Annotated in this window: 48 protein-coding genes and 1 tRNA gene (2 of these 49 cut by a window edge); 22 read left to right on the top strand and 27 right to left on the bottom strand. The window is 43.6% G+C overall.

What is annotated here, in order from left to right; genetic code table 11:
* From M2134_RS11610 to M2134_RS11600, 3 genes are all read right to left on the bottom strand, one after another.
* Positions 1-2,333, bottom strand: the 5' portion of a protein-coding gene (locus tag M2134_RS11610; protein WP_280751246.1) for a TonB-dependent receptor. It extends 688 nt beyond the left edge of the window; 2,333 of the gene's 3,021 nt are visible here — the first part of the coding sequence; its start codon is at positions 2,331-2,333; the stop codon falls past the left edge of the window.
* A 52-nt stretch (positions 2,334-2,385) separates the two neighbouring features.
* Positions 2,386-3,552: a glycoside hydrolase family 30 beta sandwich domain-containing protein gene (locus M2134_RS11605; protein ID WP_280751247.1), complete on the bottom strand. Its 1,167-nt coding sequence runs from the start codon at positions 3,550-3,552 to the stop codon at positions 2,386-2,388.
* 173 nt (positions 3,553-3,725) lie between these two features.
* Entirely contained in the window at positions 3,726-5,456 is a 1,731-nt protein-coding gene (locus M2134_RS11600) for a DUF6377 domain-containing protein (protein WP_280751248.1), read from the bottom strand.
* 718 nt (positions 5,457-6,174) lie between these two features.
* On the opposite strand from M2134_RS11600, the gene M2134_RS11595 reads away from it, so the two are divergent.
* The 3 genes from M2134_RS11595 to M2134_RS11585 all read left to right on the top strand — a co-directional run bounded on the left by M2134_RS11595 (position 6,175) and on the right by M2134_RS11585 (position 10,831).
* On the top strand, positions 6,175-8,508 hold the full coding sequence (locus M2134_RS11595) for a glycoside hydrolase family 3 C-terminal domain-containing protein (protein ID WP_280751249.1): 2,334 nt from the start codon (positions 6,175-6,177) through the stop codon (positions 8,506-8,508).
* Between the two features lie 107 nt (positions 8,509-8,615).
* The gene (locus M2134_RS11590; RefSeq protein WP_280751250.1) at positions 8,616-9,842 is read left to right on the top strand and encodes an esterase; all 1,227 of its coding nucleotides are present in this window, start codon (positions 8,616-8,618) and stop codon (positions 9,840-9,842) included.
* An 86-nt stretch (positions 9,843-9,928) separates the two neighbouring features.
* On the top strand, positions 9,929-10,831 hold the full coding sequence (locus M2134_RS11585; RefSeq protein ID WP_280751251.1) for a putative sulfate exporter family transporter: 903 nt from the start codon (positions 9,929-9,931) through the stop codon (positions 10,829-10,831).
* Between the two features lie 16 nt (positions 10,832-10,847).
* Here the strand turns inward: M2134_RS11585 and M2134_RS11580 are convergent, their stop codons facing one another.
* Positions 10,848-11,990 carry an aldo/keto reductase gene (locus tag M2134_RS11580; RefSeq protein WP_280751252.1) on the bottom strand — a complete coding sequence of 381 codons (1,143 nt, stop codon included), beginning with the start codon at positions 11,988-11,990 and terminating at the stop codon, positions 10,848-10,850.
* A 906-nt stretch (positions 11,991-12,896) separates the two neighbouring features.
* Here M2134_RS11580 and M2134_RS11575 point away from each other — a divergent pair.
* The 9 genes from M2134_RS11575 (at position 12,897) to M2134_RS11535 (ending at position 20,251) form a co-directional block, all read left to right on the top strand.
* Positions 12,897-12,970: transfer RNA gene (locus tag M2134_RS11575), tRNA-Thr, on the top strand.
* Positions 12,971-13,063: 93 nt separating this feature from the next.
* Entirely contained in the window at positions 13,064-13,609 is a 546-nt protein-coding gene (locus M2134_RS11570) for a DUF4199 domain-containing protein (protein WP_280751253.1), read from the top strand.
* Between the two features lie 9 nt (positions 13,610-13,618).
* Positions 13,619-14,572: a glycosyltransferase family 2 protein gene (locus tag M2134_RS11565; RefSeq protein WP_280751254.1), complete on the top strand. Its 954-nt coding sequence runs from the start codon at positions 13,619-13,621 to the stop codon at positions 14,570-14,572.
* Position 14,573: 1 nt separating this feature from the next.
* Positions 14,574-15,575: an FAD:protein FMN transferase gene (locus tag M2134_RS11560; RefSeq protein ID WP_280751255.1), complete on the top strand. Its 1,002-nt coding sequence runs from the start codon at positions 14,574-14,576 to the stop codon at positions 15,573-15,575.
* 108 nt (positions 15,576-15,683) lie between these two features.
* A complete protein-coding gene (gene mce, locus M2134_RS11555; RefSeq protein ID WP_280751256.1) occupies positions 15,684-16,097 on the top strand; it encodes a methylmalonyl-CoA epimerase in 414 nt (137 codons plus the stop codon).
* Positions 16,098-16,129: 32 nt separating this feature from the next.
* On the top strand, positions 16,130-17,683 hold the full coding sequence (locus M2134_RS11550) for an acyl-CoA carboxylase subunit beta (protein ID WP_280751257.1): 1,554 nt from the start codon (positions 16,130-16,132) through the stop codon (positions 17,681-17,683).
* A 96-nt stretch (positions 17,684-17,779) separates the two neighbouring features.
* Complete coding sequence (locus tag M2134_RS11545; RefSeq protein ID WP_280751303.1) at positions 17,780-18,631, top strand: lamin tail domain-containing protein; 852 nt, start codon at positions 17,780-17,782, stop codon at positions 18,629-18,631.
* Between the two features lie 23 nt (positions 18,632-18,654).
* Positions 18,655-19,086, top strand: coding sequence for a biotin/lipoyl-containing protein (locus M2134_RS11540; protein WP_280751258.1), 432 nt, complete (start codon positions 18,655-18,657; stop codon positions 19,084-19,086).
* A gap of 4 nt (positions 19,087-19,090) precedes the next feature.
* Positions 19,091-20,251, top strand: a complete 1,161-nt coding sequence (locus M2134_RS11535) for a sodium ion-translocating decarboxylase subunit beta (RefSeq protein ID WP_280751259.1) — start codon at positions 19,091-19,093, stop codon at positions 20,249-20,251.
* 254 nt (positions 20,252-20,505) lie between these two features.
* Here the strand turns inward: M2134_RS11535 and trmD are convergent, their stop codons facing one another.
* Positions 20,506-21,180, bottom strand: a complete 675-nt coding sequence (gene trmD, locus M2134_RS11530) for a tRNA (guanosine(37)-N1)-methyltransferase TrmD (protein ID WP_280751260.1) — start codon at positions 21,178-21,180, stop codon at positions 20,506-20,508.
* Positions 21,181-21,214: 34 nt separating this feature from the next.
* On the bottom strand, positions 21,215-22,063 hold the full coding sequence (locus M2134_RS11525; RefSeq protein ID WP_280751261.1) for a S1-like domain-containing RNA-binding protein: 849 nt from the start codon (positions 22,061-22,063) through the stop codon (positions 21,215-21,217).
* 186 nt (positions 22,064-22,249) lie between these two features.
* Between M2134_RS11525 and M2134_RS11520 the strand changes: the two genes are divergently transcribed.
* The 7 genes from M2134_RS11520 to M2134_RS11490 all read left to right on the top strand — a co-directional run bounded on the left by M2134_RS11520 (position 22,250) and on the right by M2134_RS11490 (position 30,966).
* Positions 22,250-23,056, top strand: coding sequence for a polysaccharide biosynthesis/export family protein (locus M2134_RS11520; RefSeq protein ID WP_280751262.1), 807 nt, complete (start codon positions 22,250-22,252; stop codon positions 23,054-23,056).
* Between the two features lie 14 nt (positions 23,057-23,070).
* On the top strand, positions 23,071-24,696 hold the full coding sequence (locus tag M2134_RS11515; protein WP_280751263.1) for a tyrosine protein kinase: 1,626 nt from the start codon (positions 23,071-23,073) through the stop codon (positions 24,694-24,696).
* Between the two features lies 1 nt (position 24,697).
* The gene (locus M2134_RS11510; protein ID WP_280751264.1) at positions 24,698-26,506 is read left to right on the top strand and encodes an aminotransferase class I/II-fold pyridoxal phosphate-dependent enzyme; all 1,809 of its coding nucleotides are present in this window, start codon (positions 24,698-24,700) and stop codon (positions 26,504-26,506) included.
* Positions 26,506-27,741, top strand: coding sequence for an oligosaccharide flippase family protein (locus M2134_RS11505; RefSeq protein WP_280751265.1), 1,236 nt, complete (start codon positions 26,506-26,508; stop codon positions 27,739-27,741). Before M2134_RS11510 ends, M2134_RS11505 begins: the two co-directional genes overlap by 1 nt.
* Positions 27,738-28,616, top strand: coding sequence for a LicD family protein (locus M2134_RS11500; protein ID WP_280751266.1), 879 nt, complete (start codon positions 27,738-27,740; stop codon positions 28,614-28,616). The genes M2134_RS11505 and M2134_RS11500 overlap by 4 nt, the downstream gene beginning before the upstream one ends.
* A gap of 116 nt (positions 28,617-28,732) precedes the next feature.
* Positions 28,733-30,049: an MBOAT family O-acyltransferase gene (locus tag M2134_RS11495; RefSeq protein WP_280751267.1), complete on the top strand. Its 1,317-nt coding sequence runs from the start codon at positions 28,733-28,735 to the stop codon at positions 30,047-30,049.
* A gap of 11 nt (positions 30,050-30,060) precedes the next feature.
* Positions 30,061-30,966 carry a hypothetical protein gene (locus M2134_RS11490; protein ID WP_280751268.1) on the top strand — a complete coding sequence of 302 codons (906 nt, stop codon included), beginning with the start codon at positions 30,061-30,063 and terminating at the stop codon, positions 30,964-30,966.
* Positions 30,967-31,012: 46 nt separating this feature from the next.
* On the opposite strand, the gene M2134_RS11485 is transcribed toward M2134_RS11490, so the two are convergent.
* The 8 genes from M2134_RS11485 to M2134_RS11450 form a co-directional block, all read right to left on the bottom strand.
* Positions 31,013-33,469, bottom strand: a complete 2,457-nt coding sequence (locus tag M2134_RS11485) for a CotH kinase family protein (protein ID WP_280751269.1) — start codon at positions 33,467-33,469, stop codon at positions 31,013-31,015.
* 59 nt (positions 33,470-33,528) lie between these two features.
* On the bottom strand, positions 33,529-34,530 hold the full coding sequence (locus M2134_RS11480) for a hypothetical protein (RefSeq protein WP_280751270.1): 1,002 nt from the start codon (positions 34,528-34,530) through the stop codon (positions 33,529-33,531).
* Positions 34,523-35,623 carry a glycosyltransferase family 4 protein gene (locus M2134_RS11475; protein WP_280751271.1) on the bottom strand — a complete coding sequence of 367 codons (1,101 nt, stop codon included), beginning with the start codon at positions 35,621-35,623 and terminating at the stop codon, positions 34,523-34,525. The genes M2134_RS11480 and M2134_RS11475 overlap by 8 nt, the downstream gene beginning before the upstream one ends.
* A complete protein-coding gene (locus M2134_RS11470; RefSeq protein ID WP_280751272.1) occupies positions 35,620-36,702 on the bottom strand; it encodes a radical SAM protein in 1,083 nt (360 codons plus the stop codon). The genes M2134_RS11475 and M2134_RS11470 overlap by 4 nt, the downstream gene beginning before the upstream one ends.
* Entirely contained in the window at positions 36,686-37,882 is a 1,197-nt protein-coding gene (locus M2134_RS11465; RefSeq protein WP_280751273.1) for a glycosyltransferase, read from the bottom strand. Before M2134_RS11465 ends, M2134_RS11470 begins: the two co-directional genes overlap by 17 nt.
* 14 nt (positions 37,883-37,896) lie before the next feature.
* Positions 37,897-39,126: an O-antigen ligase domain-containing protein gene (locus M2134_RS11460; RefSeq protein ID WP_280751274.1), complete on the bottom strand. Its 1,230-nt coding sequence runs from the start codon at positions 39,124-39,126 to the stop codon at positions 37,897-37,899.
* Between the two features lie 76 nt (positions 39,127-39,202).
* A complete protein-coding gene (locus M2134_RS11455; protein ID WP_280751275.1) occupies positions 39,203-40,144 on the bottom strand; it encodes an ornithine cyclodeaminase in 942 nt (313 codons plus the stop codon).
* A gap of 85 nt (positions 40,145-40,229) precedes the next feature.
* Entirely contained in the window at positions 40,230-41,510 is a 1,281-nt protein-coding gene (locus M2134_RS11450; RefSeq protein ID WP_280751276.1) for a metallophosphoesterase, read from the bottom strand.
* A gap of 140 nt (positions 41,511-41,650) precedes the next feature.
* Here M2134_RS11450 and M2134_RS11445 point away from each other — a divergent pair, with 140 nt between their 5' ends.
* Positions 41,651-42,964: a UDP-glucose/GDP-mannose dehydrogenase family protein gene (locus M2134_RS11445; protein WP_280751277.1), complete on the top strand. Its 1,314-nt coding sequence runs from the start codon at positions 41,651-41,653 to the stop codon at positions 42,962-42,964.
* Positions 42,965-43,080: 116 nt separating this feature from the next.
* Here the strand turns inward: M2134_RS11445 and M2134_RS11440 are convergent, their stop codons facing one another.
* The 11 genes from M2134_RS11440 to M2134_RS11390 all read right to left on the bottom strand — a co-directional run bounded on the left by M2134_RS11440 (position 43,081) and on the right by M2134_RS11390 (position 54,070).
* Entirely contained in the window at positions 43,081-44,142 is a 1,062-nt protein-coding gene (locus M2134_RS11440; protein ID WP_280751278.1) for a substrate-binding domain-containing protein, read from the bottom strand.
* A 2-nt stretch (positions 44,143-44,144) separates the two neighbouring features.
* Positions 44,145-44,792, bottom strand: coding sequence for a glycerophosphoryl diester phosphodiesterase membrane domain-containing protein (locus M2134_RS11435; RefSeq protein WP_280751279.1), 648 nt, complete (start codon positions 44,790-44,792; stop codon positions 44,145-44,147).
* 146 nt (positions 44,793-44,938) lie between these two features.
* A complete protein-coding gene (locus tag M2134_RS11430; protein ID WP_280751280.1) occupies positions 44,939-45,364 on the bottom strand; it encodes an RNA-binding S4 domain-containing protein in 426 nt (141 codons plus the stop codon).
* 40 nt (positions 45,365-45,404) lie between these two features.
* Positions 45,405-45,971, bottom strand: a complete 567-nt coding sequence (gene pth / locus M2134_RS11425) for an aminoacyl-tRNA hydrolase (protein WP_280751281.1) — start codon at positions 45,969-45,971, stop codon at positions 45,405-45,407.
* A gap of 69 nt (positions 45,972-46,040) precedes the next feature.
* Positions 46,041-46,640 (bottom strand): 50S ribosomal protein L25/general stress protein Ctc, encoded by a 600-nt coding sequence (locus M2134_RS11420; RefSeq protein ID WP_280751282.1) that lies wholly within the window; start codon positions 46,638-46,640, stop codon positions 46,041-46,043.
* 123 nt (positions 46,641-46,763) lie between these two features.
* Positions 46,764-47,324 (bottom strand): STM3941 family protein, encoded by a 561-nt coding sequence (locus tag M2134_RS11415; protein ID WP_280751283.1) that lies wholly within the window; start codon positions 47,322-47,324, stop codon positions 46,764-46,766.
* Between the two features lie 5 nt (positions 47,325-47,329).
* Entirely contained in the window at positions 47,330-47,623 is a 294-nt protein-coding gene (locus tag M2134_RS11410) for a PG0541 family transporter-associated protein (RefSeq protein WP_280751284.1), read from the bottom strand.
* 110 nt (positions 47,624-47,733) lie between these two features.
* Complete coding sequence (locus M2134_RS11405) at positions 47,734-50,877, bottom strand: efflux RND transporter permease subunit (RefSeq protein WP_280751285.1); 3,144 nt, start codon at positions 50,875-50,877, stop codon at positions 47,734-47,736.
* A gap of 15 nt (positions 50,878-50,892) precedes the next feature.
* Positions 50,893-51,909: an efflux RND transporter periplasmic adaptor subunit gene (locus M2134_RS11400; RefSeq protein WP_280751286.1), complete on the bottom strand. Its 1,017-nt coding sequence runs from the start codon at positions 51,907-51,909 to the stop codon at positions 50,893-50,895.
* Between the two features lie 23 nt (positions 51,910-51,932).
* On the bottom strand, positions 51,933-53,429 hold the full coding sequence (locus tag M2134_RS11395) for a TolC family protein (protein WP_280751287.1): 1,497 nt from the start codon (positions 53,427-53,429) through the stop codon (positions 51,933-51,935).
* 32 nt (positions 53,430-53,461) lie between these two features.
* Positions 53,462-54,070 (bottom strand): TetR/AcrR family transcriptional regulator, encoded by a 609-nt coding sequence (locus M2134_RS11390; RefSeq protein WP_280758192.1) that lies wholly within the window; start codon positions 54,068-54,070, stop codon positions 53,462-53,464.
* A gap of 325 nt (positions 54,071-54,395) precedes the next feature.
* On the opposite strand from M2134_RS11390, the gene M2134_RS11385 reads away from it, so the two are divergent.
* Positions 54,396-55,328 carry a helix-turn-helix domain-containing protein gene (locus M2134_RS11385; protein ID WP_280758190.1) on the top strand — a complete coding sequence of 311 codons (933 nt, stop codon included), beginning with the start codon at positions 54,396-54,398 and terminating at the stop codon, positions 55,326-55,328.
* Here the strand turns inward: M2134_RS11385 and M2134_RS11380 are convergent.
* Together M2134_RS11380 and M2134_RS11375 are read right to left on the bottom strand one after the other, a co-directional pair.
* Positions 55,282-55,872, bottom strand: coding sequence for a DUF308 domain-containing protein (locus M2134_RS11380; RefSeq protein WP_280758189.1), 591 nt, complete (start codon positions 55,870-55,872; stop codon positions 55,282-55,284). The genes M2134_RS11385 and M2134_RS11380 overlap by 47 nt on opposite strands.
* Before the next feature lie 312 nt (positions 55,873-56,184).
* Positions 56,185-57,237 carry a glycoside hydrolase family 43 protein gene (locus M2134_RS11375; RefSeq protein ID WP_280758188.1) on the bottom strand — a complete coding sequence of 351 codons (1,053 nt, stop codon included), beginning with the start codon at positions 57,235-57,237 and terminating at the stop codon, positions 56,185-56,187.
* Between the two features lie 188 nt (positions 57,238-57,425).
* Between M2134_RS11375 and M2134_RS11370 the strand changes: the two genes are divergently transcribed.
* A protein-coding gene (locus tag M2134_RS11370) for a DUF5106 domain-containing protein (protein WP_280758187.1) crosses the window boundary here: on the top strand, positions 57,426-57,671 show its 5' end (the start). Its footprint extends 675 nt past the window's final position; only the first 246 of its 921 coding nucleotides appear in the window; it begins with the start codon at positions 57,426-57,428; its stop codon lies off the right edge, out of view.

Raw genomic sequence — 57,671 nt, 5'->3', positions numbered from 1 at the left:
TCGTGCAGAATACTGCGATTCATGGTGAATGACAGGGTAGTGGTCCACATAAAGTCTTTTGTTTTCATGTTTATAGAGCGCAGAGTCGACTCAATCCCCCAGTTGTTGATCTGTCCCATCGTAGAGGACTGTGAGGAGATACCTGCGCCCATTACCGGGATCGTACGGTTGAAGATCTGGTCGGTCGTCTGAGCGGTATAGGCATCGAGTTCGAAATGCAAGCGGCCTTTCAGGAAGTCTGTTTCTACACCAAAGTTCCAAGAGGTGGTTGTTTCCCAACCCAGTAGTGGGTTACCTAAAGTGGCCAATGATTGAGCGAAATAAGGAGTTCCACCGAAGTAATAGGTATATCCGCCTGATTTACCCATCGTTACTGTTGATAGCGTTCCATAAGGGCGCAGGGACTGGTTACCGTTCTTACCCCAGGAAGCCTTCAGCTTTGTATCACTCATCCAAGGGATTTTGCTCCAGAATTTCTCGTTCGAGATGGTCCAGGCTACCCCTACAGCCGGGAAAGTCCCCCATTTCTTATCCGCACCAAAGACTGAGCTACCGTCGCGACGAACAGAGGCATTGAAATGATAGGTGTCTTTGAAAGAGTAGCTTGCACGTCCCAGATAACCTACGTTGTTGTGGAGGGTATAGCTGATCTCACTGATTTTTTGAGAAGAAGCATTATTCAAGCCGTAAAAACCAAGTGTCGTATTACCAATGGCAGCAAAGTCGGAGCCATCCACCTGATTGCCTTCCGAGCGGTTGGAGTCGCGTGTGTACACCAAGGTAGCATTGAGGAAATGATCGCCAAATTCACGCGTATAGGTCAAGATATTATCGAAAACGTATGAAATATTCTTGTTGGCACTCATATAGCCATTTGCCTGATTCAAATGTTTGTCAAAAGAATCAGATGTATAAGGCTCGCCTTCGTTCACATAATATTTTTCGTAGTTGAAACGGCGGCTGTTGATATTACGGTTGGTATAGCTACCGGTCAGTTTATAACTCAATCCATCAATATAGGGGATCTTCACCTCTATTTCTCCCCCCAGGGTGATCGAATTGATACGTGTTTCGGCATCCACACCACCATCGTCTACCCCCCATAACGGGTTGAACGTAGTCGGCTCTTTGGCACCTAATATATGCTTACGTAATGTTTTGCCATCTTCCATATAAGGCTCACCCCATGGAGAGTAATAACGGTTGTAGGAAGGACGGATACCATCCATTTCCATATTGGCAAAGTTGAAGTTCAATCCGGCTCTTATATATTTGGTAATCTTTGTGTTCACGCGTGCGTTTACCGTTTCCCGCACAAACGTATTCCCTTTGATAAAGTTCTTATTGTCCATATAAGAAGCCCCTACCAGATAATCCATATTGTCTGTACCACCGGAGATATTCAAAGCGTAGTCCTGACGAACACCGGTTTGCGACACGAAGTCATACCAGTCTGTCCATTCTCCCTTTTCGTAGTTGGCCTTTTCCAAATCGCCCATCCAGGAGATATCACCTGCTTCGCGGCCGGTACGTGCATTGATCAGGTCAATGTATTCGTATCCGTCACGAATATCGGGTTTGTAGTTGGATTCTGACAAAGAGATGGAGCCGCGGAAGTTGATCATCGGTTTACCCTTTTCGCCCTTTTTGGTGGTGATCATAATCACCCCGTTGGCAGCCTGGGAACCATAAGCAGCTAACGAAGTCGCATCTTTCATAACGCTCATCGACTCCACGATATCGGGACTGATATCATTGATAGAGCCTTTGAAGATGACACCATCCAGTACGATCAACGGATCGCTGCCACCATTGATGGATTTCTGACCACGGATCTGAATGCTGGCGCTGGCACCTGCTACACCCGATTGCGACATGGATAAACCGGGCGCAATACCACGCAACATATCCAACGCACTGTTAGGAGCTGTCAGGGCCACCCCGCCTTCGGATACTTTGAAGGTAGAGACCGAACCGGTAAAGTTCTTACGTTTGGTCGTACCATAACCCACTACCACGACCTCATCAAGCAACTCGCTGTCTTCCTGCATCGTGATAGTCATGTTGGCTGCCGCTTTCTCTACATGGGTTTGCATACCTACATACGAGAACTGCAGATTTGCCCCATTACTCACTGTGAGGGTAAATAATCCGTCAATGTCGGTCGTTACCCCATTCATAGTCCCCACCTCCAGTACATTGGCACCAATGATAGGTTCCTGATTGGCATCTTGCACCAGACCCTTGACAGTCAGTTGAGCCCATAAGGATGAGCTGGCACACAAAAACAAAATCACAGACCATAGCCTGAATGAATGATTTTTTCTTTTCATGATTAATAATAAACTTAAAGTTAATAAACAATATATCGCTCTTCGCGTCTTCTTATCGACACACCCATGTATGGAATGAATAGGGAGGCATAGTGGCCACTTGTTGCCTTCCATCGATATCCAGTTGGAGTGTTATAGGTTGCTCTGTTTGATTAGCTGATACCACCACGACTCTTTTGTTCGGATTGATAAAAGCCAGGGCATCCTGATAGCTCTCATCCGTTATGGACAACAACCGGGCACCGGGTTGCACATAATGGCTGATATGTTTCATCAAATAATAATCAAGTGTGAACTCATAACTCTTGGTTGCTTCATCCACGACCACTAAGGCGTTTTGCGACACCTCCTTTTTGGGTAAAGAGAGGGAGCCATAGGCATAGATATCATCACCCTGTTTTAGGGAATGTTTTATCTGATTCCACAAAAGGAAAGCCCTTTCCCGATCATTTTCTCCCTCGCCCTCTTTGGGTTGATTTCCCCAATAGAGCGCAACCTTTCTTTCTGTCATCTTGGGCTTTAATACCCGAATAAACTGAGCCAGGCCGGACGGAGTCAGTGTGTAAGTGGAAGGATGAAACTCATCCTGTGGGGTGATCCGGCTGATAGGAATCCCTTTCAGTCGGTAGGCATCAATATACTTAGCAAAGTAGGAGGCATAGGCCTGCAGGTAGAGCTCCTCGGTGATAAATAATTTGTCCTCTATCATCCACGAGGGAGGAACGCCGGGAGAGGCCCATACGATCAGGTTGGGGTTTTTATGCATCGCCTCTTGCAGGAAAGGGATAAGTGCTTTTTCGTCCTGTTCGATGGAGAAATAGCGCAGGTCGAAGTCGCCCTCCACCTCGTCGTATGAATGCCAATCGGAACTGAAATGATCCGCACCCATGGGGATCCGCGCTACGGTGAAGTTAGCGCCGGTGCCGGGCGTGAAAAACTCTGCTAAGACAGAGGCTTTGTCGGTGGACGATAGTTTATTGAGTGATTCCCATCCCAACGCATAGAAACTGGCGCCAAAGCCTTTTAGCTGATGCCCTGCGTTCTTGCTGTTTAGACTGATGGTTGAGGTCGCGGGGGAGGTCGCATCCGTTTCGTTCGGTAGTACCTCCTGCCATGTATTGCTTTCGGTTGAACTGACCCACTCACGAATCAGTGTCTGTTCTTCGCAGGAGAAGAACAAACCGATCAGGAGAAGCCAAAACAACCGTGTGTAATTCATGAGGTCTATTATTATTTAGTCTGGTAGCAAACGCTAAGACAAATATAATAGAGGCGTTAAGGGGTTGTTTGGGGTAGTAATACGCTTCTTAAGAAAGTTAGTAAGGTTTTGGTTAGTGTAAGTGTTTGTGTGCGTGCGGTTTACTTTTTATCGTTGGTAAGGTTGTTGTAACCTCAGAACTCCTCCGGTAGAGGCTCATCAGGGGCTTTCCAACCACCAATTTTACGCACCTGCCGGATGAACTCCTCTTCCGAAGCAATAATCCGGCCACGCATCTTCATACGGCTGTTATAAATCGTTTGTGGCGATACGCCTAATATTTTGGCAATCTTCACACTGTTGTTGATCCCCAGCCGAACCAAGGCATAGATACGAATATCCGTATTCAACTTCTCCTCATTGCGCACCACGATATGCTCTTCCGGCTTGAGCAGGGTGTTGAGCTCTTCCAGGAAGTTGGGGAAGATACTCAGGAAGATGCTGTCAAAATGGTTGTTGAACTCCTTCATCTCATTGCTCATCGTGGAGTCGTTGGGGGCTGTCATCTTAAGTAAGTCATCGTATTGCTTCGCTTTCAGCTTGCGATGAATACTCTTCCGGAAGTTGACGATCTTCTCCAGGTAATCGGAACAAACGGCAAAAAGCTTCCCGATATACTCCTCTTTCAGGAAACTGGCTTCCTGCAACCGCTCATTGACTTCAACCAATTGCTTGCTACTCTCACTTAAGGAGTCATGGGCAATCTGCAATTCCTTCTGATGTTCGGAAAGTAATTGCAGGTTTACATCCAACTCCCGGTTGCTTTGGCTCAACTGTTTCCGCAATTTGAGTTGCTTTTTAAAAAGCATATATACAAAGACTAATAAGATCAAAAGAATGAAAGCCATTGCCGCAATGCCCCCTATAAAGGCGTTACGCTTTTTGGCCTCCTCTTCCAGATGCGCCACGGTTGAGTCGTATAGTCGCATAATGGGCACATGTATTGTGCCGCCCCGTACACGGTCAGGGTAATCGTTTAGCATCCCCATATAGGCTTTCATAAAGCGATTGGCATAGACCAATTCGTCTATTTCACGCGCATAACTCGCTACAATGAGCAGGGAGGGCAGGTTTCTGTTCACCCGTGAGATATCGGCACAAAGCCCTTTGACATAATACTTCAACATATTCTCGCTGTCGCCTGTTGCACTTGACAGAATCCCGGTAGCGAAGCATAATTGAGCATACCATAAATCATCTGCCTCCATTGTATCCACCCGCTCCCTAAGCATACGACATACCTCCGGCTTTTTCTCCGCGTCTGTTTCGTTCCAGAAACGCCCCCATAGGTAGTAAGGAGAGGATTGGTTTGTTTCAATAGTCATCAGAGAATCGCCGTAAGCATGTACCTCATCCAGTAAAGGAGAATTATAGTAGATAGAGCGCTGCGACCAATAGTAAAGTTGTTGAACATAATACTCTAATTTAATCTCCCGAGACATGGGGAGCTGCCGGGCTTTATCCAATACCTCATAGGCCTCGTCTAATAGTCCGATAGCGGAATATACCTTGGCTTTGGCAAGATAACACTCGACTATCCGGTCGGTTTTATCATGTTGCGATGCCAATGCATAGTTCTTTTCTATATAAAATAGGGCTGAATCGTATGAAAAGGAATAATAGTTTTCGTAAATTAATTTATTGTAGAAGTAACTTGCCTCTAAGCTTTGAGGTTGGGAGGCTTTCTGTTTGAGTTCCACTAATTTATTGTCAAGGATTCGTCTATACTCCTCTTTTCGGTTTAAGGCCGAGTCCAACCTACTCAGATATTCCCTCCCTTCCGTCTGGGAATGAGGGGTAGGGCTACAGCTACAGGCACATAATAAACAAATAATAGTGAGTAGAATCATGGCTTTTTTCATCATGTTCTTTCTTAAGGTTACAATAACTATGGTTGACAAATATAATAATAATCCTTGTAACTATTCCGCGCATTTGACTTGTTTTGTTTTTATATACGTCCGACAGGACTGTATAATTTCTCCTATATTTTCGCTGAAAAATGACCTTAAATCGGGTTATATGTTAATAAATGATAAAATGAGGCTTAAAATTCGCATTTTTCTCACTATCAAAAAGTAATTAATTTTCCGAAATAAGACTCTTTTCGATAGGAGTAGACCGAGAAATCGGGCTGTATATAGGGTGATTAGCTTACGTTTTAATAGTATTTAGGGGGTGTCTAGGGAGTGCCTATATAGTGCCTATATAGTGCCTACATAGTGCCTATATAAAAAGTACGTAAAAAGTACGTAGACAGTACGTAGACAGTACGTAGACAGTACGTAGGCAGTACGTAGGCACCCCCTAGGCACTCCCTACCCAATAACCGGGCAGGAGGGGGGAGGGCAAAAATAGAGTTTGTGTCTCAAGGTATAGGCTAAAAACGGGCTTCAACCCTGTTTACTATTGGCTTAAGACAAGCGATTGATTTGTAATGTGTTAAATAAAACGAATGGTTACTATTTCCTGTCTAATATACGTTTCTAACCTATATACCCCTTTTTTGTTAATTACATTTGTTGCACTCGTAGTTCTTTCCCAAGGAGAATTCATACATGTAGTAATCTTAAATATAGTACAATGAAAATTTATGCTTTTGCACTAAGTGCATGCCTGTTGTTAGGGGTTGGCCAGGCCAATGCCCAGCAGTTAAAATTACAAGAGAATAATGTGGATGAAATAGTCAAAGCCATGACGCTGGAAGAAAAGGCGCGCCTATTGGTTGGCGGGCGTAATGAATCGTTCGGCGGAGGAAACAGTAGTACGGTAGGCAGTACGCAGGCTTTGGTTCCGGGGGCGGCCGGTACGACCCAGGGCATAGAGCGCTTAGGTATTCCTCCTACGGTATTGGCAGATGGACCGGCCGGTATACGTATTTCGCCTACTCGCCCGAATGATCCCAACACCTATTACGGAACAGGCTTCCCGGTGGGTACAGCCTTGGCGTCGACCTGGGATGTGAACCTGGTAGAGGCGGTAGGCAAGGCTATCGGTGAAGAGGTATTGGAATATGGAGCCGATGTGTTGTTAGCTCCGGGTATGAATATCCATCGTTCTCCTCTTTGCGGACGTAATTTTGAATATTATTCCGAAGATCCTATTGTGACCGGGCTGATCGCTACGGCCTATGTGAAAGGGGTACAAAGCAATGGGGTAGGGGTAAGCCTTAAACATTATGCTGCCAATAGCCAGGAAACCAACCGCACGGGCGTGAATGAGGTGGTATCCCAGCGTGCCTTGCGCGAGATCTACTTGAAAGGGTTTGAAATAGCCGTGAAGGAGAGTGCGCCTTGGACAGTGATGTCGTCCTATAATAGACTGAACGGTCCGCTGACCCAGGAGAACAAAGAATTGTTGACTACGGTCTTGCGCGATGAGTGGGGATTCGACGGTATTGTGATGACCGACTGGATCGGTAAGCGCAATACGGTGGCTCAGGTACAGGCCGGTAACGACCTGATGGAACCGGGTATGCCCGAACAGAGTGAAGAGATTGTAGCCAAAGTGAAAAGTGGGGAATTGGCTATCGAAGAGGTGGATATCTGTGTAAAGCGAATCTTGGAATATATCGTGAAGACCCCACGCTTCAAAGGATATAAATACAGCAATAAACCAGCGTTGAAAGAACATGCCGCTATTACCCGCCAATCGGCTACCGAAGGCATGGTGTTGCTCAAAAATGAGGAGGCTACTCTGCCACTGAAAGGTATTAAAAATGTAGCTCTGTTTGGTATTACCTCATACGATTTCATCGCCGGAGGAACCGGATCGGGTAATGTGAATAAGCCTTATGTGATTGACCTGATGCAGGGTTTGACGAATGTAAACCTGAGCGTGACGGAAAGTATTAAAGACCTGTACACAAAATACAAAGCTTATCAGGAGTCAAAAATCGAAAGCGACAGACTTCCTGGTGGCTGGCGTTGGGGAAAAGCTGTTTTGCCTGAAATGAGTGTTTCCAGAACGGCCATCGACAAACAGGCCAAAGAAGCTGATATCGCAATATTAACTATCGGCCGACAAGCCGGTGAAGGGGGTGACCGCGTGATTGAAGACGATTTCAACCTGACGGATGTGGAACGTCAATTATTAGACGATATCTGCGATGCCTTCCATGCAGAAGGGAAACGGGTAGTGGTGATTATCAATACCGGTGGTGTGATTGAGACAGCCTCTTGGAAGAGCCAGCCCGATGCGATCCTGTTGGCATGGCAGCCCGGACAGGAGGGGGGCAACTCGGTAGCGGATGTGTTGGTAGGCAAAGAGAACCCCTCCGGGAAACTGACTATGACCTTCCCGATCGCGGCGATGGATCATCCCTCTTCGTTGAATTATCCGATTAACCTGGTGTCCGCAGCTAATGACCCGTTATTCCCGCGCCAGCGCGATCCGAGGAAGAATGTAGATTATACGCTTCACCAAGAGGGTATCAATGTGGGTTATCGCTATTTTAATACGGTAAACAAAGCGGTGTCTTACCCGTTTGGCTATGGGTTGAGCTATACTAATTTCGCCTATAGTAAAGCTACTGTAAAAGCGACCGGAAATGGATTTACCGCCAGCATTGTCGTGACCAATACCGGTAAAACGGCAGGCAAAGAGGTGGTGCAATTATATGTATCCGCTCCGAAGGGTGGTTTGAAGAAGCCGGCCACCGAGCTTAAGTCGTTTGCCAAAACCAAACTTTTACAACCGGGTGAAAGCCAGACGTTGACCTTTAAGGTGTCTAATTATGATCTGGCCTCTTTCGACGAAGCGATTCAAAGCTGGGTAAGCGCAAAGGGTCAATACACCGTGAAGTTTGGCGCTTCTGTGGAAGATGTGCGCGCAACAGGCAGTTATACCCTCTCGAAAGAGTTTACACAAAAGGTAAATGATGTGTTGCGTCCGGATATGGAATTAAATGAGTATTGATACGTGTTATTCTATAATTTGTTGATGTAAGTAAGAGTCGTATCTTTATGATCAAATCATAAGATACGGCTCCTCTTGCCTTTGTCTCATTTCTAAAAAGTAATTATATGAAAAAAATCATTGTTTCTTTAGTGTGTTTATTGGTCTTTACACAGGCCTGGTCGCAGCAGGCTTTGTTTGGCGGGAATGATCTGGTATCGCCCGAAGTAAAAGAAGACGGAACGGTTACTTTCCGCTTGTTTGCTCCTAAGGCGGTGCGGGTACAGCTTACCGGCGATTTCCTGGCGAAAGAAAAAGTGGATTCTCCTATGGGACCGGTGGAGAGAGATCTCGTTGTTGATCTGCAAGAGGGGAATGATGGGGTGTGGACCTATACGACCGGCTCCTTGTCGCCTGAGCTTTACTCTTACAAATTCATCGTGGATGGACGTGATCAGTTGGATCCCTCGAATGTCTATATGTGTCGCGATATCGCTACCTATACGAATATCTTTATTATAGAAAAAGAGGCGGGCGATAAAGGTGATTTATACAGTGTCAACAAGGTGCCGCATGGCAGTGTGTCGAAAGTATGGTATGAGAGCCCGACGTTGAAGATGTCGCGCCGGATGACGGTCTATACGCCTCCCGGTTATGAGAAGGGTGGGCGTTATCCGGTATTGTATCTGTTACATGGCGCAGGCGGAGATGAAGAGGCATGGGCAACCTTAGGCCGTGCTTCGCAGATTATGGATAACCTGATTGCCATGGGAAAGGCAAAGCCAATGATTGTTGTAATGACCAACGGAAATACCAACAGCGAAGCAGCCCCGGGCGAAGGCTCGAACGGCATGTATAAACCCTCCTTTAGGGGGCATGCCACATCCAAGCCTGTTGCCTCGATGGAAGAAAGTTTCCCCGACGTGGTGAATTATATAGAGAAAAACTACCGCACGCTGAAAGGAAAGAAAAACCGCGCCATTTGCGGACTCTCCATGGGAGGAGGACATTCGTTCTCTATCACCAAGCGCTATCCGACTATGTTCGACTATGTTGGTTTGTTCTCGGCAGCTATCTTTATGGGCGGAAACAATGATCCGCAAAAGAATATGTTGGAGCAAATGAACGAGGATGCGACGTTTGGTAAGGAGGTAGCCGCTGTTTTTGCAGCCAATCCGAAACTATACTGGATTGCCATAGGGAATACCGATTTCCTGTTTGATGCCAACACGAACTATCGCAAATACCTTGATTCCAAAGGGTATAGATATGAATACCTGGAAACCGATGGTGGGCATATATGGCGTAACTGGCGTATCTATCTCACCTTGTTTGCTGAGAAGATTTTCCAGTAGTGAGAGTAGGTAAATCAAGAAGGATTCGAATTATATAGTAGAAAAAGAAATGTAAGTCGTAACTTTGTCCCCAAATAAATGGACAAATGTTACGACTTCTTTTTATCTCTTTGTTTATTCTTTCTGCCTTTCTCTCTCCGGCTATTGCCTTGTTTTGCGGAATCGTATATGCACTGCTCTTTGCGAATCCCTATCCGAAGCCAACTAAGAAACTATCCAAATACCTGCTTCAGGCTGCTGTTGTAGGGCTGGGATTCGGTATGAATCTGCACCAGTCGCTGGCGGCGGGGCGCGAGGGGATACTTTTTACGATCGTGTCGGTCGTTGGCGTGTTGGTGTGTGGCTGGTTGATCGGGCGTTGGATAAAACTCCCACCCAAATTATCATACCTGATCTCTTCCGGTACGGCCATTTGCGGAGGCAGTGCGATTGCCGCTGTCGCTCCGATCGTAAAGGCTAACGACGATGAGACCTCCTTGTCGCTGGGAACCATTTTCATCTTAAACGCGATTGCCTTGTTTGTTTTTCCGCTGATAGGACACGCTTTGGGACTGACCGAGCAGCAATTTGGGATGTGGTCGGCAATTGCCATACACGACACCAGCTCGGTGGTTGGCGCAGCCTCTTCCTATGGACCACAAGCGCTTGAAATAGCTACGACGGTGAAGCTGACCCGGGCGTTGTGGATTATACCCCTTTCGCTGGTGTCGATCTTTTTGTTCCGTAGCGAGGGTAAACACAAGATTTCAATCCCTTGGTTTATATTCCTCTTTATCCTGGCAATGGTGGCGAATACCTATTTGCCTATTCCGGAAACGGTGCAGCGTGTCATCTATATAGCTTCGCATAAGATGCTCTCCGCTACACTCTTCCTCATTGGTTCAACTCTGTCGGTAAAGACCATAAAAAGCGTAGGCATAAAGCCCATTGTGTTGGGTGTCTCCTTATGGATATTGATCTCCGTTGTGACCCTTCTTGTTATCTTGTAAGAAGCATTTGGGACTATTAACGCAACAATGCCTCAGCCTGTTCCATATTTCGGATAATAGAGACCGAGAAAGGGCATTTGTCTTCACAACTGCCACAGGCGATACAGTCGGCACCACTGGCTGATAACGATCTATAATGCTGTTTAATGCTTGGAGGGATTTGCGCGGTGTCCAACCGGGCAATATCCAGGTACTTATTCACCATGGCGATATCGATATTCACCGGGCAGGGCTGGCAATGGTTGCAATAGACGCATTGGCCGCTACCCTCTCCCCGGTAACCACTGATGATCTCCATGTAGTCGCGCTCTTGTTCGGTCGTTTGCAGATAAGCAACTGCCTCTTCTACCTGTTTAGCCGACTGGCAGCCGATCATCGTACTGACAACACCCGGGCGGGTCAAGGCGTAATGGATGCATTGTGTGACTGACATTGCTTTTTTGAACGGAGAGTGTTCGGCCGATAAAAGCCTTCCGCCACCCAATGTTTTCATCACGGTAATAGCGATCTCCTGTTGTTCGCAGTATTTATAAAGATCGGCACGTACCGGATCGATGGTGACATATTGCTGTTCGGACAGTTCTTCCATGGTGGTTAAGACATCCGTTCCGGCGGGTGTCATATCGAAGGCGGGGTTGATGCTGAACATCATCAGATCCACAACGCCTGTCTCCAATAGCTTTCGGGCTACAACGGGGTTGTGAGAGCTTGTTCCGATCGCACGGATAACGCCTTGACGCTTCAATTCCAAGGCATAGTCGACAATGCCATTGGTGAATATCTGCTCCAGGGCTTCATCGGAATCGATGAAAAACAACATGCCTACATCAATATAATCGGTACCGAGATGCTTCAACAGTTGTTCGAAATAACGTTGGCAGGTAGGCAAATCGCGGCTGATATCGTATTGCTCACTCAAGTCCACCGAGCCGATATGGCCTTGAATAATCATCTCTTTGCGGCGGTTGCCAAGTGCTTTGCCTATGTTGTGTCTCACCTCGTCGCCCGGCATGAACAGGTCCATGATGTTTATCCCCTGATCCAGAGCCGCGTGAATGGTTTCTTCCACTACGGCATAGGGTTTGCCATCCAGGTGTTCCGAACCCAATCCGATTACGCTGGCCGATAGACCGGTCTTTCCTATTTTCCGATATTCCATGATTCTATCTCTTTATTTGTTTTTTAAGCTGTAAGAAATAACAAAAGAACAAAGTTAGGAAGAAAATGGCTTTGGCTGTTTGTTTTAAGGCTCAAATCATTTTACTGTGTGGGTCAAATGCGGGAAAGCTTAGATTAAGGTCTATCTTAAAAATACAAAGTGTAAGCAAAAATGCCATTTTGCTTTACAATATGATACGTTAAAAAGTGTTACTCCTGCGGGTAATTTAAAATAGCCCTGCGTTTACGGAAAAAAAGTCGGTCGATTTTGACAAAATGTAAGTTTCGCTTAGCGCAGCGTAAAGCAATTTGGTCAAATTGGAAATCTTTGAGTTTTGGAAGATGGGAAGATGTACGGTCGCAGATCGCCGCTATGCGGCGTTTGGGCACCCTTAAAAATCTTCCAATTTTGGAAAATTGGAAGCTATTGAAGTCCGGAAGGACTTATAGTTGGATAACCCCGCGCAAGCCGTCAGGCGAAGCTCGGGGACGAAAGTATAATAAAAAAGGAGCTCCGTAGGGGCTCAACAGTTGACCTCCTACGGAGCTCATGATATATATATTACTTCAACCCCGCGCTGCACCTACGGTTTGCACGGGGTTATCCAGGTCGAAGCCCTTCCGGGCATGCGGATGTGACTTATAGCGTAGCCCCCCCCCACTTAACCAACACAGTGGAATAAAATCGGCAATACACATATTTTAACACATTCCAGTTTCATGGAATCCAACAAGTTAGAATCTTATTTTTGTCTATGTTGCATAAAACAGTTGCATGAAGGGAAAAAATAACTACTTTTGCAGCCGGGTAAGTCCTATACGGCATGCTCCCTCGGAATTCCCCCAGGGCTTGACCGCAGCAAGGGTACTTGGTTGTAGCGGCGCGATATAGTCAGCTTACCCACCTGCCTCTTTAGCTCAGTTGGCCAGAGCACGTGATTTGTAATCTCGGGGTCGTTGGTTCGAATCCGACAAGAGGCTCAAAAAAGAGAAACCTTTTTCGGGGTTTCTCTTTTTTTTATTTGTGTATTGCAGTTATAAGAGGTAATTTTGCCGTCTGATACTAAAAGGTTTATGTTAGAAAATAGAAGTATATTATTCAAAAGCGCTATGACCTACGGCCTTTCGTTTGGGCTGTTCTGGTGTTTTAAGTATATTTTCTTTATGTTGGGCGTCAGTTCCAACTTCTTCAGCTTCATCTACATGACTCTTACCTTCTTTGTTCCCTTTATAGGTTTGTATTATACCTGGCGATATAAAATGGATGTCGGGGGGCAGTTGGGCTTTATGCATGGCTGGCAATTTGGGGTACTTCTTTATTTCTTTGCCGCTATGGTGGTCGCGCTACTTCATTATATGTTTTACCGTTATATGGCGCCTCCGGGCTTTCTGGCCAACTCTTTGCAACAAACCATTGATATGTTGAAAAGCGCTCAGGCAGACAGTAAAATGATTGAAGCCATCGAAGGAGCAACGATAAGCCCCATACAGATGGCTATCCAGGGGATTTTCAATAATGTTTTCTACGGCATCATTTTTTCGATTCCCGTGGCCTATATAGTGAAGAGATTGAGAACTCCGGTTCTCCCTGATAATGAAGACACAACAGACGATAATTAACTAATCAATATGGATATATCAGTTGTTATACCTCTTTATAATGAAGCCGAATCGCTTCCTGAACTCAACGCCTGGATCGAACGGGTGATGGATGAAAATGGATTCAGCTACGAGGTTATTTATGTGGACGACGGAAGCAATGACGGTTCATGGGATGTGATCGAAGCGTTGAAAAAGAAGAACGATCGGGTCAGCGGAATTAAATTTCGCCGCAATTACGGCAAATCGCCCGGATTGCATTGCGGATTCAAACGGGCCGAGGGCGATGTGGTGATCACTATGGATGCCGACCTGCAGGATAGTCCCGACGAGATTCCGGAACTCTACCGTATGATCAAAGAGGAGGGCTACGACATGGTGTCGGGCTGGAAAAAGAAACGGTATGATCCGCTTTCGAAGACGATCCCGACTAAGTTGTTCAACGCGACAGCCCGTAGTTTCTCCGGCGTCAAATTGCATGATTTCAATTGCGGCTTGAAGTCGTATGATAAGAGAGTGGTGAAAAATATTGAAATATATAATGATATGCATCGCTATATCCCTTACCTGGCGAAAAACGCGGGGTTCAATCGAATAGGGGAGAAGGTGGTGCAGCATCAGGCACGCAAATATGGCAGTAGTAAGTTTGGACTCAGCCGCTTTTTCAATGGCTACCTTGATTTGCTCACGCTTTGGTTTACCTCCCGCTTTGGCAAAAAGCCGATGCATTTCTTTGGTCTGTTGGGAACATTGATGTTTCTGATCGGTTTTATCGCTTTGGTTATTGTCTTATCGATGAAATTGGCTTCGATCCTTTCACCGGATTCGACTCTCCGGCCGTTGGTGACCAGCTCGCCCTACTTCTATATATCTCTCACCTCGATGATTATTGGGACGCAGCTGTTCCTTACCGGGTTTCTGGGAGAGTTGGTAGCGCGCGATTCGTCTCAGCGCAATAACTACAACATTGAAAAGGAGATTTGATATGAAACAGATGAATTTGATTCTCGCTTTTCTAATTGTTTTTTCATCTACTGCCTGTACGCAGAAGAAGCAGTATCTGGAAGAAACCGGATCTGTTTTCCATACATCCTACTCGATTAAGTATGAGGCCTCCAGGCTGATGACTGAAGAGATCGATGCCGAGTTGCAAGCGGTCAACCTGTCGCTCAATCCGTTTAATCCGAACTCGATTATCGCCAAGGTGAATAATAACGAAGAGGTGGAGATTGACGATCATTTCCGGATTGTTTTCAACAAAGCGATGGAGGTGTCTGAAAAGTCGGGCGGTATGTTTGATATTACCTGTGCTCCGATGATCAATCTGTGGGGATTCGGTTTTAAGAATGAAGATCAGGTGACGCCGGAAAAGATAGATAGCCTGAAGCAACTGGTGGGTTATCAAAAGGTGCGTATCGAAGGTAATCAAGTAGTAAAAGAGGATCCACGTGTTATCTTAAACGCCTCTGCCATTGCCAAAGGATACACCTGTGATGTGGTGGCTAATATGTTGGAAGCGCATGGCGTTGAAAACTATATGGTTGAGATTGGTGGCGAAGTGACGGCGAAAGGGGTAAACAGCAAAGGTATCCCCTGGCGGATAGGTATCCGCAAACCGGAAGAGGCCAAAGCCGGACGACCGATTGCCATCGAAGAGGTGGTACAGATAACCCGTAAAGCAGGCGTGGCTACATCGGGTGACTATCAGAATTATTACCTGAAAGAGGGTAAGAAATACGCGCATACGATCAATCCGATGACCGGTTATCCGGCTGAACAAAATATTTTAAGCAGTACGATCGTGGCGGAAGACTGTATGACGGCTGATGCCTGGGCAACCGCCTTTACCGCTATGGGGTTGGAAGAGGCAGTTCGCGTAGCCAAAGCTATTCCCGGACTGGATTATTTCTTTATATGGACTGATGAGGAAGGAGCCTATCGTTTCAGCTCTTCCGAAGGAATGGCAAAGTATCTTCCGAACAGATAAATATCATTGAAAATTACGGAAATATTTCTATATTCCTAAAAAAAAGAGTGTACCTTTGCAGCTTTATTGCATATTAACTTTTACGAAATCATTAATTTAACAAAAAAGATGGAACTTACGCACATTGAACACTTGGGTATCGCCGTGAAAAGCATCGAAGCATGTTTACCCTATTATGAGGGTGTTCTGGGATTGAAATGCTACAATATTGAAGTAGTGGAAGATCAAAAAGTAAAAACAGCTTTCTTTAAAGTAGGCCAAACTAAAATCGAATTGCTGGAACCAACCAGCGAAGAGAGCACAATTGCCAAATTCATTGAGAAACGCGGAGAAGGCATTCATCACATTGCTTTTGCGGTGCCTGATGTACAAAGTGCATTGGATGAGGTGGCTGCAAAGGGCGTACAGTTGATCGATAAAGCACCTCGTGGTGGCGCTGAAGGGTTGGATATCGCCTTTTTACATCCGAAATCAACTTGCGGTGTTCTGACTGAGTTGTGCATGGAAGGACAGAATAAATAAGATTCATTTTTAACAATAAATCATACAATACAATGAGCAACCAGCTTGAAAAAGTAAAAGAACTTATCGAACTCCGCGAGAAAGCCCGCCTGGGTGGTGGAGAAAAAAGAATCGAAGCTCAACACAAAAAAGGCAAGTACACGGCGCGCGAACGCATCGCCATGTTGCTTGACGAAGGTAGCTTCGAAGAATTTGACATGTTTGTGCAGCACCGCAGTACAAACTTTGGCATTGAGAAAACCAAATTCCTGGGCGACGGTGTTGTGACAGGGTATGGAACAATCGAAGGACGTGTCGTTTACATCTACGCACAGGATTTCACTGTGTTTGGTGGCGCCCTGTCGGAAACATTAGCCATGAAGATCTGTAAGGTAATGGATCAGGCCATGAAGATGGGTGCCCCGGTAATCGGATTGAACGACTCGGGTGGCGCGCGTATTCAGGAAGGCGTTAACGCGTTGGCCGGATATGCTGAAATCTTCCAGCGCAATATCCTGGCTTCGGGTGTTGTTCCGCAGATCTCAGGTATCTTCGGTCCTTGTGCCGGTGGTGCTGTTTACTCTCCGGCATTGACCGACTTCAACATCATGACCCGCGGAACAAGCTATATGTTCCTGACTGGTCCGAAGGTGGTTAAAACCGTAACCGGTGAAGACGTAACCCAGGAAGAACTGGGAGGTGCCAGCGTACATACAACTAAATCAGGGGTGGCTCACTTTGCTGTAGATACAGAAGAAGAAGGCTTCCAACTGATCCGTCATTTGATCAGCTTCATTCCGCAAAATAACCTGGAAGAAACACCGGTTATCGAATGTAACGATCCGATCGACCGTTTGGATGACGTATTGAACGATATCATCCCTGACAGCCCGAACCAGGCTTATGACATGTATGAAGTGATCGGTACAATCATCGATGGTAACGAGTTCCTGGAAGTACATGCCGATTATGCTAAGAATATTATCGTAGGTTTTGCCCGTTTCAACGGACAATCTGTGGGTATCATCGCCAACCAGCCGAAGATCATGGCAGGATGTCTCGATAGCAACGCTTCACGTAAGGGAGCACGTTTCGTACGTTTCTGCGATGCTTTCAATATTCCTTTGGTTACGTTGGTTGACGTGCCGGGATTCCTTCCGGGAACAGGTCAGGAATACAACGGTGTGATCCTGCATGGTGCGAAACTGCTTTATGCTTATGGCGAAGCCACTGTGCCTAAGGTAACGGTTACACTGCGTAAATCATACGGTGGTGCTTACTGCGTGATGAGTTCTAAACACCTGCGTGGTGATATGAACTATGCATGGCCAACGGCTGAAATCGCTGTAATGGGACCGAGTGGCGCTGTAGAAGTAATCTTTGCCAAAGAGGTAGCGGCAGCCGAAGATCCTGCTAAGCTTCAGGCAGAAAAAGAAGCAGAATACAAGAAAGCGTTTGCCAACCCATACAATGCGGCTCAATATGGTTATATCGACGATGTGATCGAACCGCGTAATACCCGTTTCCGTGTTATCCGTGCTTTGCAGCAACTGCAGACAAAGAAACTGGTGAACCCGGCGAAGAAACATGACAATATGCCTCTGTAATTCTTACAGATGACGCGAGTAAGAAGTAAGATTTAAGAAGTATAAATGACTATGTATAATAGAATAAAAAGAAACGCAGGCTTTATATTGTTGTTCATGTTGCTCTTTTCTTTTGGAGCGCAGGCGCAACGTGTAACCGCCATGCGAATAAATGAAGTGCTGGTCATCAATGAAGACAATTTCGTCGATGACTATGGTAAGCGAAGTGCCTGGATCGAATTGTATAACAGTTCGGCCGGTACGGTAAATATCGGTGGATGTTTTTTGACAAACGACAAAAACGACCCGAAGAAATACCCTATTCCTAAAGGCGACGTATTAACAAAGATCCCTCCCCGCCAGCATACGCTGTTCTGGGCGGATGGAAACGCGAGTCGAGGTACGTTCCATGCCAGCTTCACGCTGGATCCTACAAAGGAGAACTACATCGCTCTTTATGATACGGATGGTAAAACATTGGTGGATGAGATTGTGATACCGGCAGCTCAAAAAGCGGACGTAAGCTTCGGACGCTCAGTTGACGGGCAAGACGAATGGGCTCTACTGCCCAAAGTTACACCAAGCACCAACAACTTGACATTGGACAGTAATGAGAAGATCGAGAACTTCAAGACGAAGGATTCCTTGGGACTTGGTATGACTGTGACGGCTATGGCAGTTGTATTCCTTGGATTGCTCGTTCTGTTCCTGGTATTCAAAATGACCGGAAAAGCATCTATCGCAGCCGGTGCCCGTCGGGCACAAAAGGCTACCGGAGCAGAAGCGGTTGTTGCCACACCGGGCGAACTCTCCGGCGAGGTATTGGTAGCTATTGGTATGGCGCTTTACGAATTGAATGAAGACGCGCACGATATCGAAAGCACGGTATTGACCATTCAGAAAGTGAAACGTACCTATTCACCCTGGAGCTCCAAGATCTATGGATTACGCGAATTGCCAAGAAAGTAATTATCTATTAATATCATAAAAGAATGAAAAGTTTTAAATATACAATCAACGGTACTGTTTACAAAGTGCATATCAATTCAGTAGTAGAAGATATGGCTGAAGTAGAGGTAAACGGTATGCCCTATAAAGTAAAAATGGAAAAACCGGCTAAGAAGCAGGTGGTTACATTGAAAAGACCGGCTCAGGCTCCGACAACTACAAGCGGTGCTCCGGTTGTTTCCCGTCCGGCCGCTCCGGCAACAGCAGGTGCCGTGCGTTCTCCGCTGCCAGGCGTTATCCTGGATATGAAATGCAAAGTGGGCGACACCGTAAAAAGAGGTCAGACATTGTTGATCCTGGAAGCCATGAAAATGGAGAACAGCATCAATGCAGACCGCGATGGTAGCATCATTGAAATAAAAGTGAACAAAGGCGACTCTGTATTGGAAAACGCAGAACTCGTTGTAATCGGATAAGAATATGCAAGAAAGTTTTTTATCATTCCTGGGTGAGAACTTGCAACTGTTCTTAACCTATACAGGATTCTACAACGCAACGCCGGGTCATATCGCTATGATCTTTATAGGTTTGCTCTTTATTTTCCTGGCTATTAAATATGAATTTGAACCTATGCTTCTGATTCCTATCGGATTCGGGATGCTTATCGGTAACATTCCTTTCAAAGATGCCGGCCTGCAGGTAGGTATCTATGAAGAGGGATCGGTACTGAATATTCTCTACCAGGGGGTAGTGCAAGGGTGGTATCCACCATTGATATTCCTCGGTATCGGGGCTATGACCGACTTCTCGGCATTGATCTCCAATCCGAAATTGATGTTGATCGGTGCCGCGGCACAGTTTGGTATCTTCGGTGCATACATCATCGCCCTGCAGATGGGCTTCGAACCCAACCAAGCAGGTGCTATCGGTATTATCGGGGGGGCTGACGGTCCTACGGCTATCTTCCTCTCTTCCAAATTGGCGCCTAACCTGATGGGGGCTATTGCGGTATCGGCCTACTCCTATATGGCGTTAGTGCCGATCATTCAACCTCCGTTTATGCGTCTGTTGACTACCAAGAAAGAACGTGTGATCCGTATGAAACCACCGCGTGTGGTATCTTCTACCGAAAAGATCATTTTCCCGATCGTGGGTCTTCTGTTGACCTGTTTCCTCGTACCTTCCGGTCTTCCGCTGCTGGGTATGTTGTTCTTCGGTAACCTGATCAAAGAGAGTGGTGTAACTCGTCGTCTGGCTGAAACAGCTCGTGGACCGCTGATCGACGTAATCACGATCCTGTTGGGTATCACCGTGGGTGCATCTACGCAGGCTACTCAGTTCCTGACATGGAACTCTATCAAGATCTTTATGCTGGGAGCGCTTTCATTCGTGATCGCCACCTGTGCCGGTATCCTGTTCGTGAAGTTCTTCAACCTCTTCCTGAAAGATGGTAATAAGATCAATCCGTTGATTGGTAACTCAGGAGTATCCGCCGTTCCCGACTCGGCACGTATCTCTCAGGTAGTAGGTTTGGAATATGATCCGACCAACTACTTATTGATGCACGCGATGGGTCCGAACGTAGCCGGTGTAATCGGTTCGGCTGTTGCCGCCGGTATCCTGTTGGGATTCCTGTCTTAAGAAGAAGTCAGAGAAGTAAGAAGTTACAGAAGTTAAGAAGTTACAGAAGTAAGAAGTTACAGAAGTAAGAAGTTACAGAAGTAACGAAGTAATATAAAAAAAGCTGCTTCCCACATTGGGAAGCAGCTTTTTTTGCTTTTATACTCTCTACTTCTTACTTCTCTGACTTCTCTAACTTCTTACTTCTCTGACTTCTTACTTCTCTGACTTCTCTAACTTCTTACTTCTTTAACTTCTTTGACTTCTCTAACTTCTTACTTCAACAGATCCGGCCGTAAGCGCTTTGTTCGCTCCTGTGCCTGTTGCAGACGCCATTCGGCAATGTTGCGTTCATGGCCGGATAGCAGGATGTCGGGCACTTTCCAGCCCTTATAGTCCGCCGGGCGGGTGTATACCGGGGGCGCTAACAGATTGTCCTGAAACGAATCCGACAAAGCACTCTGCTCATCGCCTATCGCGCCCGGTATCAAGCGTACCACTGCGTCGGTGATAATAGCCGCCGCCAGTTCACCTCCGGTCAGGACATAATCGCCCACGGAGATCTCTTTGGTAATTAGATGCTCCCGCACGCGGTAGTCGACTCCTTTATAATGCCCGCAAAGAATAATCATATTCTCCAGCATAGACATACCATTTGCCATTGGCTGATTAAAGGTTTCACCATCCGGCGAGGTATAAATCACCTCATCGTAATGTCTTTCTTCTTTCAGGGAAGAGATGGCCCGGTCGATCGGTTCGACCTGCATCACCATGCCCGCCTCTCCACCAAAGGGATAATCGTCGACACGCCGCCATTTATTTGTCGTGTAATCGCGCAGGTTATGCAGGTGTATCTCCACAAGTCCTTTGTCCTGTGCCCGTTTTACAATGGAGCAATTAATCATCCCGTCAATCATTTCGGGTAGTACGGTGAGTATATCTATGCGCATGAATAGGAAATAGTTAGTTTGTTTCGTTAATGAATCAGTCCGCTAATCGAATGCCGTCATCGCCAATGGAGATCAGCTTTTTTTTGTACAAGGCGCCGATGGCTTGCTTGAAGGCTTTTTTGCTGCATTGGAAGAGGGCGTAGATCTGTTCCGGTTCGCTTTTGTCGTGTAGCGGGATGAAGCCGCCCTGGATCTTTAATGTCTCCAGTATGGTATCGGCAATGCCACCCACCTTTTGATAACCCAGAGGAGTTAGGCTGACATCGATCTTCTCATCTTCCCGTACCTCTTTGATATATCCGGTGAGGCGGTCGCCTTTGGCAATTTGTTGGAATACCTCGTTGTGATAGACCATACCTGTATGCAGATTATTGATGATGACACGATAACCCAGATCGGTTTCGTCGACTACCAGTAGATCGACTGCCTGGTTGTATTCATAGATGGGAGGCACGTTGTCGAGGAATTTTTCGAGCCGGGCGGATGCCATGATGCGCCCGGTGATGTTATCGACCCGGACATAGACCGGATACCACCGACCTTCGCTCATCGATGCTTTTTGTTCTTTGAAGGGGACAAGCAATTCCTTCATCAGGCCCCAATCCAGGAAAGCGCCTATGTTATTCACTGACTTCACCTGTAGAAAGGCAAACTCGCCCACAATCGCTTTGGGACGAAGCGTGGTAGCAATCAGGCGCCCTTCGTTGTCATGATAAATAAAGACTTCTACCTCGTCACCCGGCTTAACGTTTTTCGGTACATAGCGTGCCGGCAATAGGATTTCCAACTCGTCACCACCATCCAGATAAACACCGAAATCAAGGTCTTTCACGATCGTAAGTGTGTTATACTTACCCAGTTCGTATTTTATATTTTTTCCCATGCCACAAACTTACGGATTAAATCAGGATAAAAGAGTGAGAATATATGAAAATTGCAGCGGGATGCAGCAATATTTTAACATTTGCATCGTTATATCTGTAACATAATGAAACGGGCGGCAATCGCCCTGTTTGAATCAACGAAATTGGCTATATTTGCAACTTTTATTTGAAAAATAAATAAACCTATGAGACTGAAAGTAGTATCTCTCTCTTTTCTGATTTTATTATTGGCCTCCTGCGGCACCCCGAAAGATGTTGCCTATCTGCAGGGTATAGATGACTTGACGGCAGAGCAATTGAAAAGTATGTCGCAGGCTTATGAGACAAAAATAGTGGCGGATGATTTGTTGACGATTGCTGTTACGGCATGGGATCCGAACGTGGCTACTCCGTTTAACCCACCCGCTTATGCTTACTCTGCGCCAATAGAAGGTGAAACTACTGTACAGTCAACGCAAAACTTATATACCTACCTCGTAGATAAAGAAGGATATATTGATTTTCCTGTTTTAGGCAAGGTGAAGGCAGCAGGCTATACACGCTTACAGTTGGGTGAATACCTCAAAGAAAAGATTTCAGCCTATATCAATGAACCATTGGTGAAAGTGCAGATCGTCAATTTCCATATCACCATTTTAGGCGAGGTGAACCGTCCGGGAACCATCACGCCGCGTTCCGATCGTATGTCTATCCTGGATGCGTTAGGTTCGGTAGGTGACTTGACAATCAACGCCGACCGAAAGAACATCATGATCGTGCGAGAGGTAGATGGTGAATTGGTATCCGCTCGCCTGGATCTCACCCGCAGCGATATCCTGGCATCCCCTTATTTCTACCTGAAGCAGAACGATTTCATCTATGTAGAACCCAATGACGCCAAGAAGAAAAATGCCCGTTACAGCCAGGCACAACAATACAGCATCACAGTCTTCTCCTCTATCTTGAGTGCCATCTCTGTGATTACAACGGTTATTTTAGCAATCAGCAAGTAGTAGAAAGAAATTTTATGGAAAATAATATAGAAGTACAGAGTCAGGATAACGAAAACTTAGGTTTGAAATCGATTATTATCGGCTATGTCCGTAAATGGAAAGTCTTTTTATGGGTTTTTCTTCTCTCTTTTATTCCGGCGATATTGTATTTGGTACTGATGCCACGTACGTATGAAATGGTTGCCCGCATACAATTACAGGATACAGAGGCCGGAGGCGGCTCATTCGGATTAGGGGAAGCTGCCGGTTTGATGAAGTCTTTTGGTTTAGGAGGAGGAAGTGCGGGAAGTGTTAATTTGGAAGATGAAATGGCCGTTTTATCATCAAATCAATTGATACGACAAACAATCTATGCCTTAGGGATGGATGTGCAATATAAGCACCCAGATGCTTTTTTCTATAATATGTATACAAACTCTCCTTTGCTTCTAACTTATGACTCTGTAACAGCAACTCAGGTATTAGATAAGATTGAGTTTAAAGTGAATATTGCAGCAGACGGGAAAGTACAGGTCAGAGTAAAGTCAAAAGAAGATAAAACGCAACACCTGTTTGAATTTGCTTCCTTGCCGGGTGTTATGAAATTGAATCAAGGAGAGTTTCGTCTTGCATATAGGAATCTTGATCAACAGGTTAAGCCTTATAAAATGAAAATAAAAATAAAACCGGCTTATTGGGTGGCAGAGGATTATGTGGAAGAAATATTGGTAGAAGAATTAAGTAAATCGGCCAATACAGTAGAGCTGACCCTGCAGGATTATGAACGGAGACGAGGATTGGACTTCTTGAATACGCATATACGTATATATAACGAACAAGATAAGTCGATACGGAAAAATGAATCTGATAAGTCTATGCAATTTATTGATTCACGTATGCAGCAGGTTATGGCGGAGCTTCATGTTGTAGAAGAAGAAATAGAGCGATTTAAGACATTGCATAATATGACGGATCTGGAATATGACATTCAATTTTATGTAGCTCAGATGCAGGAGATTCAGGTAAAGATGATCGAGCTGGAGATGCAAAATATGATGATCAAGGCGATGGATGATTTTGTTAAGGATCCGGCAAATGAGTACAATCAAATTCCTATGTTGTTGTCTGCTACGGAAGGCGAAAGTGGTGGGGCTATTTTGCTTTATAATACGAAGTTGTTAGAGCGTATGCAAATCTTGAAATCATCTACAGAAAAGAGTCCATTAGTGGATCAGATGAATGAACAGGTTGTACAATTGCGAGAAGGGGCAAAATTGACAATTTCAAATGCACAGGAGAGTTTGAAGTCCACTTTGGTAGATCTAAAAAATAAAGAGAAGATGATCTTTGATAAAATGGGCGAGGTGCCGGGGTTAGAGAAGGAGTATATTAATTATAAGCGACAGCAGGAAATTTATCAGGGCGTTTATCTTTTATTACTGCAGAAAAGAGAAGATATAGCCATCTCTTTGGGAGAGATGAAAGACCGGGCACGCATAGTCGATACGGCTTTTGTTAGAGAAAAGCCGGTAGGTCCTCGTAAACTATATGCTGCATTGGCCATGATGGTGATGACGCTTATATTTCCTCTTATATGGATTGAAGGGAAAAAACTGTTTGTTGAATTAAAGAAAGAGTACAAAAGATCAATAGAAGAATAATATGCAAGCGATCATTTTAGCGGCAGGAATGGGCAAACGGTTGGGGGATCTGACCAAAGATAATACAAAGTGTATGTTAAAAGTACACGGAGTTACCTTGATCGAAAGAATGTTGAAACAACTGACGACTTACCACCTTAATCGCATAGTGATCGTTATCGGATATAAAGGAGAAAATGTAAGATCATTAATTGGTGATTCTTATATGCATGTGCCAATCGAGTATATTTATAACTCGGTATACGACAAAACCAATAATATCTATTCCTTATATTTAGCGAAAGAGAAACTGAGAGAGGATGATACTATTTTGCTGGAGTCTGATTTGATTTTTAGTGACGAGATATTAAGAAAACTAATAGAGGATCCTTCTCCTAATTTAGCTGTGGTGGCAAAGTACCAGAGTTGGATGGATGGAACAGTTGTCACGCTGGGAGATGATTCTTCCATCTTAAGCTTTGTGCCTAAGAACGCGTTTCGATATGAAGATGTTAGCCTTTACTATAAAACCGTTAATATCTATAAGTTCAATAAAGACTTCCTGGAAAATAAGTATATCCCTTTCTTAGAGGCATATTGTAAGGCTTTAGGTAATAATGAATATTATGAGCAGGTGTTACGGGTTATCTCGTTATTGAATAAACCCGATTTAAAGGCAATGCCATTGAATGATGAACCATGGTATGAGATTGATGATCAGCAAGATCTGACAAATGCTGAAACTCTATTTGCCGAATCGAATGAAATGCTCAAATCATATGGCAGTCGTTATGGCGGTTATTGGCGTTTCCCTTTTCTGCTTGATTTCTGTTACTTGGTGAATCCTTTTTTTCCAACAGTTCGGATGAAAGAGGAGATGAAAGCTTATTTCGATACTTTATTGACTCAATATCCATCAGGCATGAAGGTGAATGCAGAGTTGGCTGCCAGATATATGAATGTAAAACCTTCTCAGATAGTTGTTGGTAACGGTGCGGCCGAATTGATTCAAGCTTGCCTGCGTGATAATAACTTAACAACAGGAGTCATTTTGCCGACATTCGAAGAATACCCCAATCGTATAAACAAAGAGTTGTTGGTGTATTATGAGCCTGAAAATGATTCTTTTAGTTATTCAGTTGAGGATTTGATTTGCTTTTATGAAAAGCATCCGATACGTCAGTTGATACTTATAAATCCGGATAATCCTTCAGGCAACTTCATAAAGAAAGAGGATGTTTTACATTTGATAGAATGGACGAAACAACAAAATATTCGGTTGATTATAGATGAATCGTTTATTGATTTTGCAACTGATGACGAGCGATATACTCTGTTTGATCCGCTTCTGTTGACAGAAAATCCTCATTTGATTTTGATAAAGAGCATCTCAAAATCTTATGGGGTTCCCGGTGTACGATTGGGATTTGTTGCTTCCGGAGATGAGAAATTAATAGGTCGTATAAAAAAAGAGGTGTCGATCTGGAATATAAACTCTTTTGCCGAGTTTTATATGCAGATATATGTAAAGTATGCGGATGATTATAAAAACGCATGTATATCCTTTGTGAAAGAGAGAGAGAGTTTCTATTCACAGTTGACTAAAATCCCATTTTTGCGTGTTATTCCATCATCAGCAAACTACTTCTTAATCGAGGTGACTTCAACGTATACTTCACAGCAACTTTGTGAGTTGTTGCTGCAAAATCATAACATACTTATTAAAGATTGTTCTACCAAACAGGGTTTTGACGGGAAAGAATATGTGCGTATTGCGATAAAGAGCAAGGAGGAAAATCATTATTTGTCGGAAGTGTTAAAGCTGCTATAATGAAGTTAGGATTAGATAAGCCGATGGTTACAAACTTTTTTTCCCTTGTGTCATACCAAGGGATTAATTTTTTATTGCCACTAATAGCTTTTCCTTTTTTATTCCGAATGTTGGGTGATGAATATTTTGGTATATATTCTTTTGGATGGGCTTTGGTGCAGAATCTGGTGATGATCACAGACTTTGGGTTTAATCTGTCTGCAACCAAATATATATCTATGCATAAGCATGACTTGGGGGTGGTTAATAGGTATGTGAATAGTGTTTTTATTGCACGTATATTGTTAGGCATCGTCTGTTTTTTGATTTTGCTTGTCTTGGTTACGTTTGTGGCTAAATTCAAGGAACATGCACTTTTCTTTTTGCTCTTTTTTGGTGTAATTATTGGTAATATTATGTCTCCCATGTGGTTTTTTCAAGGAATGGAGAAAATGAAGTATATTACCCTTTTCAATGTGACAGCCAAGCTGTTGACTTTTATCCCTATATTTATTCTTATCAGAGGTATACAAGACTACTTGTGGATCCCCATATCCTTTAGTGGGGGATATCTCTTGGCCGGAGGTGTCTCTCTCTATATTATTTATGGAAAAGAAAAGATGAAATGCTTTATGCCTCATTTTAAAGAAATTAGGGAAGCTATTAAAGATAGTTCTACCTATTTTCTTTCCAGAGTCTCTGTTGCTTTGTTTACAACTGTGAATGTTCTGGTGTTGGGGCTTGTGGCTAATTACGAGATGGTTAGTTATTACTCGCGTGCGGAGAAATTCTACCAGGCATATAATCTGTTATTATCACCGGTAACAGGAGTTTTATTCCCTCACATGGCAAAAACCCGTGATATTCCATTCTATAAGCGTATACTTTTTACTATTTCAAAATGGAATATACCGTTGGTTATTCTTATAATCATAGGATCAAAATTGCTGTTGACAACGATTTATGCGGACTCCGGGGAAGAAACCGTATTGGTGTTTCGCATACTGATGTGTGGCTGTTTCATTACAATCCCTTCCATGTTGTTGGGTTATCCTTTTTTGGCTGCTTTGGGGCATGCCAATTATACGAATCTGACTATTATTATTGTGTCAATTATACATGTTATTGGAGTGGTTTTGTTGTATAGTTTTGGCTTTCTGTCTATTTATACGATGGCTATCATGGTTGTCCTCTCAGAAATTATTTTATTTTTGTTCCGCTCTAATGCTGTAAAGAAATATAAATTGTTTAAATGAAAGAAACGACGAACTACTATAATAACCTCTTCCCGGATGAAAGAGAGAGAGAAGAGACTACTCTTCTACAAGCGCAGGCGATTATGTTACGGATGCTTAAGATCGTTGATCATATTTGCCGCAAACATGATATAAAATATTGGTTATGCTCAGGTACTCTTTTGGGAGCTATACGCCATAAAGGCTTTATTCCCTGGGACGATGATCTGGATATTAGTATGATGCGGGATGATTACGAACGTTTTATAGAAGTTGCTAAAAAAGAATTTCCCGAAGATCTGTTTTTGCAGACACATGAAACTGATCCAACTTATCAGTATCTGCCTTTAGCCTGCAAAATAAGAGATGAAAAAAGCTGCATTAAAACAATGGATGATGCTTATCAAGGAAAGCATAAGGGGTTTTATGTAGATGTTTTTCTGTTGGACAAATACCCTCGCAAGAAGCTCTCTTATTATTGGCAACGTCTTTTGAAAGAGTATTTTTATGTGGTTTGTTTTGGTTTCAATAGCCGCACTTACCGGCATGAAACACTTCTGAGAAGATTTCTCTCCTGGTTCCATCCTCTGTTTGTTTTTCTGATTAAAGACTATCAGAAAAAGGTGCAATCTCTTATTCGCAAGAGTCGCTTGTTTAGTGACGACTGTTATGTGGGGTTTGCGTTGGATATCATGTTTAAACGCGTCTTTGACTATAAGGATATTTTTCCATTAAAAGAAGCAGAATTCGAGGGAGGAAAATATTTTGTTCCGAATAATTATGCAAAATACCTAATAACCTGTTTTGGTGAAGATTATATGACGCCTCCTCCGGAAGAGAAGAGGAAGAGTACGCATTTGCAGTCGGTGGTGTATATGAATAAAACAATGGAGTAATGCTGTTCAATTCTTTTGCTTTTTTACTTTTCTTTCCTTTTGTCTGTCTTATATACTGGTTACTATCGCCAAAGTATAGGAATGTTTTTCTGTTACTATCCAGTTACTATTTCTATATGAATTGGCAACCTGTATATGGACTTTTGATATTATTCTCTACTCTTGTTACATATCTGTGCGGAAGGGGAATACAGCAGCATACCCCCCCCCATAAGAAAAAAATTATACTTTTAAGTAGCTTGTTGATTAACTTGGGGATTTTGTTTGTTTTTAAATATGCAAACTTCATTTCCTCATCGTTTAATGATCTCTTCACAACGCTGCACATAAAGATGGAGGTGCCGCTCCTGGATATATTACTGCCTGTTGGGATTTCTTTTTATACCTTTCAGGCTATAGGATATACGATCGATGTGTATAGAGGGGATATCCCTGCTGAAAAAAACTTTATCACTTATGCCCTATTCGTCTCTTTTTTCCCGCAGTTAGTGGCAGGACCCATAGAACGTGCAAAAAACTTATTACCCCAGTTCCATAGACCTCATATATTCGATGCTGTAAAAGCAGTGGAGGGCTTCCGGCTTATTCTATGGGGGTACTTTATGAAAGTTGTCATATCTGATCGGTTGGCAGTATATGTTGATAGCGTTTATAATAACATATCCCACCATACAAGTATTACATTGGTTTTAGCAACTGTATTTTTTGCCTTCCAGATATATTGTGATTTCGGAGGATATTCTAATATTGCAATCGGATGCGCTAAAGTGATGGGCTTCGATTTGATGACCAATTTTCGACGACCCTACCTGGCTACTTCTGTGGCGGATTTCTGGCGCAGATGGCATATATCTTTGTCTACCTGGTTTAAAGATTACGTGTACATTCCTTTAGGTGGAAACCGATGCCGCAAATCCCGAAATTACCTAAATCTGTTTATAACCTTTGTCGTCAGTGGCGTATGGCACGGTGCCAATTGGACTTTTGTTGTATGGGGAGCGCTAAACGGCTTTTTCCAGATCATAGGAAAGATTACAGGAAACATCTATGAAAAACTGTTTGCCGGCAAAAGATTTCGCCTATCTCCCAAGATTAGTCATGGCTGGAATGTGATCACAACATTTATTCTTATATTAGTAACATGGGTCTTTTTTAGGGCCAATTCTGTAGCCGATGCTTTTTGTGTTTTCGACAGAATAATGTTTTCCCATGGCAGATTGTTTACCAATAATATCGATTCACTGATTTACGGCATTTTCTTTATTCTCTTTCTTGTTACGATTGAAATATTGCAAGAAAAACATGAAGGAAGGAATCTTTTGCTTGAAAATAAGCGTGCAGTTGTACGTTATGTCTCTTACTTGGGTCTTATTTTGTTGATCATCATGTTAGGGGTTTTGGATAGTTCACAGTTTATATATTTTCAATTTTGAAGCAGATGAGGGTGAAAAACTTTTTTGTAAAAATGCTACTGTTTATTCTTGTGCTTGTTTTGTTGGATTGGGCTTTGGGTAGCGGATTGCGTTTTTTCTATTTTAGACAGTCGCAGGGGAAGCTTTATAATCTGACCTGTGTTTTAGAAAAGCAGACTGCTGAAATTTTGATACTTGGTTCTTCTCGGGCGATGCATCAATACAACCCGGAAATAATGACTGATTCGCTGGGCCTTTCTTGCTACAATGCAGGGAACGATGGACAAAGTATATTGTATCATAATGCCCTTCTTGATGTGATTTTGGATAGATTTACTCCATCAATGATTGTTTTGGATGTGAATCCGGATGAGCTGGTTCGAAAAGCTTCTTCTTATGATTTGTTGACGGCTCTAAATCCTTATGTAAAAGATCATCCGGTATTGTGGAATACCTTACAGTTACGGTCGCCATTTGAAAAAGCGAAACATCTTTCTAAAATCTATCCATTTAACTCTCTACTGGCAAGGATTGCGGTAGGAAATATGCATGTAACGACTAAAGATGTAAGCGCAAATGGATTTACTCCTCAATATGGGCAGTGGGAGCAACCAATACAAACGATTGACTATCCTACTGATTCGGTAAATTTTGATAAGAACAAGATAGAAGCGATGAATCAGCTTATACAAAAGTGTAAAGAGAAAAATATAATCCTTTATATGGTTTTGTCTCCCATGTATGAGCAACAGCTCAATCATTCCTCTTCTATTCGATATATAACCCGACTTTGTGAAGCTAATAATATTTCTTTCTTCTCATACCAAAACGACAAGCGTTTCAAAGCGAATGAATTATTTCGTGACCCTTCACATCTGAATGCAATAGGTGCTGATATATTCACGTCAGATATAGCTTCCCTGCTTTTGAAGCAGTAAAGCTATGTCGTCATTTTGCCTGATTGGTCGGATTCAGGAAAAGAAATTATTTTATGATCACTTTTTTAGTGACGTGCTGTTTGGGGTTGTCGATACAAACCAATACGAATCCCTTATATGCTAAAGGTATATAAACACTGGGCTGTTCGCTCTGTTTTTCGGCTAATAACCGTCCACTTGAGTCGTACAGGGAGATCATAGATGCAGCTTCCAAACCAGATACAATTACTTGTTGTCCGGAAGTAATCACCTTTAAGGAAGAGTTGTTAATATCTTCCGTACTTGTTGGATCATTTAATAGATTAAATGATAGATTCGTACATTTTGGGTGTATTTTGTATACAGCTTCATTTCCCACATGGTTAGAGATAACCTCTTTGTCGTCGATCGTGGCGGTTACCTGCCAAACCAAATAGGGACTAGGGTTTTCTTCTGCGCTGTCCCAACGGACGATAACAGTTTCTCCTACAAAATATTTACCCTCGAAGGATGGCTTTTGCAAAGGAATGTCGTTAATGGATAGGGTTTTGTCAGAAAGAAGGCTTTCCGGAATAGTCACTTGCATTGGTGTGAGTCCTTTCAATTCAAAGAAAGAATTTAGTTGTTCATAGACAATGTCATTCCGTTCGCGGCACCATTTTTTCATATTCTCAACCTCCTGGTTCCATTTGCTTATTGTAAGTACATGCGGTGACCAGCGTGGAAGGTGGTAGTTCATTTCCGGTTCGATGATTTGTTTGATACTGTCGACAACTTGCGACGTGGCTTCCGGATGTAATATATCGCCCATATAAATGGCAAACCGAGAATAAAATTCTTTGCGGAAAGGCTCATAATATCTGATCAGGTTATTGAAAAGACGGCGAGGATCATTATTTTTTTCCAGGTGATGAGCGATACCGTCAAAGTCGACAAGTGTTGATTTCCCCAGGCCATTGTCAAGGTCTTTTACGATGAAGCGCCATTTACCATCATCTGTTTTCGGTCTCCATAAAACAACATTGTTTTCAGGGAAGTCATTGTTACCGGAGAAAATCTCTAAAATCATGTAATTGATATATTCATTGATATCAACCATTTCAACGATCTCTTCGAAAGGTATTTCTTCTGCCGGTAGTCGTAGCTTCTCCATTAGTTTGTCATAGGCTTCTTTATCGCCGGCTTTTAGCTCTTTATCCCAGTTTTCAAACATGTCGATGTCTTCCAGTCCATCGTAGTTTGCCACAACAAAATCTTCATTAGAGCGTTCACGCATGTTTTCAATACCAAAATATTCACCGTTTATAAACAAAATAACCGGCTGATATTCCTGATAATCTAAATCTACTTTTCCGCCTATAAACAATTGCAATGCAGCATCCCTAAAAAAGCTTTTGTTGAAATCATTTCCAGAGTTCCGGAGTATAAATGATTTTATCTCCTGATTAGGTTTTGAGCTGAAAAGTGGGTAGTTGTATCTTTTTTCACCAAAGCGCTTATTGGCATATAGAATAAGACTTTTTTGTGCATTTTTACGTGAGTATCCTCCGGATATACGCATTTCTTCCAGCTGGTTAATCACACTGCCTTCTGCTTGCGAAGGGAAATATTCGACATTCATAGGGCGGCGCCAGTCATAGTCCCAATTGTTTTTTTCATACGTATCATCTCCTTCGACATAAATACCAAATTTCTCGTCCCAAAGAAATTCAGGATCAAGGCTTATTGACATTACGGGCAGTGTGAAATTCCTGTTTGTAATGATATAAGATTGTGTGACGGAACGACTCGATAGGTACGCCGAATCTATAATTTTTGCCCGTAAAGAGGTGGGCTGCGTGATAGAGATTGCTTTGGTATAAGAGGGAGAGTCTTCTGTTGGTTCGGAACCGTCCAATGTATATTTAATATTTTTCAATGTGATTCCTTCTGGAACATCAGCCGGTAAAGAAAGCACGACGTTTCTTCTGCTTTTATAAATACCTCCCTGTACGCTGAATATTGGAGCAGGGAGTAATATGTCAGATGTCTTTCCTGCATTTTTTGCGCCCGGGGTCGCTTTTACAAAATAGAGCCAATTTGCTGCACCATCTTCTTCTCTGCCACAAGCAATGTTGGGGGCTGGTTGCTTAGGAATATCCTTTATATGGTCTATCAGTGTGCCTTCCGAATCAAAAAGATAAATGCCTCCGTCTTTACCACTTTCCAATCGAAAAGAAGTATGCAAGCCTGTTTCGGCTTTATCACAATATATGATCAGGTATCCCATGGCCGGGACGATAGTAGATTCTTTTATCTGCCATCCTTTTGTGTACTTCTCTTTGTTCGAGATGTACCACCCTTGGATGTCGACGTCTGCTTCACTGTCGTTGTAAAGTTCAACCCAACTGTCTGGGAAATCATTAAGATCATCTCGCAGGCAATCGATATTGCTTTGCATGAATTCGTTGATCCAAATAGTCGCTGAGGCTTGACTGTTTACCGTAAATAATAGGATTAAGAAGAATATTGTTAGCTTTTTCATACGATGAATAAATTAAAAAGTGACCAAAATTAATCAAAATTAATTTATTTCTGAATAATTCAGATTAAGATTCGGAATATTTTTTTTGAGTAATTTTCGGGAGAATAGTTTACTATATTCTTTTTTGCCTGCTCAGTCTGCTCTTTAGCCCGGTCTAGATCGGTTTTAAGTGATCTGATTCCCGTTACCAATTGTTCTGTGGATTGTAGATCAATCAAGATAGCAGATTTCCGATCTTGTACATAATTCTCGACGGAAGATGTTCGCGTAACAATTAATGGTTTTGACAAGAAAATAGATTTGAATATAACAATAAGGCCTGCCGGCAAAGTAGAAAGAAGTGGAAGAGCCACAATAGCAGATTCCTCAAGTAATCGATTGAAGTCTTGCTCATCGATATCATAATACATTTTTACATTCGTTGGTATTTCAATAGGGTGTGGCATATATTTTTTTCTGGCAACTCCTACAAAAGAATACTCCGGTAATTCTTTTGCGGCAGCGAAGAATGTTACCCAGTCACGTTGGGCTTCTCCACCACAGAAAATGTAACCCTTTCCGGTATTGAAATCCTGATTTTTATAGATAGGGAGATAGGCGTCGGGTAAAACAGAGACTCTTTGTGTGTCTATTTTGTATTCTTTTAGATAAGTTTCTAATGTCTCAGCGGAATTTACGGTAAAGAGGAACTTTTTGTAAGCAAAGGCGTAATTATACACTTTTTTACGAATGGTAGCTATCACCCCTCCTTTCGGATGACTAATCATATTCAGTGAAAGAACAGTCCTATTTAATCGAAATAAGCGGCAAAGAACCCCTATAAAAGCACCTGGAATAAAGTTCCAGCTAATAATAGTATCCTCTTTTTTAGATTTCCATATACTCTTTATTGCCAACTCAATATAACAAAGAAAATGTAAAGGCTTTCGCCATGCATGAATTCTGTTTTTGCGGTTGTAGCGCATAGGAATCCATACGGTATCCTCTTTTTTGAATGCAGAGGCTAACCACTCAAGTCTGCTTTGTGGACCTACATCGTATATGAAAAATACCTTACTCATAACCAACCATTTCTTTATATACCTTATGTGTTTGTTCAGCAATGGCATTCCACCTATAGGAAGATAATTCATAGGTTATCTCCTGCTTTTGTTGTTGAAGTAGTTTGTCTATTTTGTGTATAAGGTCTTTGAGATCGTTTAGCTTAAAATAAAAATCCTCCTCCAAATGTACAGCCAGATTAGCAGGGATGTCGCTTGCCAATACTTTCCGATTGTAACTCATCGCTTCCAAGAGTGTGATAGGCAGCCCTTCGTGCGAGGATGGGAGGACAAACAAGGCGGCATGAGCATATAATTCCGCCAGTTTCTCTCCTTTGACGATGCCGGTCAGAATGACATCATTCTCGTAGGCAAAGTTTTTTAGGTAGGTGGAGTAGGAGGAGTCATAATCCGCATCACCGGCAATAACCAGTTGATAATCGGGGTTATTCAGTTTTATGTAGGCTTCGATCAACTTGTCGAACCTTTTTTCTTCCACAAAACGGCCGACGGCCAGGATATATTTGTTTGGCTTGATGCCTAATTGTTGCAGATAATTGGTAGACGAAGGCTTGGGTAGCGTCGTGACACCGTTATAAATCAGGTGAACTCCTTTTGTCCGTTTGTATTTCTTTTTCAACAGATCGGTGATAACCGTCGATATGGCAATGATCTGATGTGCCTGTTTGGCGGCAAAGTATTCGCCCAACTTCAGGATGCTTTTGGCAAAGAATCCCCATTTCTCCCGGTCGTAGTCTGGTCCATGATGGGTTACTACCACTTTCAGCCCCAACAATCGGGCAAAAGGAACGGTAATGGCCGGTCCGATCGCATGGATATGCACGATGTCTGCCTTGGAGCGGTAGGCAAACCAGACGGCATACATCGTATGTAAAGCCGCTTCCAGTCCGGTGATACGCGGTGCGTTGATGTCTTTGAATTCGACGCCTTTGTAATTGGTATAAGGAGGATTCTCTTTGACAAAGTTCTTCCGGCGAACCACGGTTACATGGCATTCCTCTCCGGCCAAGCGGGGGTATAATTCTTCACAATGGGTTTCGATGCCACCTTGTATGTTCGGAAACCCTCTTAATCCGGTGACTACAATATTCATGTTGTTGGTTTTCTTAAGTTACCTTGTTCTGGCGATTGCCCTACATCATACCATTTTCTGTCCAAACACAACGGTTTGTTTAAGATACTATTCACTTTGTTGCGCATCACCCAGGTTAGGGGATGGCGGATATATTTCTTCATCACCGGCGAGGCCGTGCCGACCATCCAGCAATTTTTGGGACAGGTGCGTACCTTCTCCCTGACTTTATTTGCCTGTTCGCTTTGCCATATCTCATCAAAGGATTTTGCCTGAAGGATATTTCCCATGCTCTCTTTCCAGTAAGCCTCTTCCAGTCCGTTGCAGGGATAGACCTCGCCATATGGATCGACAAAGAAGTTGACCAGACCAGCTTCGCATGGCAGCATGCGGCGGTTGCCTTCAATGTAGTTGATCAAGCCATTGTTGAAGAAGGCGCGGAACCAGGATTTGGGATGGTTCTCTTTCATCTGCATGGCAATGATCTTTTCAAAGTTACTGATCACCTCCTCTTTGTTGGTGATGACATTGTCGTATTTGTGGAAGTAATAGGAATTATGGAAGGCCGCAGTGGCAAACTCCATGTTCATGTTTTGCGCCAGGCGGTAGAGGTCGAGCATGTCGGCCGAGTTATTGTTAGACACCGTGATGCCGAAACCAATATCTTTCACGCCCATTTCCTGCAATTTGAGTAGGGTGCGTAGCCCTTTGTCGAATCCACCCTTGCGCCCCCGCAGTTCGTCGTTGACGGTTGAGAGTCCTTCTATACTCACACGAATACCAATATTGGGGTATTTCTTAGCCAAAGCGATAATACGTCCTTCATACCAACCCGAGGTAGAGATGACAACCCGAGGTGCCTTCCGAAACATGACATCCACAATATCTTCCAGGTCTTCCCTGACGAAGGGCTCTCCTCCGGTGATATTGGCGAATTTCAGTTTGGGTAGTATCTCCAGGTCTTTTGCCGTGATCTCTTTTTCTTTCTCCGTCGGATTATTCCAGATATCACACATCTTGCATCGCATAGGACAGCGATAGGTGGTAATGATGCTGACGTCGGTAGGAGAGGGGATATTATTTTTACTGTTGGATTCCATAGATGTTACATAATTGTTCATAAAACGTATTGGCAGAAAACTTATCTCTGGCTTTATCGGCTATATCCTGAAAAGGATATGAATCATCAAAGGTTTGAAAACAGTCCGTTATCTTTTGTTTTAGCTCTTCGATATCACCGGGAGTAAATAGAAATCCATTCTTTCCAACTTCAATTAATTCAGGTATACCGCCAATATTTGCACCCAAAACAGGGGTGCCGACACAGAGTGACTCGATTACGCTGAATGGATTGTTTTCATACCAGATCGAGGGAATAACCATAAAACGTGCTTTCTGAACCATTTCTATTACCTTTTCAGGAGATTGGTGCCCTAAAAAATAGATATTTTCTTGCGGGTATTCTTTCTTTAAACGCTCAGCTTCACTTCCGCTTCCGATGATATATAATGGATGAGATAGATTTTTTGCTGCTTTAAGTAAATCATCGACTCCTTTTTCAGGAGACAATCTGCCTACATAGCAATAATAATCTCCTTTCTGCAAATAAGGTTGGAGCTTTTCTGTCGGAATAAAATTGTGGAGCACTTCGATCTTATCTACATTGTATCCCGCTATAACCATTTTAGATTTCAGAAAATGACTTGGACTGATAAAGGTATTTGTCTGTTTTTCCAGTTTCTTTCTATTCCACACCATCGCTTCTAAATAGGCAATGATGCTTGCACTGAGACTATTTTTTACACATTTGTGTCTGATTACATATCTTTTGTCTGTAAAACAAAGTTCGCATGGTTTACCATCCCGCAAACAGGTATAGGCTGGACAAATCAGTTTATAATCATGCAAGGTCCATACAACCTTTATACCCTCTTTTGCTGCCAGTTTAACAACATAAGGAGATAAATAAGAGTGAATATTATGTGCATGTATGATGTCCGGTTGAAAGTCATGGATTAATTGCAGAAAACGCCTTTTAACTTCCCGTGGATAAAACGGACGAGTCAAGGCAGAGAATATGTTTTTAAAAGAGGGTGACGAAAGGTCTATCTCCGAAGGAAAATAACCCTCCCACTTAGATGGCAGGTTTTGAGGGTGGCGTGAGCTGAAAATAGCCACTTCATGTCCTTTTTCCATTAACAATTTTTCCAAAGCAAGAGTTGCCGTGCAATCTCCTCCTCTTTGGTAATAGAATTTGTTAATAATCAGGATTTTTGCCATAATGATTTTTTTGTTTATTCCTTGAATTCTTTTTGTGATTTCTCTCCATTTTTCATATCTCCGAATATTAACCCTAATAACATCATCATAAAGAGGCCGCGGTTATGTGTAATGGTAGAATCTGAGGTACACTCAATAAGGAAAAAGAAAATAATTAAGCATGCGGCTACAGCTTCCTTTTTATATCCGGCTAAAAATCCTTTGATAGCTTGCTTAACAAGATATAGCCAAAACCAGAAGAAGAGGAAAACGCCAACAAATCCGAATTGAGCTAAAGCTGGATAATAGGTATCGGAAATAAAGTTGGGATCTGCATTTTTACTTAGCCCATATAACCTGTCCATGCCAAATTCTTCATAAATTTTCGAGTAGTATTCGGAAGAAGCGTGCGTGCCATAAGTGGCAAATCCGCTTCCAAAGGGGATGTATTTTAATAAGAGAGGAACTGAAAAATAGTATAACGCGATACGTGCATATAGGTCTGTTTCTTCTTTTCCGGTACCTATTCCTCCTTGGATAAAATAGAAATTGATTTTATCATATGCTACGTATATTGTTGCTGCTAAAATTATAGCAAAAATGATGCTATTCTTCAAGGTGAACTTCATTTGAAAAGAATTGTTGATAAACAAAACCATCAAAGTCGAAAGTGCACAGAATCCATAAAACTTGGAGCGTCCGGATAATATGCCGACTAATAAGATCATAATAAAGACAAACTTGTCTTTGGGAGTGTAATCTGTACAGTATAAATAAAGCATAGCAAGAATGGATACGGCTGTTGCAAGCCGTGACTCATGCCCCAGTGTGAAATCGATAATTTTGGGGTAAACCAAATAGGTAAGACCAATTGCCAGCAGGTATAAAGTGAAAAGAAAAACTAATTGCCGAATGATCACCTTCTGCCCTTGACTAAGACGAGGAGCAAGAGCATATACACAGAAGAAGCCGATATAGGGTTTTAGCTGAAGGATAAAGTCCAATACGATAGCCTTTTTGCTATTACTTCCTATAGCAAAGGAATAAATAAGATAGAAAAGGAATACGCCTAATACGAAAAGGAATAGTTTGTTGAATTCCCAGTTTGGAGTTTTCACCACCTTATAGCAGAACAACACGAAAAGCAGCAGTGTGCATATCTCGTCTGTATAACTAAATCGGATTAAGTCATAGAAAATAACTCCGAAAATAAGCGTAAACGTAAAAAGATAGAAGAAATTTTTGTCAATAAATTTCTGTAGCATGTCATTTCTCATTCACTGTATAGATATACAACGAATTTCTTTTTAGATTATTATACTGTTTTTGTAAAGAGAGGGGTTATACCCAAAACTTATCCGTTACTGATGATATGTTGATTTTCGGAAGATCTTCGCAAGCTAATAGGTCATAGATCTTTGAAGCGAAATAGATATCATGCAGGGCAATTCCAATGTTATACGCTAAAATTCGTTCCTCGTTGGATTCACGACCGGGTGATTGTTTTAGGAGTACCTTGGAAAATTCATCGTATTGCTTGAATTTGCTGAAGTATTTAAAGTCTTTTACATGATTTGTATCATCGGCAAAAACCTTATCAAAAAATAAATCACAATTCTGAAAACCTCGCGTATGGACAGGAACAAGTAATACTCCCTTTTTAAAGACCTCATCAGAAGCTATCAACTCTGTGGCAACAGTAACACAGGAGACGACTACGTCGGCACCATCAATCAGTTCATCGGCTGATTGGTAAACGGAAAAAGATACGTTGCCATAATTGGCAAATCTTTCCATAAAAAGAACTTCTTGTCCCTTATAAGCAAGCAGACGTATATGAATCGGCGTCTTTTGGATTGATAATAAGCAAAGCAATGTGGCTCTGGCTGTATTACCTAAGCCAATAAAGGCATATTCTTTTGCTTCATTTCGTTGCAGGGTATGAATCGTTAAGGCAGCTACAGCACCTGTGCGTAAGGCCGTGATCCAGCTCCCATCCATAAAAGCCAGTCGATCGCCTGTTTGCGTATCAAATAGCATCAGATCTGCTTCCAAGGCCGGTTCTCTTTGGGGATATCTGGATACGATTTTTACGCCAAAACGATCTTCTTCAGGCAAATAAGCCGGCATAGTGTTAAAGAAGATCTTTTCATCAATCTTCATACTGATTTTGGGTGGTAACTTTGCTGTGTATTTGCTGCAAAAAGCATCATAAACCCATTTTATACATGCCTCAGGACTGATATTCAGTGCTTTTATCTCGTTGAAAGAAATAATTTTCATCAATATTATTTTTTAGGAGTTCAAAAATAAAGATAATTAGAGTAAGTTCGTCTAAATTGATGGAGAATTATTCTCAAAGGAGCTTTTATAAATCCAAATAGGAGAAACTGTATATTTCAGGATATGTGGCATCACCTAATTGCGCATTTGCTCCAAAGAAAGTAACATAAACAACCTTTTCCTCCGTATCAAATGCATAAATGTTAAAGCAATTACTTGATACCGTAGCATTTTTTCTTGATGTACGGTTATAGACCTCGCCTGCATCTGTTGGTGCTTGGTTTGTACAAAGTATCATCTTTTGCGTGGGAAGAGCAGGGTTGGCGTTACTTATATCTTTTAGATCGAAACAGGCAAAGCAATGGGAGTGACCGCCTAAATGACAAATGAATTCTCCCGAGTTATCTGTGAAGTCAAAGTCAACATAAATAGAATCCCCTTTTATATACCTGTTTGGGTATTGTTTTGAGATAGTAGTCTTACTTCTGTATGCCTCGATTATTTCCGGAACCATTTGCCAGGTATGTACAAAATATCCATCACATAAATAGGAAGATTTACCCCCTCCGGAAGTCGGTTCAAATGGAAAATGGTTGAGCACCACAACGCTATGTTGTGGTGTGATGTCTTTTTTTAGGGCAATATTCCCAAGCCATTCTATTTGAGCTTGTGAATAGTAAACATCGTGTAAGGCATCATATTGGTTCCCGATATGGTCAATCATATCTAATGAAATAAGGCGAATATATCCCCCCTGTGGGCTGGGAACGTCCAAATAGTAGTAGTTCTCTGATCTCTCTTCTTTTTTTCTGTTTGGGTCTGCTGAGAATAGGTGCTGGTTTAGTTCTGTGCGGGTGATGAAAACTTCTTGCGGGTTAACCTCTTTGCCTACATAGTAGTTGTTATCATGATTCCCTATGCAAATAGCAGATGGAATATGATTGTTTGTATAAAAATGAGTTGTAAATGCATCTAAATACCTGAGTGCATCATGTTTAATCCATGAGTTTCCTATAAGATCACCGGTGACAGCAATGGCATTTATTCTGGATTGAGGCTGATTGGCAAAACGAACACTTTGAATCAGGTTGATGGGTTTTAGGTAATGATTGTCGGTTGAGAATCCCGAAAGATGTGGATCAGAAATATGTACAAGTTTAAATAATTCTTCAGTACTTCTAAATTCCGACTGAGAATACATAATGGCATTAACCCTTTGCAATGCTAAAGAGTTATTTTGTTGATAATTTTTTTCTATTATATCTACTTCAGGAACAACAACTTCTTCTTTTTCAACAGAGCCACATCCACACACAACAAAAAAAAGGTTAACCAAGAAGCTTATAGCAAATAACCGTTCTTTCATTATCTACAAATAAACTTTATTTTATCATTTTTTGACGCAAAACAAAGATATAAGTAATATTTTAATCTGCAAAGGGTTAGTGAAAGGAATTTGTTTCTAAAATAAATGTATAAATTTGTACCACAATAAAGGAAAAAGTCATGAAAATAGCAATTGTCGGTACCGGCTATGTCGGGTTGGTTACGGGTGCCTGTTTCTCGGAGATGGGGACGGAGGTGTTTTGTGTGGATATTGATCAGCAGAAGATCGAAAATCTGAAAAGAGGCGTTATGCCGATTTATGAGCCGGGCTTGGAGGATGTGGTTCGCCGTAATTCGGAAGCTGGGCGTCTTCATTTTACGACCCGGTTGGAAGAGGTAATCAATGAAGTGGATGTGTTGTTTAGCGCTGTCGGAACGCCTCAGGATGAAGACGGGAGCGCGGATCTGAAATATGTGTTGGATGTGGCCCGTTCGGTTGGGCAGCAGATGGAACATTATATACTGATCGTAACGAAAAGCACGGTGCCGGTCGGTACGGCGCAGAAGATCAAGCAGGTTATTCATGAAGAACAGGCTAAGCGCGGGGTGACTATCCCGTTCGATATCGCCTCCAATCCGGAGTTCCTGAAAGAAGGGGCCGCCGTTAAGGATTTTATGACGCCCGATCGGGTGGTCGTTGGGGTAGAGTCGGAGAGGGCTAAGGAGCTGATGAGCCGCCTGTATCGCCCCTTTATGCTTAATAATTTCCGTGTTATTTTCATGGATGTGCCGACGGCTGAGATGACCAAGTACGCAGCCAATGCGATGTTGGCTACCCGCATCAGTTTTATGAACGATATAGCCAATTTGTGCGAACTGGTTGGAGCCGATATCAATATGGTACGTAAAGGTATTGGTACGGACACCCGTATCGGACGACATTTCCTGTATGCCGGATGCGGATACGGAGGTTCCTGTTTTCCGAAGGATGTGAAAGCATTGATAAAAACAGCCGAAGATCATCATTACCCCATGCGCATCTTGCAGGCGGTGGAAGAGGTCAATGAAGCCCAAAAGCATATCCTGTTCCGGAAGCTGCAGAAACACTTCTCGAACAACCTGGAGGGAAAACGTATTGCCATCTGGGGGTTAGCCTTTAAACCGGAAACGGATGATATCCGTGAGGCACCGGCTATGACATTGATCGATTGCCTGTTGAAGGCAAAATGCGAGGTGGTGGCTTACGATCCGATTGCCATGCCGGAGGTGAAACGTAAGTTGGGCGATGCCATTCAGTATGCCAATGATATATATGGAGCGATAGATAATGCCGACGCCCTGTTGGTGGTGACCGAATGGAAAGAGTTTCGCCTACCCTCCTGGTCGGTGATAAAGAAGTCTATGCGTTGCCCGCTTGTATTTGATGGACGCAATCTGTATGAAAAACAGGAATTGGAAGATTTCGGGTTCGTTTATCAGGGTATCGGAAGATAGAAGGAGTTTATTATAGACGAAGCGCATCGGCAAACCTGTCGAAGCGCATGGGCTAAATTGTCGAAGCGCATCAGCAAGCTTGCCGATGCGCTTCGTCTATAAAAAAGTCCTTGGTTTCAGATGTAATTATTGTAGTACTTGATATTCTCTTTCATCAGGATATCAATTGGCATATAATTGATCGGAGGCACCTGTTCCTGCAGTACCAGATGGCGGAATAGCGCTTTTAAGCTATTAAATCCCTGCACTTCGGGACGCTGGGCAATCAGGTGGGTGATCAGGCCGTTTTCCAGATAGGTGACATTTTCTTCAATCACATCGTATCCAATCAGTCGGAAGGAAGAACGCGACGGCCGTTTGCTGAAATATTCCCCCAGGATATAGGCACGCGAGCTGAAAATAATGCCGGAGCGCAAGGTGGGATTGGCTTCGAAGAAGGCGTCCAATACCCGAAAATTTTCCTCCTGATTGTCGGCATGAAGCTGTACAGAGTGTATTTCTCCAGAGTAATTGTATTTGGCAAGATAGTCGCGGAATCCTGTTTCTCGCATTTGGATCTGGGTGGCATTGGATTCTCCTTTGCGGATAAACCGGAAAGTGGCAATGTCTTCACCGTCGGTCATCTGCTCTAAGAGGAGCCGCCCTGCGATATACCCCGAATCGTAAGAGTTGGTGCCGTAATAGGCAATACTACGGGTGTTTTCAATATAGGCATCGACCAATACGTAAGGTATCTCTTTCTCATCCAGCGATGCGATGAGCTCCATGACGCCCTTCCTAAACAGGGTAGCAATGACAACGCCCTGGCAATCGGCAGCCAATAATTCGTCGGTGAGCTTATCGAAGTTGCTTTTATCAAACTGGTTGAAAAACAAAGAGGTGACATTGATGTTATAGCTGAACAGCTCCTGCTCGGCCTTATGAACCCCTTGCATAAACAACTCCCAATACTCTCCAGGTTGATAGGAGGGGATCAGGGTAAACAGGTGATACTGCTTCTTTAAAGCCAACGAACGAGCTATCAGGTTGGGATGATAGTCAATCTCTTTTAATACGGCTTCTACTTTTCGACGAGCCTCTTCCGATACTTTGCCTCGGTTGTGTAGGATACGATCCACTGTGCCGGTCGAGACACCGGACAGTGCCGCAATGTCTTTTATACGATAGGTTTTACCCATGATTACGCAATCACATCATCAACAACCTCTTCCAGGACGGCAACAGGGGTGTTCAGCTTTCTGAAAACATAACAGCTCATCAGAGAAACCAGCGGCGCGGCCACTAATACACCGATGCCGAGCAAAATAATACCGACTAAGATGATACCGATCATAACAAGCAATAATACGAAAAGAGGCAATTCCTGTCCTTTAGTCAGTTCCCAGCTCTTTTTGAGCGCTTCGATCGGACCGGCATTTTCTTCTACGATGAAACAACTGAAGAAGCCAAGTCGTATTCCGATATAGATCCCGGGAATAATCAATAAAACCAATCCGATGAACGTAGCGATTCCTGCGATCAGGGAAGCAATAAACGCATTCAGTATTTTAGACGCCTGCTGTCCATACGCGGAGAACTGAGGTTCAATACCATCCAATGCCTGAAACATATTTTTAGTGTATCCCAACTGGAAGATCAGTTGGAGAACCGTAGAGATCAGGAGTATGATAAAAGCCCCGACAGTTAGCTCGTTCGGTGACATAAACATATTGAGAATACCGGAAATAATTAAATAACCGACTAATAATCCAACTAAAATCCAAATGTTTTGTTTTAAGCATTTCCAGGAGGTACTGAAAACTTCAGAAATAGTAAATGTAGGTTTCATACGCTATGTGATTTGTGATTTATGACTTTTCTTTGACACAAAAGTAACTATATTGTTGAAGAAAACAATAAAATAAATAAAAAGTCCGAACGCGTAGGGCGCACGGACTTTCTTATGATAAGGTAGAAATGACGCGGAAAAAAGAGTTAATCCTCCGAGTCAAAGTCGAATTCAAAATCAAAACCATCTCCCATACTGTCGGGATCGGCAAACTGCTCCAGCTCTCGGCGGTCTTTTTTCGTTGGGCGTCCCATGCCTTTTGCCCGGTTGACAAAGCCAGAAATACGGTTCATCTCCAGGATTTCATACTGATCGGGCGTGGTCACATTCTCCAGGTATTCCGGAACCAGCTTAGCCCCCATGCGGCGTTCGGTCAGGGCGAGCACCTTAAAGGAGTAGGTGATGGGTGGTTTGCGCACCTGTATGACATCGCCAACCTTTATGGTACGCGACGCTTTGGCCTGCGCGTTATTCACCATGATACGGTTCTTTTTGCAGGCGTCGACAGCGATGCTGCGGCTTTTGAAAATGCGGGTAGCCCACATCCATTTATCTATACGAACTTCTTCCATATTTTTTGTTCTGTTTTGTCTGAGAGTCCGAACTATATTTTTAGTCTTTGTTGTTGAATTGATTCATGGTGATCTGCACCCCTGCCAGGCAGAAGCTCTTGATGATCTCTGCGGCACGTTCCAGTTTTTGCGGCATCACCTCCAGTTCTTCCGGGTCGAACAGCCCGAGTACATAATCGACCTGGCCGCCCCGAGGGAATTGATCGCCTATGCCAAAGCGAAGTCGGCAATATTCCTGTGTTCCCAGTATCTGCTGAATATTCTTCAAACCGTTGTGTCCGGCGTCACTCCCTTTGGGTTTCAGGCGAAGGATGCCAAAAGGCAAAGCGATATCATCGACAATGACCAGGAGGTTCTCTGCCGGTATGTTTTCCTTTTGCAACCAATAGCGGACCGCATTGCCGCTAAGATTCATGAATGTGTTCGGCTTGAGCAGGACAAGCTCTTTGTTTTTCACCCGCAAGCGCGCTATGGCACCATAACGCTGCTCTGTAAAGGGGACGTTCCCCATTTCGGCCAGGCGATTCACCACACGGAATCCGATATTGTGGCGCGTTCCCCAATACTCCGAACCGATATTCCCTAATCCGACAATCAGATATTTCATTTTGTTTTATACAACAAGAGACACGAAGAATGGAACCTTCGTGTCTCTTTATGGTAAGAATAATAATGCTTATTTCTTTGCTGTCGCAGCGGCAGCAGCAGCACCACGAGCGGCACGAGTCAACTGTACGGTACAAACAACGGCGTTCTTTGCGTTCATCAGTTCCAATCCTTCGAATTCAAGTTCGCCGATTTGCATAGATTTACCCAATCCCAGTTTCTCAACGTTGATAACCAGTTTTTCAGGTAAGTTATCATACAACGCTTTTACTTTCAGCTTACGCATACGCAGTGTCAGTTTACCCCCGGCTTTCACCCCTTCAGCATATCCTTCCAACGCAACCGGTACTTCAATGATTACTGGTTTGTCTTTAGCGATTTCCAGGAAGTCAATGTGCAATAACTCATCGGTTACAGGCTGGAATTGCATATCTTTCACGATAGCCATTTTTTTGTTGCCATCAATAGTCAGTTCCACCAGATACACTTTCGGCGTATAGATCAGATTGCGCACGGCATCCTGAGCTACGCTCAAATGTACTACTTCATTTCCTCCGTACAACACAGCAGGAATTTCATTGTTTTTACGAAGACTTTTCAATCCTCTTTTCTGATCGGCTGAACATCCGGCGATCGTTCTTGATTTTGCTTCTAATGCAAATGTTTTCATCTTAAATCTTTTTTTTGTGTTACTCAAAATTAGTGCTTCCTAATTTCCCATCACACCAGGCGGGGCTAAAAAGCGGTGCAAAGATAGTAATAATATTCATACAAAGAAGAAGGGCGTGTAAGTTTATTCACTTTTCGCCTCTGTCCTCTTTTTATATTCGTTGTATTTAAAGAACACACCCTCTTGTAGTTCCTGAAAAGTACAATTCAATGCCCGGTTGGAAAAACAGATAGGCGAGCCATAAAATTGTAATTTGAGCTCCAGGGTGCGTCTTTTACTTTTGACCATTTCCCGTTGGATATACTCTGTCGGGTTTTTCACTCTGACAACAATGTATTTCCGTTTCAGGTCACTGATGTCATCCAGAATAACAATATTCTCTACATCGCTCCATAACACAGTCCCGTAAGAATTGCCGGTAGAGACATCGTATATCCCTTCGTCGGAGATATAGATGCCCGCACCATCTTCTTTATGAAGCTGGAACAAGCCCACGATGCAGAATAACATGACCAGTACGAAAAACACGCCCAAGGTAAGAACCAGGAAACGTCCGCCGCCGAACGATAATTGTCCGGCCAGGTAGATACCTCCAAAGCCAAGAAGCGCTGATATCAACATCAACAGAATGAGTCCTGCTTTCTCTTTCTTAGCTAAGGTGAATGTGATTACGTTTGGATTCATATTTTTTATATCATTTGTTCCACATTCGTTACAAACGCGCGCAACCCCAATGCTTCGGTTTGCTTATCCAGCTTCTCGAGCAACTCCAGGAAGCGGGGAACTTTCTGATCTTCTATCACCGTGTAGATGGCCGAATTCATGGTTGGCCACGCATGGCTGCCGAAATGAGGCTCTCCGGTATGGCTACCACGTCCCTGTACGTTTTCCCAGTAGGTGAAGCCTTTTATATTGTTTCTGTCCATAATCCCCAGGATCGTTTCATAATACGCCTGGTTGAATGTTATCATAACTGCCTTCATGTCTGTAATAATTATGAATTGTGAATTATGAATTATGAATTGGGTATGAATTATGAACCATGAGAATAGAGAGTTATCCTCATAATTCATAATTCATAATTCATAATTCCTTATTTGTTCTCAAGGTGAAGTAAGCGTCTGAATTTACGACGTTTTCTCTTCACGCCATTACCGGCGAATACGGCATATACAACCGGTACGATCACCAAGGTAATCAAGGTTGATACGGAAAGCCCCCAGGCTACTGTCATACCCATAGAGCGCCACATTTCAGCCCCTTCACCTGTTCCCACAGCCATCGGAACCATACCCAGTACGGTCGTCAGTGTGGTCATCAATACCGGACGAAGACGGGATTTCCCTGCAGCCACACAAGCTGCAATGATACCCATACCACGTTCGCGGCAGAGAATGGTGTAGTCAATCAATACGATACCGTTTTTCACCACAATACCCAGCAACATAATCATACCGATCAATGCCATGATACCTAAGGCGGTCTTTGTAACGACCAATCCCCAGATCACCCCTACCACTGCAAACGGAACGGAGAACATGATCACGAACGGGTCGACTAACGATTCGAACTGAGCTGCCATCACAATAAACACGAGCAACAAGATAAGCAGTGCCAATACACCCAGGTCAGCAAATGTTTCCTGCTGGTTTTCGTAAGTACCACCGATGTTCCATGAGATCTCCGGAGGAATCTCCATGCTGCGTAGCTCCTGACGGGCTGTTTCTACGATATCACTCAGGGCAGCTCCCGGAGAAGCGATAGCCGATACGGTGATCACACGCTGACGGTCTTTACGTTCGATCGTCGGCGGATTCATACGTTCCACTACCTGGCCCACATCGCGGATGCGGACACCCTGTCCGGCGTTATTGAAGATTACAATATTTTCAATATCCTCAAGCGATTGACGGAACTCCGGTGCATAGCGTACACGGATATCATATTCGTCACCGTCTTCGCGATATTGGGACGCGGTCGAACCATTGATACGGTTACGGAGGAACATAGATGCCGTTGTTACGTTAAGCCCATGCAAGGCTAATTTTTCACGGTCGAAATCCACCTGGTATTCCGGTATGTATTGCTCACGGCTAACGTTTACCTGCGAAATGTCTTTACTCTTACGCAGACGTTCGGTAATCTCGTGGGCAATGGCGTCGGTCTCAGCAAAGTCATATCCGAAAATTTCAACATCAACGGACGTTTCACCTCCCATACCGCCGCTTCCACCTCCGGCGCTCACAATATATTTTTGTATCTCGGTATAATTCGCCAGATCTTTACGCATCAATTCACAAATCTCAATCAAACCTCTTTCGCGTCCTTCGTATAGAGGACGTTCGCCTACACTGTATAAGCTGATGTTAAAGCTGATTTCGTTTGTGCCACCTCCTTGAATAAGTGCAAACGTATTGTCTGAATCTGCCATCCCTTCACTGAAGTTGGACGTTTTGATTTCCGGATATTTTTCACGGAATAGGTTGTCCAGCTCTATGGCGAGCTCTCGGGTGATTTCCTGGCGGGTTGCCATCGGCAATTCTACCGTGATACCAATACGGGAGTTATCCTGCGTTGGGAAGAATTCTGTTTTGATAGTCGGAATCAGAAACATGGTTCCGGCAAAAATCAGGAAGGCAGCGGAAATAACCGTTTTCCGGTGACGAACCGACCAGTTCAATAAGCGTGCGTAACCTGTATCCAAAGCACCTAATGCCTTTTCAATAGGAGTGAAGAAAAGTACGTATAACTTTCCTTTCTTCGGATCCAAACGAAGCAACTGAGAACATAACATCGGAGTCAGCGTCAACGCAGCCAATGTTGAAACGATCATAATGATACTAACAATCCATCCCAGCTGTTTGAACAAGATTCCGGCCAAACCGGTTACCATAGTCAACGGCAGGAACACGGCCAACATGGTCAATGTAGAGGCGATAACGGAAATAGCCACCTCATTGGTCGCATGCACGGCGGCCTGTTTGGGTTTACTACCTCGTTCGATATGTGTCGTTACGTTCTCCAATACCACAATCGCGTCGTCGACCACCATACCAATCGCAATGGAGAGTGAACTCAGTGAGATGATATTAAGCGTATTGCCCGAAGCCAACAGGTAGGCAAACGCCGCAATCAAAGAGATCGGGATCGTAATGATAATAATGAACGTGGCTCTCCATCTTCCCAGGAAGATAAATACCACCAACATTACAATGATAAATGTCAGTGTGATGGTTTCAATCAAACTGTCGATCGTATTCAAGATGTTAGTGGATGTATCAACAATCACACCGATCTTGACGTCGGAAGGTAATGTCTCCTGCAATTGGGGCAACAATTCTTGTACTTTCTTGGCAATCTGTACGGCATTGGCTCCTGATTGTTTCTGTACAACGATCATACCCCCGCGGGTACCGTTGTTGTATACCTCTTGAGCACGTTCAGCTACGGTATCTTCTACACGAGCCACGTCACGCAGGTAAACAGTTTTGCCGTTGAAGTAACCAACGACCAGGTTCAATAGTTGGTTGGCGTCGGTGAACTCACCCTGCACACGCAAGGAGTAGGTATTCGAGCCGATGTCGATGGAACCCGAAGGCGTATTGCGGTTCTCCATCGCGATCACATTGGAGATACCCTCTACGGTTTGATTGTATGCTTCCAGCTTGTACGGGTCGCAATAAACCTGCACTTCGCGGATGGGAGTACCCGAGATAGACACAGCCCCTACGCCACTGATACGGGCAATTGGATTGGCTACACGGTCGTCCAGAATCTTATAAAGTGCATTGGTACTCTCCTCGGCTGTTACCGACAGCAACAGAATAGGGATGTTCTCTGTACCGAACTTGAAAATCACCGGGTTTTCAGCGTCATCGGGCAACATTGCTTTCGTTACGTCGAGCTTGTCTCGGACGTCGTTGGTCGCCACATCGAGGTCGGTCCCGTATTCAAACTCCAGCATAATGATGGAGATGTTTTCTGAAGATTGAGAAGTAACATGTTTCAGGTCACTAACGCTATTCAGCGAGTTCTCAAGAGGTCTTGTCACATTTGTCTCAATATCTGAAGCGTTCGCTCCCGGATAAGCGGTCATGACCAGAATCACGTTGGATTCAATTTCCGGTAGCAGGTCGACAGATAGTTTGCTTAGGGAAAAAAGCCCTAAAACCACAATTGCCACGAATATAAGGGCAGTGGTAACCGGCTTTTTTACCGCGCTTCCATATAAACTCATATCTTATGTTTTTTCTTATTTTACAATATCAACTTCCATTCCGTTTGTCAAGCGGTTCTGGGCGGTAGTAACTACCTGATCACCATCTTGCACACCCGAGATCACCTCATAGCGGTTATCCATACGACGACCTAACTCAATTTTGTCATAGGATACCTTTCCGTTCTTGTAAATATAAACGTAGCGGTCGCCTGATCCTGCCTGTTTAACAACAGCCTGGTCAGGGATAACAACATGTTCTTTCGCTCCGAAATGCATAACCACCCGTGCGAACATACCCGGACGTACGCGTTGATCGTTGTTGTTTAGTTTGATTTCCACCTGGAAGGTGCGGGTCAATGGGTCGATGGTCGGATAAACCAGGTTCACCTGGCCTTTGAACACTTCCTCTCCATATACATCAAGACGTATGTCTACCTCTTTCCCTTTAGCTACCTGGGTGAAATAGCTTTCGGATACATTCACCATCAGTTTTACCGGGTTAATCTGTTCAACGGTATAAACAGGCTGTGCTCCGCTATACATATCCCCGTTGTCGTAGTTACGAGCTGTCACAATTCCGGAGATAGGGCTGACCAGCTTATTGTTTTCTTCCAGGTTTTTGAGCGCTGTCTTTTGCAGATCCAACGCCATTTTCTGACCTTCCCAGGCAGACTGTGAAACACCACCTACTTTGAAAAGTTCATCTATACGTTTGAATTCTGTTTCCAGGTTTTCCAACTGGATCTGGGTCTGACGCAATTGCGTCTCATCCATCGTTGCCAATAACTGTCCGGCTCTCACGCGGTCGCCCACCTCTACATGCAACTTGCCAATACGCGCAGGTGCTTGCGGAGCAATCATATTAGAAATATTCGCTTCCACACTGGCTGTAAATTCTGCAATCTGATCAACCTCCTGCATGTGAACTGTTTCCAACTTCACTTTCACTTTTTCCTCCACTGTTTGCTCCTGTACTTTGTTTCCGGAGCATGACATTAACAACACAACAGCAGCAACCGGTATTACGCTGAGTACCTTACTTGTTTTCATCTTATTATTTGTTTTTATAATTATCAATATATTTGTGGTGTTTCACCTATGATTTTTTCCAATTCGGCTTTCGATACCATGTAATCGTAAATCGCCTGATTGAAGTTTAATTTGGACTGGGTCAGTGCCAATTCCGAGTCGTTCAGCTCGAGCAATGTGCCGGCTCCTGTGTCGTATCTCTTCTGGGCAATCGTCTGTCCGCGCTTGGCCTGTTCAACTCCCTTCTGAGCCGCGTCATAACGCTTCAGGCAGGTGTTCATATTGTCCATATAGTTCTTAACCGCCAGTTGCAGGTTGCGTTGCGCATCATCGCGTTGCAGATACAATTGGTTGATCGTCACTTTGGTCTGATTGATCTTCTGTATGCGGCTTCCTCCCGAAAAGATAGGAATGCTAAGCGACAACCCGATCATGGAGTAGGGATTCCAACGATAATCTTTGAATTTGAAGTCGTTGTTCATCGATGTCCATGTATAGTTTCCGGCTAACGATAGGGTAGGCAGGAAATCATATTTTTGCAGCTGTAGGTTGGCATGCAACTGTTTGTTTTGAATATCCAACTGACGCAGGCTGGAGTTGTTATTTAGCGTAGTGTCTACCGCTAAATAATCAGCAAACAATTCAGAGTCAAAATCTGTCAGACTGCCTTCACATTCGATCGCCAATTCCAGATCCATGCCTAACAGCGCTTTCAACTGCCATTTAGCCAGTACAACCGCATTCTCAGCCTGCAGCATATTCGGCTCCAGATTCTTTACGGACACATCCGCGCGGATCAGGTCGTATTCGGCTACTAACCCCTGGTCATATTTCTTTTTGATGTCCAGGTAATTATCCATAGCGTTGTCGAAACTCTCTTTAAACACGCGATAGGAATCGTTGGCCAGCATCACGCCGTAGTAGCTTTTCTTCACCTGATTGGTCATATCTATCTTAGAAGAACGAGCCTGCTCGATCGCCAACTCCACATCCATACCTGAAATAGTCAGGCTTTTCCAGAGTGTCGCATTGATCAATGGCATACCAGCGCTAAAGCCAAAGCTCCAGTTGTTGTCACGTCCTACGGAGATAGCACCATCGCTATCGCCAGTATCTTCTATCTGAGGCATGCTCTCTAAGATGTTTTTCCCCAGGGTGCCGGTTTTATAATTAGGATCCATCCCTTGAAGCGTTTTGTCTGCCCCAGTAATCAACGGGTCTGTCACGCTACTCATCATGCCGCTAATGTCGAAGCCATCTCCATCCATATACATCACCTGCTTCTTCAACGTCCGCGAGTAGTCACCACTGAAATTGATCTGCGGAAACAGAGCCGCGTACGAACCCTTCTTTGCATATTTCTTTTTCTCAATTTCCATGTCGGCTACCTTAACCGTCGGACTCTCACTCATCGCAATCTCCAGCGCTTTTTCCAAGGTCAGAACCACCGGTTCCTGTGCCTGGATAGAAGAAAAGGCCAGAGATGGTAGTAACATACATACTACCCACATCCTCTTACTGTTCTTTTTAAATCGTTTCATTTTTTGTTTGGATAATTTATTATGATCCTTAATTAGTGAATAATCTTGTTGAATTCTTTTGCTCGTACCCATCTCTCTAAGATTTCATTGCCTTTGTCTGTGCTGATCCCTCTCAGGAAAGTGATTAATACCGTATTATACACTTCCGTATTGGAGAGGTGGCTGAATGATTTCGACGGATGAGTCATCTTAAACTGTTCTTTGGCCAATAGGGAGAGAATCTCCAGATTGAGCCCTTCGCGGATAACACCCTCGCCAATGCCTCTGTTCAATAATTTCAAGCAGCGATCGGCAAAGACTGTTTTGTCCTCTTCTCGTTTCTCGAAAGCAATGGGGTATTTCTTCAAGTCTTCATAAAACTGTTTGGAGTACCACCTGGGCCGTTTCATTACCTCTTCATGAAACAACAAAACGATATCGATCGCTGTACAGTCGCTTTTTTCTAATTCGTTCAGTATGTCGATCATGCGATCCGTCGTATATGTTATACTTTCCAACAACAGGGTCTCTTTGTCGGAAAATACACTGTATAGCGTTCGTTTTGATATCCCCAGGTTACGAGTGATATCATCCATGCTCACACGTTTGATGCCGTATTGTGAGAACAGGTCGAGCGCCGTAGACAGAATTTGTTGCTTCATTTTATAGTTTTAATTACACTTATTTCTTTGGGACAAAAGTAGGAGAGCAGGGGAGAGCCGGAAAACTAATTTCGTTTACTCAGGCCGGTTTCCCGACCAAACGGGGATAATTGCCGATAAATAACCCTACAAACAACCTTTTTTTATGCCTTAAAACAGATACCTATTTAATACCACGCTACAAAGGTCTAACAAATATTGGAAACTCAAATGGTTTTTTATGTTACAGGATTGGTCGTTTTCGAAAATGAAGTGACAGAATGAGTTGCCTTTTATCGGAAAAGTCGTTATATTTGTTCGTCCAAATTGAAACAAAAATCGTTTTTTGTTATTACTAATCAAATTGTTTTTAGACATGGAACAGCTTCCGATCATTGAATTGGCCGAAATAGGTAAGTATATCACTACGTCTGATCACTACCAGCGTTTGTTTGGCGTGGCAGATGTTGATGCTTCGTTGATTACCGACAATACGGTTAACAAAGAATATACCGAACCGGTTCGTTTGAATGCCCTGTTTATGTTGTTGGTACAGGAGGGGACGGCACATGTGCGCTTGGACTTTGTCTCCTATACTTTGACGCCTAATATGTTTCTGACGATTATGCCTACGCATATTTTTCAGATAGCGGAGGCAGGGAAGGATTTTAAAGCGCGGTTGATCGTGCTCGACAGGAATTTCCTGGAGGGGATTAACACCGAGAAACGGAGTCCGGCGATGAGCAACTATTTATTGCTTCGGAAAAACCCTTGCACGGAGTTCAGTCCCGAAGAGGCGAAATATATTCACCGGAGTATAGGTGTTTTACGGGATAAGATCCGTATGCGCAACCACTCTTTCCATAAAGAGGTGTTGCAGAATGCTTTTGTTGGTTTTATGCTGGAACTGGCGAACCTGATGATCGGCAAGAACGACCAGTTAGTGCGTCCTACGTTGACCCGGAAAGAAGAATTGTTTAATCTGTTTCTGCAATTATTGATAAAGGATGTAAAGCGGGAACACCATGTGTCTTACTATGCCGCTCAGCTCTTTATTACCCCGCAATATCTTTCGCTGATATTGAAGGAGTTGTCGGGTAAATCGGCGAATAAATGGATCGACGAGGCATTGCTTGTCGAGGCAAAGATATTATTAAAATCTCCCCAAATGACCATACAGCAGGTGGCCGATGAATTGAATTTCTCCGACCAGTCTACCTTTGGTAAGTTTTTTAAGAAACAGGTGGGGCTTTCTCCGATGGAGTATCGTAAAAGTTAGTGTCTACAATTTCTACCTTTTCTTTCTTTCGGCGGAATTTGAAACTGTTGATCATTTCCGCAAAACCATACACCACACTGGTGACGCCAAACACCACGACGGCGTTCGTAATCGAGCTTTTCGGATAGGTAACGATCAATATGCCTGTCAGGAAAATAAGCGATGGGATCACATAAAAGCCCCAGGGTACCCTGGCCCATTGGCGCGCTTTTATAAGCGATACGATCTGTTGCAATCCGGCAAATAATAACAGCGCCCCCAGTACATACATTAGTATATTAATAAAGAAGTCCGGCATAATCAATAGCCAGCTGCCAAACAGGATACTACCGGCAGCATCCAGCGGAAATATCGTATTATCTTTGGTGTCTTCGCTCTTCTCCCGCGTGAAATACCCAATGATGGTGAATATGCCCGGAAGAATAAACAGGACCCCTATGGTAATGACCAAATAGCGAAGAGCCATTTCCGGCCATAAGATAAGGATAAGTCCCAACACGATCGCGAAAGCACTTCGTATGGCTGCATAGCTGATTTTATTCATACTGTTTCTGTTTTTTTTGTTCACTTTATTATATAACAACCGAACCACCCGGTTTTGTTCCCTTACAGGCAAAAAGTTTCTTCCAAAGACCCAATACATTGCCAGGTGCCGACAAGTTCTTGGGGCATGTCATCCCAATTTGACCCTTTGCTTTACGCTGCGCTAAGCGAAACTTACATTTTGTCAAAAACGCCCGACTATTTTTCCGAAAACGTAGGGGTATTTTAAATTACCCGCAGGAGTAACACTTTTTAACGTATCATATTGTAAAGCAAAATGGTGTTTTTGCTATCAATTTGATAATTGCTTTTTTCAGAGACTCCAGCTCTCTTGCCAATCGATGAAGAATCGCTCTTCGTCGAAACGGATTGGGAGCCAGATATAGCGGCCGTCGATCGCGTCGGTTGGTGTCCAGCGGTCGCCCATATAGATGAATTGGTCTTCTTTTCCGGCAAGAGGGAAAATGTAGGTGCTTTGGGAACGGAAAGTGCGGTAGGCCTCTTCACCCTGGCAGGGATTGCCCATCTCTTTCCACGGCCCCCAGATATGGTCGGCAACGGCCGAACGGGCTTCATTCGGCGCCCAGCCGGTGCAGCCCGATGCCATCAGGTAGTATTTTCCTCCTTTTTTGAACAGAGCCGGAGCTTCCATAAAGCGACCGACAAAGAAACGGGCATATTCGCCGGAGTGATCCAGGTAATCGTCCGTGAGCCGGGCAATATGCAGGGTGCTGTTTTCTTCAGAGGAGTAGATGTGGTAGGCTTTGCCGTCGTCGTCGACAAACAGGGTCATATCGCGTGCCATCTGTCCCTCCTCCAGGTCTCTCTTTACGATGTTGAGTGTGTCGGGATGAGCCGGTATCGAGCCGCCATCGAAGCGATATCCTTCCGCGCGGACGGGCATCTCTTTCAATTCGTCGGGGAAGTTTTTCGGCCAGTGACCGGCATTGGGACGTACGGACTTGATAAAGGTGAACGGCCCGGTTGGATTGTCACTGACCGCGATACCGCTGCGCGCACCCAAATAACCCAATCCTTTGGGCTCTAAGTGAAACCACATGGCGTATTGACCGGTTTTTGCGTTATGAATGACCTTGGGACGTTCCAGGATACATCCTTGTTCGATATCGCTGCCCGAACCCTCAGGCATAACCGTGAGCACCACGCCTTCGTCTTTCCAATTGTATAGGTCCTTGGAAGAATAGCAGTGCACGCCAACGTTGGCCACATTGCCAGCTTCGCCTGCTGTTTTATGCTCTCCATACCAGTAATAGGTGTTGTCGACAAAAAGAATACCTCCGCCGTGCGCATTGATATGCACCCCTTTGTTGTCGGGCCATATCTCTCCCGGCGTAAAGTTTTTCATTTTGTTATTGCATGAAATACAAGTGATAAAGGTTAGTAAAGAGAAAAAGAGATAACGTTTCATAATCGTTCAGAGTTAATTTTATGTATAGAATTTGATTGTAATCGGAATGATGTCAAAGTTAGCCATTTCTTGTGATTTGTCCGGTGCTTTCGAGTTTATGTTTTATATTTGTAAAAAAAAGATATATGAAATGGTTTAATCTTCTTGTCTGTTTATGTGTTCTTACGGCATGTAATCATAAACCCAAAGAGCAGGAGGCTGAAAAGGCGAAAGCACCTGTTTTTGAGATGGTCGATGTCCCTGCTCTTATTTCAGACCGTATGGAACGTGCCAATTATTTGATCGATCACTATTGGGATAAATTCGATTTTAATGATACGACTTATATACATTACCCGGAGGTGACCGAGCAGGCCTTTTCCAATTTTTTA

It is taken from the genome of Parabacteroides sp. PM6-13 (genome assembly GCF_029892605.1).
In the GTDB taxonomy this organism is placed as follows: domain Bacteria; phylum Bacteroidota; class Bacteroidia; order Bacteroidales; family Tannerellaceae; genus QVMG01.
The sequence above is the reverse complement of the archived record's forward strand: the minus strand, read 5'-3'. Positions and strand labels throughout refer to the sequence as shown.

Excerpts from the sequence above, each read along its gene's own strand:
- M2134_RS11415 (WP_280751283.1), bottom strand. The coding sequence starts at position 47,324 with ATGAATCCAAACGTAATCACATTCACCTTAGCTAAGAAAGAGAAAGCA.
- M2134_RS11600 (WP_280751248.1), bottom strand. The coding sequence starts at position 5,456 with ATGATGAAAAAAGCCATGATTCTACTCACTATTATTTGTTTATTATGT.
- M2134_RS11435 (WP_280751279.1), bottom strand. The coding sequence starts at position 44,792 with ATGAAACCTACATTTACTATTTCTGAAGTTTTCAGTACCTCCTGGAAA.
- M2134_RS11545 (WP_280751303.1), top strand. The coding sequence starts at position 17,780 with ATGTTGCTCTTTTCTTTTGGAGCGCAGGCGCAACGTGTAACCGCCATG.
- M2134_RS11445 (WP_280751277.1), top strand. The coding sequence starts at position 41,651 with ATGAAAATAGCAATTGTCGGTACCGGCTATGTCGGGTTGGTTACGGGT.
- M2134_RS11480 (WP_280751270.1), bottom strand. The coding sequence starts at position 34,530 with ATGAGTAAGGTATTTTTCATATACGATGTAGGTCCACAAAGCAGACTT.
- M2134_RS11580 (WP_280751252.1), bottom strand. The coding sequence starts at position 11,990 with ATGGAATATCGGAAAATAGGAAAGACCGGTCTATCGGCCAGCGTAATC.
- pth (WP_280751281.1), bottom strand. The coding sequence starts at position 45,971 with ATGAAATATCTGATTGTCGGATTAGGGAATATCGGTTCGGAGTATTGG.
- M2134_RS11500 (WP_280751266.1), top strand. The coding sequence starts at position 27,738 with ATGAAAGAAACGACGAACTACTATAATAACCTCTTCCCGGATGAAAGA.
- M2134_RS11395 (WP_280751287.1), bottom strand. The coding sequence starts at position 53,429 with ATGAAACGATTTAAAAAGAACAGTAAGAGGATGTGGGTAGTATGTATG.
- M2134_RS11440 (WP_280751278.1), bottom strand. The coding sequence starts at position 44,142 with ATGGGTAAAACCTATCGTATAAAAGACATTGCGGCACTGTCCGGTGTC.
- M2134_RS11495 (WP_280751267.1), top strand. The coding sequence starts at position 28,733 with ATGAATTGGCAACCTGTATATGGACTTTTGATATTATTCTCTACTCTT.
- M2134_RS11565 (WP_280751254.1), top strand. The coding sequence starts at position 13,619 with ATGGATATATCAGTTGTTATACCTCTTTATAATGAAGCCGAATCGCTT.
- M2134_RS11460 (WP_280751274.1), bottom strand. The coding sequence starts at position 39,126 with ATGCTACAGAAATTTATTGACAAAAATTTCTTCTATCTTTTTACGTTT.
- M2134_RS11380 (WP_280758189.1), bottom strand. The coding sequence starts at position 55,872 with ATGAATAAAATCAGCTATGCAGCCATACGAAGTGCTTTCGCGATCGTG.
- M2134_RS11410 (WP_280751284.1), bottom strand. The coding sequence starts at position 47,623 with ATGAAGGCAGTTATGATAACATTCAACCAGGCGTATTATGAAACGATC.
- M2134_RS11510 (WP_280751264.1), top strand. The coding sequence starts at position 24,698 with ATGCAAGCGATCATTTTAGCGGCAGGAATGGGCAAACGGTTGGGGGAT.
- M2134_RS11405 (WP_280751285.1), bottom strand. The coding sequence starts at position 50,877 with ATGAGTTTATATGGAAGCGCGGTAAAAAAGCCGGTTACCACTGCCCTT.
- M2134_RS11525 (WP_280751261.1), bottom strand. The coding sequence starts at position 22,063 with ATGGGAAAAAATATAAAATACGAACTGGGTAAGTATAACACACTTACG.
- M2134_RS11605 (WP_280751247.1), bottom strand. The coding sequence starts at position 3,552 with ATGAATTACACACGGTTGTTTTGGCTTCTCCTGATCGGTTTGTTCTTC.
- M2134_RS11550 (WP_280751257.1), top strand. The coding sequence starts at position 16,130 with ATGAGCAACCAGCTTGAAAAAGTAAAAGAACTTATCGAACTCCGCGAG.
- trmD (WP_280751260.1), bottom strand. The coding sequence starts at position 21,180 with ATGCGCATAGATATACTCACCGTACTACCCGAAATGATTGACGGGATG.
- M2134_RS11560 (WP_280751255.1), top strand. The coding sequence starts at position 14,574 with ATGAAACAGATGAATTTGATTCTCGCTTTTCTAATTGTTTTTTCATCT.
- M2134_RS11515 (WP_280751263.1), top strand. The coding sequence starts at position 23,071 with ATGGAAAATAATATAGAAGTACAGAGTCAGGATAACGAAAACTTAGGT.
- mce (WP_280751256.1), top strand. The coding sequence starts at position 15,684 with ATGGAACTTACGCACATTGAACACTTGGGTATCGCCGTGAAAAGCATC.
- M2134_RS11450 (WP_280751276.1), bottom strand. The coding sequence starts at position 41,510 with ATGAAAGAACGGTTATTTGCTATAAGCTTCTTGGTTAACCTTTTTTTT.
- M2134_RS11390 (WP_280758192.1), bottom strand. The coding sequence starts at position 54,070 with ATGAAGCAACAAATTCTGTCTACGGCGCTCGACCTGTTCTCACAATAC.
- M2134_RS11470 (WP_280751272.1), bottom strand. The coding sequence starts at position 36,702 with ATGGAATCCAACAGTAAAAATAATATCCCCTCTCCTACCGACGTCAGC.
- M2134_RS11400 (WP_280751286.1), bottom strand. The coding sequence starts at position 51,909 with ATGAAAACAAGTAAGGTACTCAGCGTAATACCGGTTGCTGCTGTTGTG.
- M2134_RS11455 (WP_280751275.1), bottom strand. The coding sequence starts at position 40,144 with ATGAAAATTATTTCTTTCAACGAGATAAAAGCACTGAATATCAGTCCT.
- M2134_RS11595 (WP_280751249.1), top strand. The coding sequence starts at position 6,175 with ATGAAAATTTATGCTTTTGCACTAAGTGCATGCCTGTTGTTAGGGGTT.
- M2134_RS11475 (WP_280751271.1), bottom strand. The coding sequence starts at position 35,623 with ATGAATATTGTAGTCACCGGATTAAGAGGGTTTCCGAACATACAAGGT.
- M2134_RS11420 (WP_280751282.1), bottom strand. The coding sequence starts at position 46,640 with ATGAAAACATTTGCATTAGAAGCAAAATCAAGAACGATCGCCGGATGT.
- M2134_RS11505 (WP_280751265.1), top strand. The coding sequence starts at position 26,506 with ATGAAGTTAGGATTAGATAAGCCGATGGTTACAAACTTTTTTTCCCTT.
- M2134_RS11590 (WP_280751250.1), top strand. The coding sequence starts at position 8,616 with ATGAAAAAAATCATTGTTTCTTTAGTGTGTTTATTGGTCTTTACACAG.
- M2134_RS11570 (WP_280751253.1), top strand. The coding sequence starts at position 13,064 with ATGTTAGAAAATAGAAGTATATTATTCAAAAGCGCTATGACCTACGGC.
- M2134_RS11535 (WP_280751259.1), top strand. The coding sequence starts at position 19,091 with ATGCAAGAAAGTTTTTTATCATTCCTGGGTGAGAACTTGCAACTGTTC.
- M2134_RS11540 (WP_280751258.1), top strand. The coding sequence starts at position 18,655 with ATGAAAAGTTTTAAATATACAATCAACGGTACTGTTTACAAAGTGCAT.
- M2134_RS11430 (WP_280751280.1), bottom strand. The coding sequence starts at position 45,364 with ATGGAAGAAGTTCGTATAGATAAATGGATGTGGGCTACCCGCATTTTC.
- M2134_RS11465 (WP_280751273.1), bottom strand. The coding sequence starts at position 37,882 with ATGGCAAAAATCCTGATTATTAACAAATTCTATTACCAAAGAGGAGGA.
- M2134_RS11585 (WP_280751251.1), top strand. The coding sequence starts at position 9,929 with ATGTTACGACTTCTTTTTATCTCTTTGTTTATTCTTTCTGCCTTTCTC.
- M2134_RS11485 (WP_280751269.1), bottom strand. The coding sequence starts at position 33,469 with ATGAAAAAGCTAACAATATTCTTCTTAATCCTATTATTTACGGTAAAC.
- M2134_RS11520 (WP_280751262.1), top strand. The coding sequence starts at position 22,250 with ATGAGACTGAAAGTAGTATCTCTCTCTTTTCTGATTTTATTATTGGCC.
- M2134_RS11375 (WP_280758188.1), bottom strand. The coding sequence starts at position 57,237 with ATGAAAAACTTTACGCCGGGAGAGATATGGCCCGACAACAAAGGGGTG.